65 protein-coding genes (1 of these 65 running past the window's edge) are annotated in these 56536 nt (G+C 42.4%); 35 read left to right on the plus strand and 30 right to left on the minus strand.

What is annotated here, in order from left to right:
- The first annotated feature begins 50 nt into the window (after window positions 1-50).
- The gene (locus HHK01_RS03625; protein WP_170006469.1) at window positions 51-1577 is read left to right on the plus strand and encodes a recombinase family protein; all 1527 of its coding nucleotides are present in this window, start codon (window positions 51-53) and stop codon (window positions 1575-1577) included.
- 97 nt (window positions 1578-1674) lie between these two features.
- Here HHK01_RS03625 and HHK01_RS03630 read toward each other — a convergent pair whose 3' ends face one another.
- Window positions 1675-1920 (minus strand): hypothetical protein, encoded by a 246-nt coding sequence (locus tag HHK01_RS03630; RefSeq protein ID WP_159362263.1) that lies wholly within the window; start codon window positions 1918-1920, stop codon window positions 1675-1677.
- A 233-nt stretch (window positions 1921-2153) separates the two neighbouring features.
- Between HHK01_RS03630 and HHK01_RS03635 the strand changes: the two genes are divergently transcribed.
- A complete protein-coding gene (locus tag HHK01_RS03635) occupies window positions 2154-2336 on the plus strand; it encodes a hypothetical protein (RefSeq protein WP_048009494.1) in 183 nt (60 codons plus the stop codon).
- 131 nt (window positions 2337-2467) lie between these two features.
- Here HHK01_RS03635 and HHK01_RS03640 read toward each other — a convergent pair whose 3' ends face one another.
- The 6 genes from HHK01_RS03640 to HHK01_RS03665 form a co-directional block, all read right to left on the minus strand.
- Window positions 2468-2713 (minus strand): Rok-like winged helix domain-containing protein, encoded by a 246-nt coding sequence (locus tag HHK01_RS03640; RefSeq protein WP_079509838.1) that lies wholly within the window; start codon window positions 2711-2713, stop codon window positions 2468-2470.
- 862 nt (window positions 2714-3575) lie between these two features.
- Window positions 3576-4220, minus strand: a complete 645-nt coding sequence (locus tag HHK01_RS03645) for a hypothetical protein (RefSeq protein ID WP_170006470.1) — start codon at window positions 4218-4220, stop codon at window positions 3576-3578.
- 76 nt (window positions 4221-4296) lie between these two features.
- The gene (locus HHK01_RS03650; RefSeq protein ID WP_169098049.1) at window positions 4297-4560 is read right to left on the minus strand and encodes a hypothetical protein; all 264 of its coding nucleotides are present in this window, start codon (window positions 4558-4560) and stop codon (window positions 4297-4299) included.
- 1 nt (window position 4561) lies between these two features.
- The gene (locus tag HHK01_RS03655; protein ID WP_169098051.1) at window positions 4562-4768 is read right to left on the minus strand and encodes a hypothetical protein; all 207 of its coding nucleotides are present in this window, start codon (window positions 4766-4768) and stop codon (window positions 4562-4564) included.
- Window positions 4769-4853: 85 nt separating this feature from the next.
- Entirely contained in the window at window positions 4854-5450 is a 597-nt protein-coding gene (locus HHK01_RS03660; RefSeq protein ID WP_169098053.1) for a hypothetical protein, read from the minus strand.
- 62 nt (window positions 5451-5512) lie between these two features.
- Window positions 5513-5740, minus strand: a complete 228-nt coding sequence (locus HHK01_RS03665; protein WP_169098055.1) for a helix-turn-helix transcriptional regulator — start codon at window positions 5738-5740, stop codon at window positions 5513-5515.
- Between the two features lie 1345 nt (window positions 5741-7085).
- Between HHK01_RS03665 and HHK01_RS03670 the strand changes: the two genes are divergently transcribed.
- Together HHK01_RS03670 and HHK01_RS03675 are read left to right on the plus strand one after the other, a co-directional pair.
- On the plus strand, window positions 7086-7448 hold the full coding sequence (locus tag HHK01_RS03670) for a YtxH domain-containing protein (RefSeq protein ID WP_170006471.1): 363 nt from the start codon (window positions 7086-7088) through the stop codon (window positions 7446-7448).
- 12 nt (window positions 7449-7460) lie between these two features.
- Window positions 7461-8300, plus strand: coding sequence for a YihY/virulence factor BrkB family protein (locus HHK01_RS03675; RefSeq protein ID WP_407646925.1), 840 nt, complete (start codon window positions 7461-7463; stop codon window positions 8298-8300).
- A 698-nt stretch (window positions 8301-8998) separates the two neighbouring features.
- Here the strand turns inward: HHK01_RS03675 and HHK01_RS03680 are convergent.
- Complete coding sequence (locus HHK01_RS03680) at window positions 8999-10207, minus strand: MFS transporter (RefSeq protein ID WP_170006472.1); 1209 nt, start codon at window positions 10205-10207, stop codon at window positions 8999-9001.
- A gap of 123 nt (window positions 10208-10330) precedes the next feature.
- Between HHK01_RS03680 and HHK01_RS03685 the strand changes: the two genes are divergently transcribed.
- The 4 genes from HHK01_RS03685 to HHK01_RS03700 all read left to right on the plus strand — a co-directional run bounded on the left by HHK01_RS03685 (window position 10331) and on the right by HHK01_RS03700 (window position 14075).
- Entirely contained in the window at window positions 10331-10720 is a 390-nt protein-coding gene (locus HHK01_RS03685; RefSeq protein ID WP_170006473.1) for an OsmC family protein, read from the plus strand.
- Between the two features lie 522 nt (window positions 10721-11242).
- Window positions 11243-12091 carry a YfkD famly protein gene (locus tag HHK01_RS03690; RefSeq protein WP_228027646.1) on the plus strand — a complete coding sequence of 283 codons (849 nt, stop codon included), beginning with the start codon at window positions 11243-11245 and terminating at the stop codon, window positions 12089-12091.
- Between the two features lie 112 nt (window positions 12092-12203).
- Complete coding sequence (locus HHK01_RS03695) at window positions 12204-12380, plus strand: SE1561 family protein (RefSeq protein WP_170006474.1); 177 nt, start codon at window positions 12204-12206, stop codon at window positions 12378-12380.
- Between the two features lie 150 nt (window positions 12381-12530).
- The gene (locus tag HHK01_RS03700; RefSeq protein ID WP_170006475.1) at window positions 12531-14075 is read left to right on the plus strand and encodes a fumarate hydratase; all 1545 of its coding nucleotides are present in this window, start codon (window positions 12531-12533) and stop codon (window positions 14073-14075) included.
- Between the two features lie 115 nt (window positions 14076-14190).
- On the opposite strand, the gene HHK01_RS03705 is transcribed toward HHK01_RS03700, so the two are convergent.
- The 4 genes from HHK01_RS03705 to HHK01_RS03720 form a co-directional block, all read right to left on the minus strand.
- Window positions 14191-14472 (minus strand): spore morphogenesis/germination protein YwcE, encoded by a 282-nt coding sequence (locus HHK01_RS03705; protein WP_170006476.1) that lies wholly within the window; start codon window positions 14470-14472, stop codon window positions 14191-14193.
- Window positions 14473-14695: 223 nt separating this feature from the next.
- Window positions 14696-16510 carry an oligoendopeptidase F gene (gene pepF, locus HHK01_RS03710; RefSeq protein ID WP_170006477.1) on the minus strand — a complete coding sequence of 605 codons (1815 nt, stop codon included), beginning with the start codon at window positions 16508-16510 and terminating at the stop codon, window positions 14696-14698.
- Between the two features lie 198 nt (window positions 16511-16708).
- The gene (locus HHK01_RS03715; protein ID WP_170006478.1) at window positions 16709-17029 is read right to left on the minus strand and encodes an SHOCT domain-containing protein; all 321 of its coding nucleotides are present in this window, start codon (window positions 17027-17029) and stop codon (window positions 16709-16711) included.
- Between the two features lie 66 nt (window positions 17030-17095).
- On the minus strand, window positions 17096-17407 hold the full coding sequence (locus HHK01_RS03720; protein WP_170006479.1) for a hypothetical protein: 312 nt from the start codon (window positions 17405-17407) through the stop codon (window positions 17096-17098).
- 168 nt (window positions 17408-17575) lie between these two features.
- On the opposite strand from HHK01_RS03720, the gene pdaA reads away from it, so the two are divergent.
- From pdaA to HHK01_RS03750, 7 genes are all read left to right on the plus strand, one after another.
- A complete protein-coding gene (gene pdaA, locus HHK01_RS03725; protein WP_170006480.1) occupies window positions 17576-18364 on the plus strand; it encodes a delta-lactam-biosynthetic de-N-acetylase in 789 nt (262 codons plus the stop codon).
- Window positions 18365-18469: 105 nt separating this feature from the next.
- On the plus strand, window positions 18470-19333 hold the full coding sequence (locus tag HHK01_RS03730; RefSeq protein WP_170006481.1) for a DNA-3-methyladenine glycosylase family protein: 864 nt from the start codon (window positions 18470-18472) through the stop codon (window positions 19331-19333).
- A gap of 14 nt (window positions 19334-19347) precedes the next feature.
- Entirely contained in the window at window positions 19348-20739 is a 1392-nt protein-coding gene (gene rlmD / locus HHK01_RS03735; RefSeq protein WP_170006482.1) for a 23S rRNA (uracil(1939)-C(5))-methyltransferase RlmD, read from the plus strand.
- Window positions 20740-21179: 440 nt separating this feature from the next.
- Complete coding sequence (locus HHK01_RS15885) at window positions 21180-21638, plus strand: DUF6431 domain-containing protein (RefSeq protein ID WP_228027714.1); 459 nt, start codon at window positions 21180-21182, stop codon at window positions 21636-21638.
- Between the two features lie 134 nt (window positions 21639-21772).
- Window positions 21773-23026 (plus strand): DDE-type integrase/transposase/recombinase, encoded by a 1254-nt coding sequence (locus tag HHK01_RS03740; RefSeq protein WP_170006483.1) that lies wholly within the window; start codon window positions 21773-21775, stop codon window positions 23024-23026.
- Window positions 23019-23819: an ExeA family protein gene (locus HHK01_RS03745; protein WP_170006484.1), complete on the plus strand. Its 801-nt coding sequence runs from the start codon at window positions 23019-23021 to the stop codon at window positions 23817-23819. The genes HHK01_RS03740 and HHK01_RS03745 overlap by 8 nt, the downstream gene beginning before the upstream one ends.
- Window positions 23816-24076, plus strand: a complete 261-nt coding sequence (locus tag HHK01_RS03750) for a hypothetical protein (RefSeq protein WP_170006485.1) — start codon at window positions 23816-23818, stop codon at window positions 24074-24076. The genes HHK01_RS03745 and HHK01_RS03750 overlap by 4 nt, the downstream gene beginning before the upstream one ends.
- A gap of 185 nt (window positions 24077-24261) precedes the next feature.
- Here the strand turns inward: HHK01_RS03750 and HHK01_RS03755 are convergent, their stop codons facing one another.
- On the minus strand, window positions 24262-24597 hold the full coding sequence (locus HHK01_RS03755; protein WP_170006486.1) for a hypothetical protein: 336 nt from the start codon (window positions 24595-24597) through the stop codon (window positions 24262-24264).
- A gap of 230 nt (window positions 24598-24827) precedes the next feature.
- Between HHK01_RS03755 and HHK01_RS03760 the strand changes: the two genes are divergently transcribed.
- The 3 genes from HHK01_RS03760 (at window position 24828) to HHK01_RS03770 (ending at window position 27133) form a co-directional block, all read left to right on the plus strand.
- The gene (locus tag HHK01_RS03760) at window positions 24828-26000 is read left to right on the plus strand and encodes a hypothetical protein (protein ID WP_170006487.1); all 1173 of its coding nucleotides are present in this window, start codon (window positions 24828-24830) and stop codon (window positions 25998-26000) included.
- Between the two features lie 185 nt (window positions 26001-26185).
- The gene (locus HHK01_RS03765; protein ID WP_170006488.1) at window positions 26186-26569 is read left to right on the plus strand and encodes a VOC family protein; all 384 of its coding nucleotides are present in this window, start codon (window positions 26186-26188) and stop codon (window positions 26567-26569) included.
- A gap of 339 nt (window positions 26570-26908) precedes the next feature.
- On the plus strand, window positions 26909-27133 hold the full coding sequence (locus tag HHK01_RS03770) for a UPF0236 family transposase-like protein (RefSeq protein WP_170006489.1): 225 nt from the start codon (window positions 26909-26911) through the stop codon (window positions 27131-27133).
- A gap of 270 nt (window positions 27134-27403) precedes the next feature.
- Here the strand turns inward: HHK01_RS03770 and HHK01_RS03775 are convergent, their stop codons facing one another.
- Genes HHK01_RS03775 through HHK01_RS03785 form a run of 3 tightly spaced genes read right to left on the minus strand, consistent with a single transcriptional unit; the run spans window position 27404 to window position 29347 of the window.
- Window positions 27404-27979 (minus strand): class I SAM-dependent methyltransferase, encoded by a 576-nt coding sequence (locus HHK01_RS03775; RefSeq protein WP_170006490.1) that lies wholly within the window; start codon window positions 27977-27979, stop codon window positions 27404-27406.
- A 23-nt stretch (window positions 27980-28002) separates the two neighbouring features.
- Window positions 28003-28911 (minus strand): NAD(P)/FAD-dependent oxidoreductase, encoded by a 909-nt coding sequence (locus HHK01_RS03780; RefSeq protein WP_170006491.1) that lies wholly within the window; start codon window positions 28909-28911, stop codon window positions 28003-28005.
- A 34-nt stretch (window positions 28912-28945) separates the two neighbouring features.
- The gene (locus tag HHK01_RS03785) at window positions 28946-29347 is read right to left on the minus strand and encodes an RrF2 family transcriptional regulator (protein ID WP_170006492.1); all 402 of its coding nucleotides are present in this window, start codon (window positions 29345-29347) and stop codon (window positions 28946-28948) included.
- A gap of 291 nt (window positions 29348-29638) precedes the next feature.
- On the opposite strand from HHK01_RS03785, the gene HHK01_RS03790 reads away from it, so the two are divergent.
- Window positions 29639-30076 carry an MFS transporter gene (locus HHK01_RS03790; protein ID WP_170008643.1) on the plus strand — a complete coding sequence of 146 codons (438 nt, stop codon included), beginning with the start codon at window positions 29639-29641 and terminating at the stop codon, window positions 30074-30076.
- Window positions 30077-30211: 135 nt separating this feature from the next.
- Here the strand turns inward: HHK01_RS03790 and HHK01_RS03795 are convergent, their stop codons facing one another.
- Complete coding sequence (locus HHK01_RS03795; protein ID WP_170006493.1) at window positions 30212-31147, minus strand: acetamidase/formamidase family protein; 936 nt, start codon at window positions 31145-31147, stop codon at window positions 30212-30214.
- Between the two features lie 241 nt (window positions 31148-31388).
- Here HHK01_RS03795 and HHK01_RS03800 point away from each other — a divergent pair, with 241 nt between their 5' ends.
- From HHK01_RS03800 to HHK01_RS03815, 4 genes are all read left to right on the plus strand, one after another.
- Window positions 31389-31724, plus strand: a complete 336-nt coding sequence (locus HHK01_RS03800; RefSeq protein WP_170006494.1) for an ArsR/SmtB family transcription factor — start codon at window positions 31389-31391, stop codon at window positions 31722-31724.
- Between the two features lie 236 nt (window positions 31725-31960).
- On the plus strand, window positions 31961-32749 hold the full coding sequence (lgt, locus tag HHK01_RS03805; protein ID WP_170006495.1) for a prolipoprotein diacylglyceryl transferase: 789 nt from the start codon (window positions 31961-31963) through the stop codon (window positions 32747-32749).
- A gap of 44 nt (window positions 32750-32793) precedes the next feature.
- A complete protein-coding gene (gene merA, locus HHK01_RS03810) occupies window positions 32794-34449 on the plus strand; it encodes a mercury(II) reductase (protein ID WP_170006496.1) in 1656 nt (551 codons plus the stop codon).
- A gap of 101 nt (window positions 34450-34550) precedes the next feature.
- Window positions 34551-34862 (plus strand): four-helix bundle copper-binding protein, encoded by a 312-nt coding sequence (locus tag HHK01_RS03815; RefSeq protein WP_170006497.1) that lies wholly within the window; start codon window positions 34551-34553, stop codon window positions 34860-34862.
- Window positions 34863-34967: 105 nt separating this feature from the next.
- Here HHK01_RS03815 and HHK01_RS03820 read toward each other — a convergent pair whose 3' ends face one another.
- The 4 genes from HHK01_RS03820 to HHK01_RS03835 all read right to left on the minus strand — a co-directional run bounded on the left by HHK01_RS03820 (window position 34968) and on the right by HHK01_RS03835 (window position 40133).
- The gene (locus tag HHK01_RS03820) at window positions 34968-37376 is read right to left on the minus strand and encodes a heavy metal translocating P-type ATPase (protein ID WP_170006498.1); all 2409 of its coding nucleotides are present in this window, start codon (window positions 37374-37376) and stop codon (window positions 34968-34970) included.
- A gap of 29 nt (window positions 37377-37405) precedes the next feature.
- A complete protein-coding gene (locus HHK01_RS03825) occupies window positions 37406-37813 on the minus strand; it encodes a MerR family transcriptional regulator (RefSeq protein ID WP_170006499.1) in 408 nt (135 codons plus the stop codon).
- 334 nt (window positions 37814-38147) lie between these two features.
- Window positions 38148-39080, minus strand: coding sequence for an ATP-grasp domain-containing protein (locus tag HHK01_RS03830; RefSeq protein WP_170006500.1), 933 nt, complete (start codon window positions 39078-39080; stop codon window positions 38148-38150).
- Window positions 39081-40133, minus strand: coding sequence for an LLM class flavin-dependent oxidoreductase (locus tag HHK01_RS03835; protein ID WP_170006501.1), 1053 nt, complete (start codon window positions 40131-40133; stop codon window positions 39081-39083).
- 215 nt (window positions 40134-40348) lie between these two features.
- Between HHK01_RS03835 and HHK01_RS03840 the strand changes: the two genes are divergently transcribed.
- From HHK01_RS03840 to HHK01_RS03855, 5 genes are all read left to right on the plus strand, one after another.
- Window positions 40349-41557: a S8 family serine peptidase gene (locus HHK01_RS03840; RefSeq protein ID WP_228027649.1), complete on the plus strand. Its 1209-nt coding sequence runs from the start codon at window positions 40349-40351 to the stop codon at window positions 41555-41557.
- A 245-nt stretch (window positions 41558-41802) separates the two neighbouring features.
- Window positions 41803-42897 (plus strand): S8 family peptidase, encoded by a 1095-nt coding sequence (locus HHK01_RS15500; RefSeq protein WP_265575553.1) that lies wholly within the window; start codon window positions 41803-41805, stop codon window positions 42895-42897.
- Window positions 42840-44267: an S-layer homology domain-containing protein gene (locus HHK01_RS15505; RefSeq protein ID WP_265575554.1), complete on the plus strand. Its 1428-nt coding sequence runs from the start codon at window positions 42840-42842 to the stop codon at window positions 44265-44267. The genes HHK01_RS15500 and HHK01_RS15505 overlap by 58 nt, the downstream gene beginning before the upstream one ends.
- A gap of 252 nt (window positions 44268-44519) precedes the next feature.
- A complete protein-coding gene (locus HHK01_RS03850; RefSeq protein ID WP_170006502.1) occupies window positions 44520-46379 on the plus strand; it encodes a GAF domain-containing sensor histidine kinase in 1860 nt (619 codons plus the stop codon).
- On the plus strand, window positions 46354-46989 hold the full coding sequence (locus HHK01_RS03855) for a response regulator (RefSeq protein WP_170006503.1): 636 nt from the start codon (window positions 46354-46356) through the stop codon (window positions 46987-46989). Before HHK01_RS03850 ends, HHK01_RS03855 begins: the two co-directional genes overlap by 26 nt.
- Window positions 46990-47035: 46 nt before the next feature.
- Here HHK01_RS03855 and HHK01_RS03860 read toward each other — a convergent pair whose 3' ends face one another.
- The 5 genes from HHK01_RS03860 to HHK01_RS03880 all read right to left on the minus strand — a co-directional run bounded on the left by HHK01_RS03860 (window position 47036) and on the right by HHK01_RS03880 (window position 49929).
- Window positions 47036-47215, minus strand: a complete 180-nt coding sequence (locus HHK01_RS03860; RefSeq protein ID WP_170006504.1) for an SE1832 family protein — start codon at window positions 47213-47215, stop codon at window positions 47036-47038.
- 115 nt (window positions 47216-47330) lie between these two features.
- Window positions 47331-47759, minus strand: a complete 429-nt coding sequence (locus HHK01_RS03865) for a hypothetical protein (protein ID WP_170006505.1) — start codon at window positions 47757-47759, stop codon at window positions 47331-47333.
- A 769-nt stretch (window positions 47760-48528) separates the two neighbouring features.
- On the minus strand, window positions 48529-48729 hold the full coding sequence (locus HHK01_RS03870; RefSeq protein ID WP_170006506.1) for a YfhD family protein: 201 nt from the start codon (window positions 48727-48729) through the stop codon (window positions 48529-48531).
- Window positions 48730-48827: 98 nt separating this feature from the next.
- The gene (locus HHK01_RS03875) at window positions 48828-48959 is read right to left on the minus strand and encodes a YfhE family protein (protein ID WP_170006507.1); all 132 of its coding nucleotides are present in this window, start codon (window positions 48957-48959) and stop codon (window positions 48828-48830) included.
- A 67-nt stretch (window positions 48960-49026) separates the two neighbouring features.
- Window positions 49027-49929 carry a TIGR01777 family oxidoreductase gene (locus tag HHK01_RS03880; protein ID WP_170006508.1) on the minus strand — a complete coding sequence of 301 codons (903 nt, stop codon included), beginning with the start codon at window positions 49927-49929 and terminating at the stop codon, window positions 49027-49029.
- 94 nt (window positions 49930-50023) lie between these two features.
- Between HHK01_RS03880 and recX the strand changes: the two genes are divergently transcribed.
- Both recX and HHK01_RS03890 read left to right on the plus strand, forming a co-directional pair.
- On the plus strand, window positions 50024-50854 hold the full coding sequence (recX, locus tag HHK01_RS03885) for a recombination regulator RecX (RefSeq protein ID WP_170006509.1): 831 nt from the start codon (window positions 50024-50026) through the stop codon (window positions 50852-50854).
- Window positions 50838-51167, plus strand: a complete 330-nt coding sequence (locus tag HHK01_RS03890; RefSeq protein WP_170006510.1) for a YfhH family protein — start codon at window positions 50838-50840, stop codon at window positions 51165-51167. Before recX ends, HHK01_RS03890 begins: the two co-directional genes overlap by 17 nt.
- Before the next feature lie 128 nt (window positions 51168-51295).
- Here HHK01_RS03890 and HHK01_RS03895 read toward each other — a convergent pair whose 3' ends face one another.
- The 3 genes from HHK01_RS03895 to HHK01_RS03905 form a co-directional block, all read right to left on the minus strand.
- Window positions 51296-51457 carry a YpzG family protein gene (locus HHK01_RS03895; protein ID WP_170006511.1) on the minus strand — a complete coding sequence of 54 codons (162 nt, stop codon included), beginning with the start codon at window positions 51455-51457 and terminating at the stop codon, window positions 51296-51298.
- Between the two features lie 31 nt (window positions 51458-51488).
- The gene (locus HHK01_RS03900) at window positions 51489-51662 is read right to left on the minus strand and encodes a small, acid-soluble spore protein K (protein ID WP_170006512.1); all 174 of its coding nucleotides are present in this window, start codon (window positions 51660-51662) and stop codon (window positions 51489-51491) included.
- A 112-nt stretch (window positions 51663-51774) separates the two neighbouring features.
- Complete coding sequence (locus HHK01_RS03905; protein ID WP_170006513.1) at window positions 51775-52758, minus strand: metal-dependent hydrolase; 984 nt, start codon at window positions 52756-52758, stop codon at window positions 51775-51777.
- A gap of 175 nt (window positions 52759-52933) precedes the next feature.
- Between HHK01_RS03905 and mutY the strand changes: the two genes are divergently transcribed.
- Window positions 52934-54022: an A/G-specific adenine glycosylase gene (gene mutY / locus HHK01_RS03910; RefSeq protein ID WP_170006514.1), complete on the plus strand. Its 1089-nt coding sequence runs from the start codon at window positions 52934-52936 to the stop codon at window positions 54020-54022.
- On the opposite strand, the gene HHK01_RS03915 is transcribed toward mutY, so the two are convergent.
- Window positions 54019-54243 (minus strand): hypothetical protein, encoded by a 225-nt coding sequence (locus tag HHK01_RS03915; RefSeq protein ID WP_170006515.1) that lies wholly within the window; start codon window positions 54241-54243, stop codon window positions 54019-54021. The two genes, mutY and HHK01_RS03915, sit on opposite strands and share 4 nt — an antisense overlap.
- 74 nt (window positions 54244-54317) lie before the next feature.
- Here HHK01_RS03915 and fabL point away from each other — a divergent pair, with 74 nt between their 5' ends.
- The 4 genes from fabL to ntdP all read left to right on the plus strand — a co-directional run.
- Complete coding sequence (gene fabL, locus HHK01_RS03920; protein ID WP_170006516.1) at window positions 54318-55070, plus strand: enoyl-[acyl-carrier-protein] reductase FabL; 753 nt, start codon at window positions 54318-54320, stop codon at window positions 55068-55070.
- A gap of 74 nt (window positions 55071-55144) precedes the next feature.
- Window positions 55145-55351, plus strand: coding sequence for a gamma-type small acid-soluble spore protein (locus HHK01_RS03925; protein WP_170006517.1), 207 nt, complete (start codon window positions 55145-55147; stop codon window positions 55349-55351).
- A gap of 509 nt (window positions 55352-55860) precedes the next feature.
- Window positions 55861-56121, plus strand: coding sequence for a YgaB family protein (locus tag HHK01_RS03930; protein WP_170006518.1), 261 nt, complete (start codon window positions 55861-55863; stop codon window positions 56119-56121).
- A gap of 165 nt (window positions 56122-56286) precedes the next feature.
- Window positions 56287-56536: the beginning of a nucleoside tri-diphosphate phosphatase gene (gene ntdP, locus HHK01_RS03935; protein WP_170006519.1), read on the plus strand. Its footprint extends 281 nt past the window's final position; only the first 250 of its 531 coding nucleotides appear in the window; its start codon is at window positions 56287-56289; its stop codon lies beyond the right edge, outside the window.

The raw sequence follows: 56536 nt of genomic DNA on the forward strand, positions 1-56536 counted from the left end.
TAATTGCTATAACGCAATTAAAGAAAAAATTAGAAGGGAACGACGGAACAATGATTGCACTATACGCACGGGTATCAACCGAAGAACAAGCTAAAAGCGGGTATTCACTTCAAGACCAAATTCGCCAATGCCGTGAAATGGCGGGCAAAAATGCTGAATGTATTGAATACGTGGATGACGGCTATTCGGGGGGATTCCTTGAACGTCCGGCACTTTCAAAATTGCGGAATGACCTTCGGGAAGGACTAATTGACAAAGTTATTGTCTATGATCCCGACCGTCTATCACGGAAACTTGCGAATCAATTGATTGTTACGGAAGAAATCGAAAAACGGGCAAAATTAATCTTTGTCAATTCCGAATACAAGAATACACCCGAAGGAATTTTGTTCTACCAAATGCGGGGGGCATTCTCGGAATTTGAAAAGGCGAAAATCAAAGAACGTATGACTAATGGAAGACGTGCAAAGGCTCGCAAGAACAAAGTAGTCAAAGACGTCAAGGTTTATGGATACAAGTTCAACAAGGAATCGCAAGAACTCGAAATCTATGAACCCGAAGCAAAGATTGTTCGATTGATTTTCGAACTATTTACCGACCCACGGGGGCGGGTACAGGGTATAAACGGAATCGCCCACTATTTGACCGACAAAGGTATTCCGACCAAAAAACGAAAAGGCGTTTGGCATAGGCAAGTAGTCCGCCAGATTCTTATGAATGAAACCTACACGGGTGTATTCTATCACAACAAATGGAATACAGAAGGAATGCTCGTCAACAAATACAAGGATTCAGACGACGAAAAGGTTTCAATGACCTTACGACCTAAAGAAGAATGGATTCCCGTCGAAGTTCCTGTGATTATCGAAAAGGAAACATTCAAGTTTGCCCAAAAGTTGTTGAAGGAATCAAGACGTCGTTGGGCTGGTACTTCAAAGAACAAATATCTTCTTTCGGGATTGGTTCGCTGTGGCGATTGTGGCAATACCATGACGGGGCGACGGGCGAAGAATTGGGGAACTTACGTCTTTGAATATTCCGACGCCAAGAACACCGCAGGGGCAAAGCATAAGGGTTGTGGCAATCGGGTCAAATGTGAAGACCTTGACGCTTATGTATGGAATCATTTTGTCAATGTCATAACAACCGAAGGGGAATCGGCATATTCCGAAGTCGCCGCAACAACCGAAACCCAAGATTCAATTCCATTCGAAGAATCGGAATTACAACGCATTGAAGCCGAACTCATTCGTATTAAATTGGGTCGGAAACGTCTTCTTGACTTCATGACAAACAATGCCGATATTGTGGACGAAGAAGATATTCGCAACCAATTGAAAGAGTTAAAAGAAAAAGAAGATCACTTGTTGAAGTTGAAGGAAGAAACCGCTGCATTGCTTGAAGAACGGAAAAACAACGAAGTCAATGACGAAATTCGGGCAAAGGCGGTTGAACGATATTTTGAAAACGAAAATCCCGAATCTATGTCGATTGAAGAAAGGCAAGAACTACTTCGAATGTTATATCGGGAAATTCGGGTATATTCAAACGGAAAAATTGACTTCATTTCATTGTAGGACGTTCCAATTAGAGGAGCGTCTTTTCTTTCGAACAAAAAACCGCCTTTCGACGGTTCAAAAAATCAAGTATAGCCCCTGTTAGTTGAAGATAATCCTACATATCTGAAATAGGTCTAATAGAGATATTCACATCATCAATGTCATTTTCGTTAGATACCATTCCGAATATCCTACAATTACCGCATTTTTTACATTCAAACATATATCTGATTTCCTCGTTATACTCATTTCCGTTTTCTTCGCTTTGAAATTCTATTTTTAGAGTGCTTTTATGCCATTGATTATCGGAACATACATCACATTTAAATTCCTTACCCCAAATTTTTACTTCGTATAGCATTGAAAAGACACCTCTCAATTTTTAACAATCGCTTATAAGTTCAGATAATTCAGATGGTTTCATTCATTCTTATTGAACTCAAGCACCCGTTAGTTTAAGTGTATTTATTCACAAACTTAAGACCTTATTAGACACCTGCCTGTTTCCTTTCTATACGTCCGTCCTTTATTTGTTGGTATAAATTTAAATGCGGTTACAGATAATATCCCTATAACAAATTAGGGGGTTATGAAATGGAAGGAGCAACCACAAGTAATAATGGAATGAGCACTTCTAATAAACTAAACCTTTCAGGTCTTGGTGTTGGAGCAATTGTACTAACCACTCTTTATACTGCTGTTTTAGCTTCGCAGTTAATGGCTACCAAACATAAAGTCGATTACCTTTATTACAAAGAAATAACACAAAATAAATAGCTTATTATAGGCGGTGTTTTTTTCACCGTCTTTTATTATACATAAAACAGCAATTTGAGCTAAACTGCCATGTTAGTTGAAGAAGAATGTCTAATCTGGTGAAAAAACTCTACTTAGACTCTATCCTACGGTTATTCAACTAACTTCGAATAACCTCGTTTCCCCTTGACGACCCTTTTGTCGTCCTTTCTTAATCCCCACATAACGTGATTAATCTCACCAAAGCGGATGCCGAATTTCTCATATATGTAATCAGAAATTTCTTCGTGTGATACTTCCACACCTTTGCCTTTCTGCCGCATGAACTCAATTATTGCGGGTTGGATTTCTTCCTTTCCAACCGTTTTTCTTCCATTTAGATATTCGTTCTTTGGCATAATGGACTCCCCTTTCATATTTTTGTAATATTATAACATATCCTATCTACGATTGGTCGCTCGTTTGAAGGACGTTCCGTGAAGTGTAGTGACCCGATATTTCAAAATTGTTGTGTATATTCTGAAAGCGTCTTCCTCCGCCAAAAAGACCCCCCGTCCCCCCGTGGGTGGGGTCGAATATATTCCGTCCATTTCTTTCTGTGCTTGTGTGTAAAGCGATTGAATCCATTCCGAATAGTTATTGTCTTTGGATTAAATGTCGTTGACCATTAGGCTTATGTATGGTCTTGCAAAGATATAGCAATCGTTGTATAAACATACGGAAGACAACACGTCATTACAATTACTATCTTATGGACAAACCTATTGCTATTCGTCATATAATACAGATTACACGACCAATCGCATTTTGACGTCTTCAACAAATCCCTATAAACAAAGGGTTTGTCGATTTCGATTCGTCGTATATCAAAAATGTATTTTTGTCATTCGTCGTATAATGCGAATATGTCCACTTGTATCATTACAAAAACGGCTGAATCCATTACGACTGAAAGTATTTTGCCGATTTCTTCCCGTGTAAATTTCGGACATTTCGGAACGCATAAAGCAATGTTTACGAAGGAATCAATCCCTTTCGTTCGGTTCACTTTGTATTGAACGAAATGTCACTTTTGGTATTCGTGTGACATGGCGAAAAGCCGTTCAATCCCTTGTGCACCAACACTTTAACACACTAAAGAAATGAAGCGAGATTTCTATAATCGGACATATAACGACAGGTTTGCGGCTATTTTACAAAATCAATCTACACCAACTTCATATGTATTAGGAACGACGTTCTTGTCGTACCAAGTTCAATTTAAAAATAACCTTTCGATTTCAACCAATTCATTCGTATTTGTTCCAATCGCTTTAATTCCGCCTTGACCGCTTTGACGTATGCTGCACGGGCTTCTGATTCTGTTTCAAACGTCCCAATATGCTTTCCACAAACTCCAACCTGGTATTTACCGCTTGACGTCTTCGTAAATCCTTTTGCATGGTTCAATTTATATTTCAAACAATTCTCACGGTCGGTAACCACTTCAAGGTTTTCGTCCCGATTATCAAGAGTTTGTTCGTTTTTATGATTGACTTGAATTGACATTCCCGTTTCTTCGAAAAATCCGTTGTATTTGGCAAGTTCCTGACGCATGATGAATCTATGCAATTGTTCCTTTCTTCGAATTCCTTTCCCAACGGCGATATTTGCGTAAATTCCATTGTTCCCTAAGAAAGCGGCGACTTTTCCTTTCTGCAATACTTCCGACAATCTATGCTTCGAAATTAGTGTTTCCCGCCCGTCCTTCAAGAATATTGTGACACTTCGGTCGTCGTTGAACTTGAAGTCATTGAATCGGCGACAACCGTGCAAACCGTTCTTTCTCTTAATATAATTCAACAATTTGACCTCGTTTTCATTTATTGGTTCAAATCTAATATTTCCATCAGCTTCAACAAACATATTGATGACCTCCTATCCCAAGTTCGTTTTGGTGTGTTCATTTTGACCAATCAAAAAGACGCCCCGAAGGACGTCCTTACTTCTTTAATTCGATTGTTGTTAATTCTCCACTTTTTTCACGTTCCTTCTGCTGGCGGATCTGCTCGTCGTACATTCCAATTGCAATTAAACAAATTGGTGGAAGATTGTGTCCTTCATTAAGCAATTTACGCCAATACTCAATTTGCTCGACGTTATGCTTTTCATTTTTCTTAGCTTCCTCGACTATCTTCTTTGACTTCGGACTTTCCGCATAACCTTTCGCAATTTCTTCTAATGCTTTACGTTGTGAATATGCCATATTAATTCAACCCCCTTTTATATCTTTCAAGACGTTCCTTTGCCCGTTCCAATCCCTTAGGTCGTGCGATACGGACTTCGGTTGTAGATACGCCAACTTCTTTCGCAATATCTTCAAGCGACTTGCGTTCGCGTTTCATGCGAAGAATCATATCAAGCGTTTTAACTTCATATTCCGTCTGTTTCACTAACATTTCGAGTGCCGTCATTCCGATACACCACCAAAATGTTTTTCAATTATGACCAATGACCAAACTGCAATCAAGAAATGAATCATTGCAAGAACATTCATAATTACTTCACCCAAGCGGGAACACGACCGCTGGAATACGTTTTTTCTTGTGTTTCAGTCTTTAATCCAAGACAAAATTCTTCGGGAGTATAATCCTTTGGTGAATAGACTTTTCGTTCATTAATAGTTCGACCATACTTATCGGTAGGAATCCCTAAGTCAAACATTGTTTTGTTGTATTCTTGATTTACATTCCCGATTTCGTTCTTAATTTGACCAAGTTCCGCTAATTGCTTCAATAATTCATTTCTTGCAGCAATCACGGATTCAACCTTATTGTCATATCGGGATTGGATTTCCTTCAACCTTTTTTCACGGTGTTCTTTTGCGAACGGAACAAACTTTTCAACCGCTAATTTTTTGCGTACTGCATAGGCACGTTGAAGAAGTTCGGTTGTTTCGGCAAGTTCAGATTTCTTATCGTTCAACAATACCTTTGCTTGTTCAACGTCGGATTCAGAAACAATCCCTAAAAGTAATTGTTCGGTTGAATCTTCGATTGCTTGCGTTAATTCAATTACTTGATTCGTCAATTCGTCTTGCTTGTTTTCCAATTCTTGAATTTTAGACTTGACCGCTTCCAATTGTTGCTTTGACATAAATCAACTCCCCCCTTTTTACCGCAACACAATGTTGCGTTTGAATTTTCAATTTGATTTTTTCATTCACTTTCAAACCTACGCATGATTTTCAAATTGCGAATTGCTTCGATTTCTTCTGGCTTAACGTTGAATCGGTAAATGATTCGTTGTTTAAGTCGTTCGGAAATTGGCAATTTGTCAGATTCAATTAGCGAAATCATTTGTTGAGATACGCCAACTTCACGGGCAAAATCGCCTTGATTCAGTCCTAGATTCGTCCGCAATGCTTTGACAACAAATCCTTCCATACTTTCAACCTCCTTTTAAATTAGTAAAAAACAAGTTCTTGACCAAAAAGTAATGTCCCGCCAATAAGACGGGCAATCGCACTACTGCACGCTGCTTCGATAGGTCAAATCGAACTTGGGTCGGCAACCAATATTCAGTTGTAAAAAAGCGGATTCCCCCGTTAAAGAACCCGCTTCTAATTATCAATTGTTCTAAAACGTCCCTTGTAAGTTACAATTGGACTAAATTCGTAAAAAACAAGATACAATGTATAAAAAAATGCGACGGTCACGGTAAAAAGCTCGCAACCAATCGCATTTTCTCGGAGGAATAACCGATTGTATGTCAATGCCGCATACGTAAACGGCAAGGATTAATTTTATGTATTTTCGTTTAATCGTCTTTGACGTCTATTTCGTATTAACGTTTACTTCGTAATTTGCGACAATATTATCGAATCTATATTGCGAATATCTTTGTCGTTATCTAATTAACTTTGTCACTTATGTTCCAAAGTTAAGCAAGCTTTGCTTGCACCGTTCTTGAGGAACTTGATTTTTAGTTCCGAAAGAATGGTTACTATCAAGCGAAGTATTGTATCGAAGTTTCGTTGAAACTTACGAAATACTAACGTTATCTAAGCGACTTCTACTTCGTAATTCAACCGCAAAATCCCTTGACAAGCGCCACAAACACGATTTAACACAAATTTAATATCTCTGTAACAATTTTGTAACATTTATTGGCATAACTTCGTAAAACTTGTCCTTGACTATGCACACATTTGACATTAGAATCGAAATCTCACTACACAGTAGCTATATGATGCGACATACTGCTATGTTGATTTCCGCTCCAGGCGGACGCTTTCCGCGGGGCGGGCGGTGAGCCTCCTCATCGCTGCGCTCTTGCGGGGTCTCACCTGTCCCGCTAATCCCGCAGGAGTCGCCGCCTTCCGCTCCAATAACGAACAGATAGTGATTTACAAAATTCCCTTATTAAGTGTTGAGTTCATTACAAACAAGGAAATGTTTGTTCACTTTTGAAATACACTCAGTATCTACTTTGTGGGATGTACTCTCAAAACCAGCGGAGGAAATACACGTAGACTCCTGCGGAAAAGCGGAGACGCTGAGACCCCGCAGAGAGCGTTCTGTGCGAACGAGGAGGCTCAGCGCGGAGCCCGCGGAAAGCGAAGTGTATTTCCGGAAGCGGTATTTAGCCCACTGTGAATTTTCGTTACGTCGTATCATGGGTCAACTGTTTAATAAAACGAAAAGATCCATTTTTAAAAATAAGGGTTTCATTTGCCGTACTTTGTGGAAGATAATGAAAATAGTATGTGAACGAAAGGAGAGGATCTCATTGGCAAAGAAATTTTGGATTTCTGTAGCGATTGGGGCAGCAGTGGGTGGAGCTGTCTCACTAGTTGATCGAAACACTCGTGCAGAGGTGCGTGCGTCATCAAAGGAAGTATGGCAAACGATTCAACAACCGAGTGAATGGGGAAGCGCCTGGAAGAGAAAGATGACTGAAGTGAAGTCTTTTGCAGATGGAGTCTCTTCAGACGTGCAGTTTCTCTCTGAAAAGGTACAAGATATCCGGGAGATTACGCCACAGGTTATGGGAATTGTAGAGGATACGAAAACGACCTTCCAACAAAAGAGACGTGGAAAAACCGTGTCCGAGCCAAAGATCGTTAACGAGACGGATACGTTTGAACTTTAAGTAAGGAGCGAAATGCACATGCCCTCTCAAAAAGTAGGCGCTCGTTCTATTTTCTTTAGAATGCTCGAGCGGATCCAGCGGGACGACGTATTTGGACTTGCGGCGCAGCTATCGTATTTTTTCTTGTTGTCCCTGTTTCCGTTGCTCATCTTTTTAGTCACTCTCCTTACATTTTTACCAATTTCAGCGAATGATTTATTGAACGTAATCCGTGACTTTGCACCTGGGGATTCGCTTGCTCTTATTGAAGAAAATTTAAGGGACATTTTAAGTAAAAATAATGGGGGGCTACTTTCCTTTGGCGTGCTGGCGACTCTCTGGTCAGGTTCAAATGGGATTAGCGCCATTGTGAAAAATCTAAATCGAGCCTATGGTGTAGAAGAAAACCGCCCCTTTTGGAAGGTGCGTGGGACGAGTGTCATCCTGACGATTGCGATGATTTTTGTTGTTGTGATCGCCTTGTTATTGCCTGTGTTTGGCAAGCAAATCGGGCTGTTTGCTGCGATGCAGTTTGGCATATCAGATGAATTTTTAATCATTTGGAATGCCGTGCGATGGGTTGTTAGCGCACTGATTATTTTCCTTGTGTTCGTGGGATTGTATTTTCTTGCACCCAATTTCCGTTTGCACATTCGAGATACGTTAGGTGGGGCGTTTCTCGCAACGGTTGGATTTGTGCTCGTTTCCTTTTTGTTTTCGTACTATGTCGGAAACTTCGGAAATTATTCAACAACGTACGGCAGTATAGGCGGGATCATCGTCTTAATGATCTGGTTTTACTTATCCGGCATTATTCTCTTGATTGGTGGAGAATGGAACGCGCTTAGACGCGAACTAAAGCACCGTAAATAGTAAAAGATACCGGTCACCTCGGTACATGCGATCCTCACCACAGGGAAATGTAAGGATACCTGAGAGAGAGGAGGCGACACCACGTGACCAAGCATACAAAAAAAGACGGTAGCAACACAAAGCAAAACAAAAAGAGCCATCCAAAACACAAGACGTCAAGCTCCGCAAACGGTCAAAATGGGTACCACTAAACGAAAAGCGGAAGCAGCTCGACCAGGGACACCCGCTCATCTCGGTGCCTTCGTAGAAATCGTTCTTTGATTTCTACGGAGGTGACGAAATGCCGCATGGTGGTGCCCTAGCCGCTGGAGCTGAACAAAAAAACCAGGCTATCGAATATCGATAGCCTGGTTTTTGCGGTGTGGAGTCGGAAATTAACGGCGGGTTACCGACATATGTCGTAATAACGCTCTTATCTCTTGGATAACGCTCTTATCCCAGGAATAACGCTCTTATCTCAGGAATAACGCTCTTATCTCAGGAATAACGCTCTTATCCCAGGAATAACGCTCTTATCTCAGGAATAACGCTCTTATCTCAGGAATAACGCTCTTATCCGAGGAATAACGCTCTTATCCGAGGAATAACGCTCTTATCCCAGGAATAACGCTCTTATCCCAGGAATAACGCTCTTATCTCAGGAATAACGCTCTTATCTCGTGAATAACGCTCTTATCCGAGGAATAACGCGCTTTTCCCTATCCTTTCGCTTGCGATCCGGCACTCGCTGATGAGGTGCGAACTTGAGTTTGCCCGAATTGTAGGCAAAGAAATATAAGTCCAAGCATTCCGCCAAGAAGCAAAGTAAATGGGAGCTCTGGGAACAACTCGATCAAAATTCCACCGATAAAGGGCCCCGTCATACTACCAAAGCTGAAAAAGGCGCCACATAAAATATTCCCAGCTGGCAGCAATGAAGGCGGGACAAGGTCTGTCATATAACTGATGCCAAGAGAAAATGACGAACCGATAAACATACCAGCTACAAAGAAACACGCGCCGAACAACCACGGAATTTCTTCAACAAACGAGGACAAAATGAAAAATAATGTACCTCCAGACAGCGCAATGCGTAAAATAGGCAGCCTACCCAATCGATCACTAAGGACACCGAGCGGGATTTGTGTGATGATCCCACCGATCACAAAAGCGGGAAGTAAAACGTAAGACACGTATTCGACCGAAAACCCTTGTCGTAAGGCATATACAGGGAAATTTCCATTTATAGACGCTTCAAGAAATCCATAACCAAACGGTGGCAAAAAGGCAATCCATGCAATTCTTGTTACACTACCAAATCTGTGAAACGTTCCACGAATTCCGAGAGTGGCTACTTCCTCTTGCTCAACTTGAGGACGCTCGTTTGCTAAAAACCAAATGCCCAGCCACGCAAACAGACTAAGAGCAGCTGATATCCAAAATGGTGCGTTCGCATTCCACTCTACAAGGGGCACCATAAACGGTCCTAGTGCAAATCCGAGTCCAAAAAACAATCCGTATAAAGAGATGTTCCGTCCCCTTTTTTCTACCGGTGAGAAGCTGGTAATCCACGTTTGTGTACCGAAATGTAGCATGTTGTCACCGATTCCGATTAACAATCGAAGAGCGAACCAGAACCAAAACGACTCCCACACAGGAAACAAAGCGAGTGAACTAATGACAACCGCTCCTCCTGTAACGATCAGCGGTTTATAACCAAAGGCTCTTAGTGGTTTTTCCATAAAAGGAGACGCTAGTAAAATTCCTATATACAAAGCTGTCGCGTGCAACCCGTTCACAGACGATGAAACCCCTTGTTGTTCAAAGATGACTGCTAGTAACGGGAGCAGCATCCCTTGGGAAAAACCAGAAATAGCTACGATGACGACCAGAATCCACAGGCGAGCTGTATGTGAAGTGATTTGCATGTAAAATCCCTACTTTCTAAACACCTTCTAAGAGTAAAGCCGAACACATAAGTTGGCAAGGGTTTCCGAAGAGATTACAATGAGAACAAACGAAAACAGAAGCATAGACAAGGGGTGGGTATCGTGAAATTTACACTAACAGATCAAGGTGGCTTCCAGACGGATCTTTCTTTCGGGAATTTACGTGTCTCAGGTAATGAGGAGTTGGGTTTTCGGCCTTACCAACTGATGGTTTCTTCTATTGCCGTTTGTAGCGGAGGCGTATTGAAAAAGGTGTTAGAAAAGCAGCGTTTAGTTGTGAAGGATTTGACGGTAGATGCCGACGTAACGCGAAGTGAAGATGCAGTGAACCGTATTGAAAAAATTCATCTACACTACACATTAACAGGTGATCTCCCGGAAGTAAAAGTACAGAAGGCTGTTGAATTAGCCAGAAAAAATTGCTCGATGACTCAATCGGTAATAGGGAGTATTGACATTATAGAAACGTTTACCATCAAACATCCAGTGTAATGTAAGGTGAGGCGCTACTTTTTACGCAGTAAAAGTATCAGCAATTCTATCGTGTGTCTCAAGGACTGTCTTTGCCTCGGGGCCAGCCATCCCATAGTAAAAAGCGTGACGCGATTCCCAAATCGGAATTGCGTCACGCTTATTTTCATCAACATACTCACTAGTAACAGACAGTTATTGATGAATGAATCGATGGCTTCACCAACCTTAAAAACGTCTTCTATGGATGCACCTTACCCAGGACACGTTCACAAATCCAAGACTCTGTAGAGAATGGAAAAGACGTTTTCTCCGATAAACACCCCTCCTTGATGTTGCTTCTTGGTGCGCCACCCTCCTTCTTGAAAAGTTAAACTTATTATAACGTAACGATTGAACTTTGTAAATATTCTGTTTCTTACAATCCCGCATTTTTTACGACAAATAGTTTGCAAAGTAACATTCGCATAACGATTGACGATTCCGAGAATACTACGGTCAAACTCTAGGAATGTTTCATAAGAACGAAAGGAGTCCTTATACATGAAAACGATGATTCGAGCGGTTGTCTCGCTGTTTGTCCTCTTTTCTATACTCGTCCCAGTAACACCAGTTGCTTTGGCGGAAAAAGGCAAGGAAAAAGAGGAACAACCAGATAAGCAAGAGCAAGTGGAGAAGGAACCGATTGCCGTGCCAAACTCTGTTGTGAATTTGGCTAAAGAGAATACGTACCCAAACCCGACGCAAGACTTGCCATATTTACAACCGAGCGAGTTGACAAAGGAACTGATCAACTCTTCTAATGAACAGATTACGAATCCACGCTTTATTCGCATGCTCAATGAATCAAATGTAAACAAAACACCATTTGCCATCGGATTGCGAGCGACGATTTATTTGGGGGATTGGGCTTTGTCTTACGAGTCCAAAGAAACATCTCCTAACTGGGAATTCCAACAAATTAATACGAATCAAGTGGATAACCGTGGTGGAAAAACGGCCAAACAGACGATATACACACAAGAGGTCCAGAAACGTATAACAGGTAGTTTTACGTCAAAAGTGAAATATGGCCAAGATGTACGACAAATGATGTTATTGTCGGCGACCGAGGATACACAATTACCACTATCTTTTGACACAATCATAGGAGCGGGAACAAAAGGACGACAAACCTATTCGATTCCGCCTAAACGACTTGGGTATCTCTATGCATACGCGCCAGTTGTGAATGAAAAGGGGACCGTCACCTACGGAGAAGTGTACGTCGTATTAAAAGGTCACCGCCGCTCGATCGTGGTCAAGAACGTTACCCGTCAAGGAGTTAGTGCATACATCCCTGTCCAAGATCACGTGACCTTTGGCTTTGTCACATCTGAACGACCAAGGTAAACGCCCTCACGCTCCACGATCACGGTTGAAACGAGCTCAAACGTACGCTAGGATGGGGAAGGAACTCGAAAAGAGCGAGCTACACGCAAGTGAGTGGAGAAGGAGAGACAGTATGGGAAATGCTATTACAAACAAAGACGATCAGTTGAGCTACTTAAAACAACGACTGGAGCTATTTTTAGATGTTCTGGAAGGGCTTGATCCTGAGGAAGCGAGCCTAGAGGATATAGACCGACTTATTGCGATGATTGAAGACCTTGAAAGAAAAATGACCCAATTTAATAAGTAATTGATGTGCTGCATTCTCGAATCTAATGAGAATGCAGTTTCTTTGTATTCCTTGCCACACGCAGAAACCGTTTTCGTTTTCCTTTTCACGTCCAGTGAGTCGGCGTATAATGGAAGGAGATTTGGACATAGAGAGAGGGGAAGAACACACATGCATTACGACACACTTAGAGACAGTATGGTACAACTCATTGTAGAGACGTCCACAAACTTACCGAAGGACGTGCGTCGCGCCGTACAGCGAGCTAAAGAGAGAGAGAATGCAGGCACACGTGCAGCTATGAGCTTGGCTACAATTACAGAGAACATTCAAATGGCGGATGAGAACGTTTCGCCCATTTGTCAAGATACGGGACTGCCGACTTTCAAGATCAAAACACCGATTGGGGCAAACCAATTGGAAATTACACGAGCAATTGAGGAAGCGATTCAAATTGCTACGAAAGAAGGGAAATTACGTCCAAATGCGGTTGACTCACTAACTGGGGAAAACTCTGGCGACAATTTAGGTGCTGGCGTTCCAGTGATTAAATTTGAGCAATGGGAACGTGACGATATCGACGTGCGTCTCATTTTAAAAGGCGGCGGATGTGAAAATAAAAATATCCAGTATAGCTTACCTTGTGAGCTAGACGGACTCGGACGAGCTGGGCGTGATATCGACGGTATTCGCAAATGCATCATGCACTCTGTTTATCAAGCGCAAGGACAAGGGTGTAGCGCAGGCTTCATTGGAGTTGGAATTGGTGGTGACCGCACGAGTGGCTACGAATTGGCGAAAGCGCAACTATTCCGTAGCGTTGAAGACACAAACCCGAATGAAACGCTTCGTCAGTTAGAGGAGTACGTGGAAGAAAATGCGAACGAGCTCGGGATCGGTACTATGGGCTTCGGTGGAGAAACGACGCTTCTCGGTTGTAAAGTAGGGGTTGCCCACCGTATTCCTGCGAGCTTCTTCGTTTCTGTAGCTTACAATTGCTGGGCGTTCCGTCGCTTAGGCGTGTCTTTGAACGCAGAGACGGGTGCGATTACAAACTGGCATTATCAAGAAGGAGAAAAAATTGATTTTGCCGATAAAGCAAAAGAAGAGGTTGCCGCTACTTCGACTGAGCAAGAAGTCATCGAACTTACTGCGCCAGTGACAGAAGAACAAATTCGTTCACTAAAAGTAGGAGATGTTGTTCGCATTTCAGGACGTCTGTACACTGGGCGTGACGCCATTCATAAACATTTAAGCGAGCATGACTGTCCTGTCGATTTAAACGGACAAATTATTTACCATTGCGGACCCGTTATGCTAAAAGACGAAAACGGTAACTGGGAAGTGAAAGCAGCAGGTCCAACAACGAGTATCCGTGAAGAACCGTACCAAGGAGATATTATGAAGAAGTTCGGTATCAGGGCAGTTATGGGCAAAGGGGGTATGGGACCGAAGACTTTGCAAGCTTTGCAGGAACATGGTGGTGTTTATTTGAATGCGATCGGTGGCGCTGCTCAATACTACGCTGAGTGTATTAAAGGTGTGGACGGTGTGAACTTTACGGAGTTCGGTATTCCTGAAGCGATGTGGCACTTGAATGTAGAAGGCTTTACAGCTGTCGTGACGATGGATGCACACGGTAACAGTTTGCATAAAGAAGTGGACTCTTCTTCATTGGAGAAACTGTCTAAATTTAAAGAACGTGTGTTCTCGTAACGTGTAAACTTGGCCAGTATGTGCTAACAAGATAGATATTTTGATCTAAAGTGCATCCAAACGACCCCTACTCGATTTATATAAGGAGTCAAACCTAGTTTGACTCCTTAACAACTCAAATGATGTCGCCCAACTTTCTACGTAGTTGTTCTCTCTTGAAAGCAGGGTACAAGTAAAGAACCCATGCAGCAATGTGTGCAAACACGACATTTCCTAAGAAAAGTATCCATAAGGCTGCAAGGACTAACGTTGATTCAGGTATGACAAGGTAAATGGCGATGAAAGTCCACAGTGCAATTAAAAAAGGTGCCTGCAAGTAAACAAGTTTTCGATGTTCTGTCCATATAAATAGTGGGGTAGCCGTGGCGATAAACAAGTACATAACAAACACATCCATGAACAGTCTCTCCTTTATTGTGATTTATCAATAAGCAATTGTGACAAGGCATTGTACAATGTGTGAACTCTTTGTGACATATAGTATATCATACTCTTTTTAATTTGTAAGCGTTACCATGATTGAAAACAAAAAATATTTAGGCAATTATCTACAAAAAAAGCAGCACCCCATGAAATGAGGTGCTGCTCCTTATATAAAATGGATCGATTACACAAATTGCTTATTGATAACTCGCTTCAAGTTCATCAACTAAAGTACCGACGTATGCTACGGCTTTTTTGATTGGATCAGCTGTCGACATATCAACACCCGCATATTTCAAAAGTTCTAGCGGTGTTTTCGTTCCACCAGCTTTTAGTACTTCTAACCAGCGATCAATCGCGGGCTGGCCTTCTTCTTTGAATAGTTGGGAAACAGCAGTCGACGCTGTAAGACCCGCTGAATACGTGTATGGGTACAGTCCCATGTAATAGTGAGGCTGACGCATCCAAGTGAGTTTTGCGCCTTCATCAATTTCAACCGTGTCGCCCCAGAAGTTAGAGAGAGCTTCACCTTTTTGTTCTGACAATGTTTTTGCAGTTAACGGGGCACCTGCTTCGGCAAGCGCATACACTCTTCTTTGATATTCACCTTCAAGTAAGTGGGTCACAAAGTTATGATAGTACGTTCCGAGCAACTGCAAGATCACCCATCTTCTCATCCGGGTATCCGTCGTATTGGACAAAATATGATCGGCAAGAAGCATTTCATTCATAGTGGATGGTGCTTCTACAAAATAAGTAGACGGACGTGTATTGAAGCTTCTTTGGTTTTCGTTCGCTAAATAGAAGTGTCCGGCGTGTCCGAGTTCATGTGCGAGAATAAAGCCACCGCGCATCGTATCCGTCCAAGTCACTAAAATATATGGATGAGCACCGTACGGACTAGAGCAGAATGCCCCCGTCGATTTTCCAACGTTATCAGCTAGATCGACCCAGCGCTCTTTTAATGCTTTTTCCATGATGGCGCTATATTCTGGACCCATTACTTTTAAAGCTTCCAGAATAGTTCCACAAGCTTCCTCATATGTCGTCTTTGGATTAAAGTCAGGATCTAAAGGCGCTTTTAAATCGCAAAAACGCAACGTATCCAATCCGAGAACGCGCTTTTTCAATTGAGCAAACCGCCGCATATGTGGAGCGAGTTCAGTCTGAATCACATCCAATTGATTATTGTACATTTCTTCTGTGACCTTTTGCGATTGCAGCAACATTTGGGTGACAGAATCGTACTGACGAACCTTTGCCATGGCCACTTGCTTTTTTACTTCGGTCGTATATGTAGCGGAGTACGTGTTTTGATATTGCTTTAACGTCTTTACAAAAGAATCGTAAGCGTTTCTTCTCGTCTCCGTATCAGATGAAAGCTCATATTGATCTTCAAATAAGGCAAAAGAGTTCGGTAGCTCGTCCCCGTCAGGCGTTGTAAATGAATCAAATTGCATGTCAGACGATTTGCTCCGTTGGTAGATCATATAAGGAGATTGGTGAATTTCACTTAACGATGCGAGTACCTCTTCAGTATCCGGTGAAAGCGTATGTGGCTTTCTGTCAGCTAGGTCCGTTAAATTTTTTCGGAATGGCTCGAGTCCTTCGTTTTCTTCTAAGTATTTTTCGATCGTTCCTTCTGGTAACGCAAGAACCTCTGATTCAATGAAAGAAAGCGCGGCTCCCAATCTTGCCCAAGCAGAAGCAAGTTTCCCGGAATTCGCCTGGTTCTCAGGGTTTGTTCCATCTTCTGAAGATTTGAGACTTGCATACGTTGCCACTAAAATCCCTTTTTCGCTAATTGTAGCTTGTGCCTCAAGGCAGTCTAATAAAACCTGAGAGCCTTCCCCAAGTTTCCCTTTGTATTGAGTAACAGTAGGGATTAATTTTTCAACCTCACCGAGTGCAGCCTCCCATTGTTCAACTGATTCAAATAGGTCCTCGATTTTCCATGTTTGTTCAACAGGGACTTCAGAGCGTGTAAGTCGTTTCGTTTCTGTTTTTTGCATAAAAGTAGAATCTCCTCTCTGGGGTGAAATGAATTTACTTCGTCACCCTAATAAAACCATTATAAAGGACGAGCGCGCATTTGTGTAAAATAAGTCCGAATATTATACAAGATTTCCACCGTTTTTAAGCAAACAGAATAAAACTTAGTCCAATAGCGCAAGCATAGTAAACAAAAATGGAGACGATAGCATCATCGTCTATCGTCCCCAAAATGAGTTTTGAGACGGTGGATCGTAAAATTTCACTTTCGACGTGCCATCCCTTTTTTTAGATTGTTGTTTTTGAACGGTTTCTTCAAGTTGTTGAACGGCTCTGTCGTACTCCTGTTTCGATATTTCGCCTTTACCATAAGAAAGGCTTAAAATGGCAATGGCAATGGGAAGTGTGTCTACATCGACATGAACATTAACGTCGACATCGGAGTTTCCGCTGTTGTCGACTTGCGAATTGGCTCTTGTTGAACTTGAAGGGTCATCTTTAGGACTACGTGCGTTTCTTTTCGTTTCAAAATTCATCATGTAACCTCGTTTCTTTAAATGTGTAGGAGGGACGAGAAAGCTTGTCCCGTCCCCAAAATGATGGAGCTACTCTTCATCAAAATCGAAATCAAAATCTTCTTCATCTTGATTAGCATCTTCTTCGACACGTGTACGGGTTCTTGCAGTTGAATCAGACTCCACGTCGATTTCGATGTCAACAAAAGAGTTTCCACTTCTGTAAATCGTTGCATCGGCGTAGTTTCTGTTTGTCAAGTCGTTTTCTGAATCTACATCTGTATCGTTTTTAGCATTCGCTTTTGCCTGTGCCTTAGCTTTAGCCTTTGCTTTTGCTCTCTCCTGTGCACGGTTCTGGTTGTCAAGCTCATTCTCGTCTCTTTCTGGAAACCAAACAGCCATTTAATAAAACCTCCTTTCGTTCTTATATGATTAGTCTATGTGGCAATTAGTAAAATGGTTGGACAAGTTCACCGGGGAAAGTGCTGATTTTTCAAATGGAGAGTACTCGATTACGGTTTTCGGATAAATGATATTCCTACAGGTTACGCTAACACTGGAGGGATTTCTATGTGGAATAAAAGCCTCGTACTTGTCGTTGTTTTTATGTTAAGCGTGTTACCATACCTAGCTTCCGCAGATGTGAACACGCCACATGGTTGGGGATTCAAACGGGCGCATGATGGCAAGAGTGCTGATGCAGGTGCTGAGTACGAATCCATTCTCGAAAATCACGACGCTGTGTACAAAGGGACTGGTGACAAAAAAACACTCTATTTGACGTTTGATAATGGATATGAAAACGGGTTTACAGAACAAATATTAGATGTACTCAAACAAGAGCAAGTACCGTCCGCCTTCTTTATTACAGGACACTACATTCGAACAGCGGGTGATTTGGTAAAAAGAATGGTGGATGAAGGGCATGTTGTTGGAAATCATTCGTGGAGCCACCCTGACTTTACGCAAACGTCAAAAGAGGAACTTCTAAAAGAGCTAGAAAAGGTGAGACAAGAAACAGAAGCATTAACCGGTCAAAAAAATATGCAATATGTCAGACCACCCCGAGGCGTGTTTAGTGAACGAACACTCGCTTTAATAAAGGAGGCAGGATACACTCACGTATTCTGGAGTGTATCTGTTGTAGACTGGAATACAGATGCACAAAAAGGTTGGCAGCATTCATACGATCACATTATGGAACAACTTCATCCAGGTGCGGTGCTGTTGTTACATACGGTGAGTGAAGATAATGCAAAAGCACTTCAAAAGGTGATCCAGGATGCCAAATCAGAAGGATACACGTTCCAAAGCTTAGATCAGTTGATGGTGGAAGTAACAGGAGACGCACCATTTTAAACGTAAAGCAGAGAAAATCAATGTCTCTGCTTTTTTTGTATTCGGCACGAACTTAAATCTCTGCTATACTAACGGTACGTATGTTCGCAGAGGAGAGGGGAATTTGTGTTTGAAACTCATGTGACGCCACAGCCTCCATATGATTGGAAGCAAGTTTTGTACCGTTTGCAGTTGGATCCTTTGTATGAAATAGATATAGAAGCCCAATCACTTAAATTGCCTGTGTTGTTTGAAGGGGGCTATGAGATTGTGACGATACGTGGGCTCGGAGCGATTGAGGCGCCGCAGTTACATCTATCTTCTTCCAGTGAGTTAACAGACGCTCTCATGGAAGAATGTGCAAGAGTGCTCGGATTTCGGAAGCCGTTGCAGTCCATTTTTGATTATTTTCAAGAAACAGAGCTGGCTGGTTTATTTCAAGCGCATCGTGGAACGCCGATCGTATTGGACATGGGCGTTTTCCCGAGTCTTGCCAAGTGTATCATTCACCAGCAACTCAATCTGAAGTTTGCCTTTACGCTCACAACGAGGTTCGTTCAAACGTTTGGCACGCAAAAAGAAGGTGTATGGTGCTACCCAACGCCTGCACAGCTAGCTGAAGTAACTGTAGAGGATTTGCGTGCTCTGCAATTTAGTACTCGCAAAGCTGAATACGTCTTATCGATTGCAAAGGCGTTTGCTGAAGAACGATTTACAGAGCAAATGTTTTTAGATAGCTCAGATGAACATGTGTATGACTTACTGATTAAAGAGCGGGGCATAGGTCCATGGACGATCCAAAATGTGCTCATGTTTGCACTGGGACGAGAGAACTTATTTCCATTTGCAGATATCGGCTTGCAAAATGCACTCAAACAATGGTATGGATTAGAGACCAAACCAGCGTTGGCTTGGATGGAAGAAAAAGTAGTGCAGTGGGAACCGTATCGGAGCTATGCTGCCTTGTATTTATGGAGAAGTATTGAGTAGAAAGAGGTAAAATAATGAAACAGATGGAAAAGTTCGCCATGGTGAAAGTGGGACAACGCTTTCCCTTGACAATTAAACGACTCGGGATTAACGGAGAAGGGGTCGGATTTTTTAAGAAGACCGTTGTATTTGTACCGGGGGCTCTTCCTGGAGAAGAGATTGTCGCAGAGGTGGAAAAAGTTCACCCGAAACGAATTGAAGCGCGCATTCAAAAGTTTCGTCAAAAGAGCAAAGATAGGGTAGACGCACCCTGTGTCTACTATGACGAATGTGGTGGCTGTCAACTACAGCATTTGGCATACGATGCTCAATTGCGAGAGAAGCGGGCATTGCTCCTGCAAACACTAGCCCGTTATACAGAGCACGACGAAACGTTTTGGGATAAGCTCACTCGTCCGATGAAAGGAATGGATGATCCGTGGTCGTACCGAAACAAAAGCCAGTTCCAAGTGAAGCAGGTTGGCAGAAACGTATTGGCAGGATTATACGCCGAGCAGTCGCATCATCTAATAGATGTCGAGCGTTGTATTGTCCAGGATCCGCGGTTGGATGAAATTACGCGTGGAGTCGTAGAGATTGTACGTGATTTGCAAATCTCAATTTACGACGAGAAAAAGGGTGGAGAAAAAGGCTTACGGACAATCGTTGTGCGCGTCGGAATGAAAAGCGGAGACGCACAGCTGACCCTTGTGACAAAGAGTGGCGATTTGCCAAAACAAGATTTGCTCTTGAAACGAGTGAGTGCCCGTTTCCCCCAAGTGAAAAGCATCGTACACAACATCCAGGCTAGTAAGGGTTCGGAAGTATTTGGTGAACAGACCCAATTGTTATACGGAACTCGTACGATTCGTGAAGAAATTAAAGAAATTCAGTACGAGCTCTCTGCACGTGCCTTCTTTCAATTAAACCCGTCGCAAACGAAGGTACTCTACGAAGAAGTCGAGCGAATGGCTCAGCTGACAGGCAAAGAAAAGGTGGTAGACGCCTACAGCGGTGTAGGCACGATCGGACTATGGCTTGCTCCACACGCTGGCGAAATTCGTGGTATGGAAGTCATACCAGATGCCGTCAAAGACGCGAACAAACGTGTGAGAGCAGAAGGATATTCTCACGTTTCTTACGAAGTTGGTACAGCAGAAAAGGTTTTTCCGAAGTGGGCCAAAAAAGGCTTCAAGCCAGATGTAGTTGTCGTCGATCCCCCGCGAATCGGACTCGATGAAGAGATGATCAACACGTTATTGAAATCAGCACCAAAACGCATCGTATACGTCTCGTGCAACCCGGCAACACTCGCGAAGAATGTAAGTGATTTGTCCCAAAAATACAAAGTAAAAGAGATACAGCCTGTGGATATGTTTCCTCAGACTGCTCATGTGGAGTGCTGTGTGTTGTTAGTTAGAAAGTAAACGGTGTCAGTCCCCCATCACGTTAAAGTGGTGGGGGACTGACACATTGCATGAAGAGTCGCTGGGCACCCCTACCGCAGAGACCAAGAAGCCGAGGTGAAGCGTCGACGGTTACGAACCGTCATGAATGGAAAAAGGGTGGAGATTTTTCAGCGCAGCGTTTTGAAAAATACTACCCGTCCTTGCGCGTAAGAATAGCCCGTTCTAGAAGCAAGTTAATTGGTTTTAGTCACTTACTTTACTGTAAACAGTCACTTTCCTTCCTCTGAAAAACCTTCGATATTTTCATATTCCCCCAGTATAGAAACTGTACTTCTCCGGAGTAATGTGCTACCTTTTTTGCATATTATGAGGGGGAGTTTTTTATTTTGATTATTCCTTATGATTTCGAGATAGAGCTGAGTGAGTATGCTGTATTAGGAAAAGAGAATGATTTTCCAATGTTTGATCAATGTCCAAACTGTCAGTGTCCTTCACCAGGAAACATACATAGACATGGCTATTATTGGCGTTTTGGCGTGACGGAGGAGGAGACCGTTAGGGTTCCCATCTGCCGAATGAAATGCTTACAGTGTAAAGTGAGCTTATCCATCCTTCCGGACTTTTTCATTCCCTACTTTCAACATACAATTCATACGATCTTACAGAGGGTTTATCAGCTATTACATGATAAGAAAGGAAAGAGTAGTCGACAATTACTAAGATTTCACCTAACGAGGTTCTGTAAGAGTCTAAAGTGGGTTCATACATTTCTAGTAACTTTAGGTGTGGTAAGCGGGTTTTCAGCAGATATAAAAAAAGAGGCCATAAAATATTTGAACCTGCTCCGAGATTTTGGCGAATCCACCTTCTTACGAAGGTCTTGGGGGCATAATTCATCATACTTTATGGCACATTAATTCTACCATATTTTTAGCGATATAAAAAAATTGTTCATCCCACACACTTTTTTCATAGTCGGAAAACCCCGAAAAAAGTAGAATAATAACCATGGATGACCGGTCGTCCTTCTCACTAAAAGGAGGAAGATTCCATGAATGAAAAAGAACGGGAACAAGTAGCCTTATTTCGGTATGGACTAATTGCCCCACTATTAAATGAACAGGTGGATGCCAAAGAATACTTTGGAGAGTTAGTAGGAAAGGTTCACTCCATTCCTTATTATGGAGAGCGAACCGTCGCAGAAAAAACGATGAAGGAATGGCTGCTTCATTACCGCAGACATGGGTTTGAAGCATTAAAGCCGAAGAAACGGACAGACCGAGGAAATTCGAGAAGGTTATCGGCTGATGACCAAGATCAACTTCTCGAACTACGAAAAAAAATTCTCCATATGCCCGTGAGTGTCTTCTATGAGCACCTCATTGAGCTAGGAGAAATAAAGAAAAATACAATATCATACTCTACTATAAACCGATTACTTAAAAAACACAATCTAGTAGGGAAAAGAATTGTCGCAACCCCTGAAAGAAAAAGGTTTGCCCATGAACGAGTCAATCATTTATGGCAGGGGGATCTGTCTCACGGGCCTTACATTCCGATTGATGGCAAAAAGAAAAAGACGTTTCTAATCGCTTATATTGATGATTGTTCTCGTCTCGTTCCGTTTGGTCAGTTTTTCTCATCAGAGAAATTCGACGGTGTAAGAGTCGTGACCAAAGAGGCCCTTCTTCGAAGGGGAAAGCCAACGATGATTTATGCCGATAATGGCAAGATTTATCGTTCAGAAACTCTTCAATATGCATGTGCTCAATTAGGGATAACGCTAGCTCACACACAGCCTTACGACCCTCGTGCGAAAGGCAAGATTGAAAGGCTCTTTAAAACGATTCAAACGAGGTTCTATCCTTTACTCCAAGCAAAACCAGTAGACTCTTTAGAAGAGCTAAATGAACGGTTTTGGCGTTGGCTAGAAGAAGACTATCATCGTCGTATTCATGCATCTTTAGATGGAAAGACTCCGCATGAAGTCTACCAATCTCAATTGGAGAACGTGACGCTTCTTGAGAATACAGCGATTCTAGACACGATCTTTTTGAAGAGAGAACACCGAAAGGTGAAAGCCGATAGTACAATCACTTTAAACAAACAACTCTATGAGGTACCCCCACGTTTTATCGGACAATCCATTGATGTCCGCTTTGATGAGACAGGCATTTTTGTATTTGAAGAGGATCAAAGGGTGGCTGAAGCAGTACCTGTATCAATGACAGACAATGCCAAAGCAAAACGAGTGCGTTCTCCCTTTACCTTAACGGACGAAAAGGAGGGGAACGACTATGTATAAGTCTTTCTATTCCTTGGCTCAAACACCATTTTCTAAAAACTTGCGTTCGGCTGATGCCTTCCAATCAACTGACCACCAAGGTGCTCTTGGAGCACTCGATTACTTGAAGAAATCAAGAGGAATGGGTCTTCTTATCGGTGATCCCGGTGTGGGCAAAACCTTTACGTTGCGAACGTTTAAAGAATCATTGAATCCCTCGCTGTACCATGTCGTCTATTTCCCTCTTTCGACAGGAGGCGTTATGGACTTCTATCGAGGCTTAGTTTACGGTTTAGGAGAAGAGCCGAAATTCCGTAAAGTGGATGTATTTCGCCAAATTCAGCAAGGAATTGAACGAATGGCCCATGAACGGAAGATGACCCCTGTTTTCATACTCGATGAAATGCATTTGTCTAAAGATGCGTTTCTACAAGACTTAGCGATTCTATTTAACTTTCAGATGGACTCAACGAATCCATTTATCTTGATTTTAGCTGGGTTGCCACACCTAAAGACACGCTTGTCTATTAATCATCACAGACCCCTATCCCAGCGATTGATAATGAAATATGAGATACAGCCTCTAGTGAAGGAAGAAGTAGCCGAGTATATCGACCACCATATGAAGCTAGCTGGAGCTAAGATGCCTATTTTTACGGAGGCAGCTATTGAGGCGATTGCTTTACGGTCACAAGGACGACCTCGTGTTATTAACACGTTAACCATTAATAGCTTACTATTTGGAACGCAGCAGAAAAAAGAACAGATCGATGAAGAAGTGGTACGCTTAGCGATCGAGGATAGTGGGTTATGATGACAAAAGGAATTATGATCTATAATCAGGAAGAACAAGAATGGAGATTATGGATTGGGCATCAAGACTACTGGATTCAACAAGATTATTTCTTTGAACTATTCATTCAAGGGCAGTGTTTTCAAGCCTATCTTCAGAAGGATTTAGACTGGTTTATCACGATAGAGGATGATGTCAAACTAGTGCTGCACATACAGGAAGTCTATAAAGTAAGCGTTCAGCTAGAGGATTTTATAAAAGTCGAAGACCCGTTTTAGGGTCTCTCTTTTTCATTTTAAGAACTGGATTAATTTGAACAGAGTTTTGCATATTCCGGAATAACGTGGAAAACTGAGCACATTATTTCATATTTTCTCCCGCAATAATTTGAAAATGAGGTGCTGAAATAATGTGCTCGTTTACACTTTACCTATGGAAAAGTTATCGCTGTTATTTTAATTTTTTACAATTTCCATTGTATTGAATGCAATGTTAACTCGTCTGTATATTCCCTATCATTCCCCATCAGTTTCACCTCAAATGAAAGTGTATCAAGCAACTCTTTTAGTTGGTCTAAATCAAAGCTTGCGCTCGCCTCAATTTCTTCATTTTTCGTAATCATGTAACTACTCTTTAATGTTCCGTTAGTGGAGGCTTTCCTTATTCCACCAATGAATATTTTATTCTTGTAATTAAAATCGACTTCTCCATTTGCAAATGGAGTGACTGACTTAAAAGTTAACAAATCTATGTTCCAATTCTCGTCTTTCTCTTTGTGTAGTTGTATCTCTATGACCATGTTTTCTTCTCCTTTGTACATGACTAAGGAGTCACTATACTCGGGATTCTCCTGTTTACTAATAAGATTGATGTTCAAAAGTAGAGATGCTACCAACAGGATAGACATGAAGGGAAATATATAAATATACTTTTTCAACTAATCATCTCCTTTTTGTTAAGTTTGAATTGTCTAACTCTATTGATTATTAATTAACACCTATGATACCATTTTTCAAGAGGAGGGGTAAAATGGTAAATTTAAAAAAGATTGTATTAATAGTATTCGTTTTGTTTTTATCATTATTCACTTATGAAACTGTCGATGCAAAACAAAATGAATCAAATAAGAAGGGTGACTTCAGCCTTCGTTTCAGTATAGGGGCAGAGGAAATGAAAGACCTCTTTATGTATGGAGTAAGTACTGTTAAGGCAAAGGAAAAAGAGGACAAGGGAGTCAAATTTAAAATTCCGAAAGACAAGATTTCCGAGAAGGCTAAAGCTAATGGAATCTTCAAATTCGAAACACCCATTTCTTTTAACATGTACTCTGAAGAGGAATTGAAAAATAATCCAAACTTGAAACTCGTGAGCAATGAAGTTGCTGTCAATCTGATAACCAGTGACGGTAAAGTGTTAACAGCTGAGGACTTTGAAAAAGCTAAAAAAGAGGGTACTGAGATTAAGGTCTATGACCCTAGTGAGATTGGTCTAGGAGAAAATTTTACTTTAGAAGATTTAAAAGAGTTTGAAGAAAGTTTGGATGAATCTCAGAATAGTGAGGTACAAGCAGCAAGTTTAGACCTTAAAGATACATCTACAAGAACTTTCACGTACTCTACGTCAACTATCTCAATTTACGAAGAGTTTCTTAGTGGTGAAAAAAGGAACTATTTTGCTGCTGTAATGGAATGGCCTAAGAGCACAACGGCTGGTACAGCGAGAGACTTTGGAAGTGAAGGAAGTGCACCAGGATACCTTGAAGACGAAAATGACTCTATCGTTTTAGGCTGGCAATACGGTCCGTCTAGCTCTAGTGATAGAACAGGACGGGTAACATATTACAGAGGATCCAGCAGTATAAGATCTGTAAGTCTAGGGGGTGCAGACGAACACCCGGATTCAACAACTAGAGACGCTAGTTATGGTTTTGCACAAGTGCGTGAATTTGGAGGATTAGATTACTATATGTATAGAATACGTGTAAGTGCATACTCAGGTTATTATGACCCGTCACTTCTTGCTGAAAACGGAGAAGTATTATTTTCCTATAGTCATGGTTATGGTAGTTCTTCTCTTAATGGGTTTAGCTTGTCAACCGCTAGATCACTTTCTTTCAGCTGGGGATCATCGGAAAGTTACGCGGATATTACGCATTATGAAGTAGTATGCAGAGACTACGGTAGTGCTACTTGTGATCGGTGACGGTTAAATGAATGGAAAGTGTGAAGAAACATAAGGTTTCTTCACACTTTTGGTGTTCCCGTCATGCACACATTCTCTAGGGTTCAAGTCCCAGTAAGTAAACGGTGTCAGTCCCCCATCACGTTAAAGTGGTGGGGGACTGACACCACATTGCACATGGCAAATATCAAAGGAGGCAAAAAAGTATGAAAATCATTGTTACCAGTATATTCGTACAAGATCAACACAAGGCACTGGAGTTTTATTCAGAAACATTGGGCTTTGTAAAAAAGCATGATGTTCCCGCAGGAGAATTTAGGTGGATAACGCTTGTTTCTCCTGATGAACAAGATGGTACCGAGCTTTTGCTCGAACCGAATAACCATCCAGCCGCCAAAGAGTATCAAAAGAAGCTATTTGCTGAAGGCATCCCAGCAACAATGTTTGGCGTTGCAGATATTCGTAAAGAGTACGAACGATTATTGGAAAACGGCGTGAAGTTTACTATGGAGCCAACAAAAATGGGCGAAGTCACAATAGCTGTCTTCGACGATACATGCGGCAACCTTATTCAGATAATGCAGGGCTAACTTTATGGCGAAATAGTTGTTCGATGAAGTGTTTTTATCAACAATTGAACAACAATTTTATGTTATAAGGTCAATTTCTTAAGGCAATCGCGATAAAAAAATCAATTTTTCCCCGACCCACTATGATAGGGGGAGTTGGGTATGAGTAAAATATATGTGGGAGCACCCCCGACCCAAAAATTAACCCCTATGTCAGGAAATGGAACAGTTCTTCCGTTCCGTTTCCTGACCTAGGGGACACCAAGCGGTAGCGCGGTCAGGGGTTCAAACAAGAAAAAAGAGTTCTTCTCCTGTATGCTTGTAAGCGACAAAACCAAAAGCACAGGGGAGAGAACTCTTATGGACAAGCATACTATGAATGGACTGAAATGGGAAGAGATTGAACGCCATATATGGGACGCAGGCATGGTGTTCATGCGCAATCTAGTGACGGAAGTTTTACAAGACGTAGACAAGCAACTAGCAGAGAGCCGGGACAAAAAGAGATTCGCTTTGAAGGATAAGCGAGTATGCCAACAAGAAACGTTATTCGGATTTGTGGAGGTCAAGCGGAATTACTATTGAGATCGCGAAACGGAAAACGGTGTCAGTCCCCCATCACGTTAAAGTGGTGGGGGACTGACACCACATTGCACACAAAATTAACAATTAGATTCGTTTGATTACACAGTATCGTTGTACTACGCAGTAAAGAAGTTCTTTTTGAACTAAAGCAAGTTACTTGAATTAGATGAAAGAACCATATACTTATTTCTAGAGCTAGGTGTTATATGAAGAATCAATTAAACACTTTAGAGATACTTATTATCTTTAATTTAGCGAAAAATTAATCGGTTAACCTACTTTCTTCGCAACGAGCATGTATAGAGATTCCGCCGGGAAAAATTTCCCTTCTACCTTGAATCCTGCTTCATTCATTTCACGCTCCATTCCTTCCAAGGTAATTCTCGGTGCATTCCCTGAACTTATCTTTGGTTCAAGTTCTAGACAGATTAGATAACCTTCTTTTTTCAGTACATTTTTCATTTGCTGTAATAGCGGTGCGATTGGCTGAATTTCATGCAGGACCAGAGAAGCAATAATGATATCGATAGAACCATCTGCTAAAGGAAGTGCCTCCATACTCCCCAGCACTGGGACAATATTTGTCACCTGTTCCTCCAAAGCTTTCTCATTTATTATTTCCAGCATAGCAGCGTCGATATCTAGTGCGTATACGTTGCCCATAATCCTTTTCGCAGCAGGGATGGAAAGATAACCGGTTCCAGCGCCAAAATCCAACATGCTATCCGTCTCTTTTAAAGGAATCATGTTCAGCAGTTGTTCTGGAGAGAATTCCTTTCTTCGTTCGGGACTTTCCAAGTACGATACTTTTCCTTTACTGTGCTTACCATGCGAGTGATGCATCATATAAATCCTCCTATTTTAAACTGCTATTTCTCCTGGCTAAATTTTTCTTCTATAAGTGCTGCATTCACAGCAATGGCAGCCATACTACCTTCCCCTGCCGCAATAATTAACTGGGAAGGACCGGCAATTCGCGTATCACCGCAAGCATACAGCCCTTCTGTGTTCGTGCGTTGCCAGTTGTCAGTTGTAATCCCTCCCTGCTCATTTAATGTATAGTCGAGTGAATCAAAAGAAGCAGCCTGTTTCCACTCCGCAGTGATAAACCCTCCTTCACGGAGCACTGAAGTTCCATCTTCAAGCTGGATTTTTCCCAGCATCCCCTCTTTGCCAATGAGTGAGGAAATCTTCTTTTCGTTAATACTAATGCCATTGTTTTTGAGCAATTCTTGTTCTTCGAGCGAAAGGACTTTTCTGCCGTTAGTAAAAATAATTAAATCACTCGTCCAGTTGGATACCACTTTTGCCATATGAAACGCCTTTTGATCTTCAGCGATCACTGCAAGCGGCCGATCTCTTAATTCCCAGCCATCACAGAAAGGACAGCTGAACAGGCTCTTGCCATAGAACTCTTTCACCCGTGGAATATCTGGAAGGACTTCCTTAAAGCCGGTGGCGAGTATGATTTTTTTCGCGCTGTATACTTCCCCGTTTTCTGTCTCTACTTGAAACAAGTTGTTTTCTTTATTTATACGATGCACCCGTTGCCGTTCAATCCTCACGTCCGGGTACCTACCCAATTCTTCTTGGGCAATCCTTTTGAATTCCTGCGGATGTATACCATCCCTTGTGATAAACCCGTGGGACTCAGAAGTCACCGCATTTCTCGGTGTGTTGTCATCAAACAGGATCGTTTTACGTCTTGATCTTCCAAGTACTAATGCAGCATTCAATCCAGCCGGTCCTCCGCCAATAACAGCGCAGTCTAATATCATCTTGTTCACTCCCTCAATAAATTTAATTTTTTACTTATTTCTGTTTTGATTCTGCCTCTTTTGCAATATCGCTCAGAAGCTTTGATGCCAGTTCACCTTTCATATTTTCCTCTGCCTGTCTCATGACGTTCTCAATCAAGCAGCCTTGATGATGAATGGAGCAGTCGAATAAGCTAGTCTCTCCTTCAATCGCATGAATAACGTCCAAAAAGGATGTTTCATGTTTTGTTCTGGAGATTTTATAGCCTCCCTTCGCGCCAGGCGTCGATTCAATCAAACCTGCTTTCGTAAGTTTGGTTAAAACCTTAGAAAGGTACGTCGGGGAAAGATGCTGCATTTCGGCTAATTCCTGCACTCCCACTGAGCTCCCCCCAGGCTGCAGCATTAAATGGACCATCGTATGCAGAGCGTAGTTTGTCGCGTTTGAATACCTCATACATAACCTCCTTACACTTAAAGGATATTAAAGACTCTTAATATCTGTAATGTTGTTAAGTTTATCACTTGACGTAAAGGAAGTCAACTTGGGGGTTTTTAAACTTCGACTAAACGCCGTTACCTTAGGTACAATATTTTACAAAAAGAGAAAATTTATTTGTTCGTTGCGCAGTAATGGTCTACTACGCATTAATGACTTACGGCTTCGTTTCCAACATTACTACCCAATATTTTAGTTATTTTTTAAGTAAACGGTGTCAGTCCCCCATCACGTTAAAGTGGTGGGGGACTGACACCACATTGCACAAGACCGTTTACGGGGAAGTGGTTTGACCGATACGGTGCGAATGTGATTATTTATCCGGCTCTCTTATGCTTCGCAGTCGGTATGTTCCTATTAAGTGGAACTGAATCAGCCGTTATTTTTCTCGTGGCTGCTGGACTTATCGGCCTTGGCTGGGGGACAGTTTTTCCGAGCTTTCAAACGATTGCTATTCAAGAAGCAGCTCCAGCACGAAAAGGATTGGCGACCGCTACCTTTCTATCAACCTTTGATTTAGGAATTGGGATCGGATCGTTTTTAGCAGGTGTTATCGGAGCAGAAATAGGGTTTAGTTCATTGTACCTTTACGCTTCTTTCCTGATTCTCCTTGGTATAGGAGTTTACTATCTCCTTCATGGAAAAGCTACGACAGTAGTGATGAAGGGTATGAAGACGGATGCTTAGTAGTGAACTTTAGTGCAAGCAGCTCCATGTGAACAAGGTCATGCGGACAGGGTGGCAAAAAAGGATCAACCAATCGGTTGATCCTTTTTTTGCGGTATTTGTCCCAACAACGATAAAACTTTATAGTGGAATACCTCATCGAATAGAGCCGTGACGTAAAACAGCGTGCACCCCTTTAGCCCCGTTGACAATTTGTGTCACTCTTAAATCGACAGTGGCACTTGCCAATGCGGTCGCTTCGGCTTTTGTGATTCCGTAAAATTGTTGCATCAGTTGCACCATTTGATCGAGCGCTCCAGCAGCGGCCTCGTTTAAATCTTCATGAAACCCGAACGTAATCCATTCCTCGGGGGTTTTGGCTCTCGGCATGTGTAGGTGCATATCTTCCCTTACAATTAGGGTGATGTCGACAAAATCCATCGGGCATTCGATGGCTGTACCGGACACCTCGCCATCTCCTTGTAACGCATGACCGTCACCAATTGAAAACAGAGCGCCATCCACAGAGATCGGTAAAAATAGACTACTTCCTCTGACTAGTTCTTTACAGTCGATATTTCCGCCACAATAACGAGGTGGGGGTGTCGAATGTACACCCGGTTCAGATGGAGCCACACCTAGTAATCCCATAAATGGCCGAAGCCCTACATGAAATTCATGATCGCCGATTTTACAGCTACCTGTCATTGTCGTTGGGTTCAGTTCCCAATCTAACTCAATTTTCTCAATGTCAATTAGGCCGAGCTTCTCATTTTGCCAGTTTTTAATGCCACCTGCCCAGTTCCGACCATACCATCCTGGGACGATGTCATTCAATCTCACTTCTAGCACCATTCCAGGCTTAGCATTACGAATAGCGATAGGCCCTATGATCGGGTGACCAGGCTTCTCTTCTTGCTCTTTGGAATGAAAGATCATTCTTTCTTCATTTTTGGATTTAGAATATCCCCACTGTATGTCAGGTGTAGTTAATTGAATAGAGTCACCTGAATTAACTGTCAAAATAGGTTGATAATTCTTGCTGAATGAACCGTGTAGATTCTCACTGTTTAAATTAAGTGTATGTATCATCTTCGTAGCCTCCTTTTGGTAACAGTCCCCCATCACACGGGTAGTCGGTGGGGGACTGTCATCAGTTTAAACGATATTGCTTACAAACAGGAAGGGGCTATAAATGACTTCTGCAATGATGTTTCGTTAAAAGAGTCGTTATGACGGGATTCCTTATTTAAAGAAGGAATAGTCTTGATTGCATTTTATAAACCAACGTATTAAAATATTTAAATATGAGGTTAGTTGAAAGGAGTTCACAATGGAAGTAAACAAAGAAATGCGTCAAGAGGTTAGTTCTGAAATTTACGCCAAGTTCTTCCACGGATTAGCGAACCCAACACGATTTAAAATTGCTCTATCTCTTTTAGATAAAGAGAAAAATGTAAGTGAGCTTGTTGGGGAGCTGCAATTAAAGCAGTCCCAGGTGTCAAATCAGTTGGCATGCTTGAAATGGTGTGGTTACGTGGATACCCGCCAAGAAGGGAAGTACGTTTATTACTACATTAAGGATGAAAGAGTAAAACAAATGATTCTGCTTGCTACAGAATTGGTGAGAGATAATGCCAAACAAATTAGTGAGTGTACGAGAATTTAGGTTCCTTTGATTGTGGGTGAAAATAGGTGAAGATATTAGGATGGTTAATCGGTGTCGCTTTATTTATCGGTGGTGTTGTAAAAATGGAGTGGCAGGATGGAGAAGGTTGCAGGAATTATTATCCTTTTAGCGACTGTATATTTAGTGATTTATCAAATGTATATAGCCTAGAACTAAATACATATTAAGTAAAGAACTAGGCGGATTTCAAATAAAGAGAAAAGGCGGTGTGCGTATTGTTTAAAGATTTTATTACTATATTTGGGTATACAATTCAAACGCATGGAGTAGTTTCTGTTATAGCAATTTTGCTTGGATACGGTGTGGCAAAGGTTAGAGTGAAAGGAACTGTCTATGAGAAACACATGGACAACTTTATCTTCTACGCAATAATAGGGGCAATTATTGGTGCGCGTTTTTGGCATGTTTTTATCTTTCAATGGCCGTATTTTTCCCAGAATCCAGGTGAAATTTTGATGATATGGAAAGGTGGCATTTCCATATTAGGGGCAATCGTCGGTGGAATCATAGTGCTATTTTTTTACACTCGGAAACACAAATTAAGCTTTTTTGAAATGGCAGATTATCTTGCTCCTGCGCTCATTTTAGGACAGGGTATCGGTAGAGCGGCTGAATTATTGGCAGGGGATGTGTTTGGCTCCCCAACAGGTGGTAACTTTGGCATGGTCTATCCAGAAGGCACTGTCGCCTATTCCTACTATGGATCCCAGCCTTTATGGCCTGCTGATATATGGGAGAGTCAGGGGAATTTTGTGATTTACGCGATTCTCGTTATATTAGGGGCGAAGATGTTACCGAAAGGCTGGTTGTTTTTATCCTATATCGCCATGTATTTTGCACAACGCTTTATCCTTGAATTTTTTAGGGGGGATTCACCGAATTACTTATTTAATTTAACGGCAGGACAATGGACATCTATTTGGGTCATAATAGCGGCAATCATTTCGGGTATTATTTTGTTCGTTCGACAAAATAAACACAGGGTTAAGGATGCTAAATCATAATAACAGATAGAATACCTTTATCTAAAAAAGGAATGGTGATTGTAATGAGTGGAAATGAAGTAAAAGTAAAACTGGGAGTTCAAGGAATGACATGTACCGGATGTGAGGATCACGTAACGGAAGCATTAAAAAACGCTGGTGCAAAGAATCCTATAGCTGATTTTCGTCGTAGTCAAGCGACGTTTGAAATTACCAAAGAACAGCTTGAGAATGCAAAGCAGGCAGTAAACGAGACGGGTTATCAAGCAGGAGAAGCTTCGATTGAATCCGAAGAAGAAGTAGTGGTTACTTTAAGTAACCAAGGCGGTGATTATGATCTGCTTATTATTGGGTCAGGGGGGGCAGCCTTTTCAGCAGCCATCAAAGCCGTAGAAAAAGGGGCCAAAGTGGCAATGGTCGAGCGAGGAACCATTGGTGGCACATGCGTCAACATTGGATGTGTCCCTTCCAAAACGATGCTTCGTGCTGGAGAAATCAATCATCTGGCTGGGAATAACCCATTTGCTGGCTTAAATACAAAAGCTGAACCGGTTGACATGGCTACGTTAACCGAGAAAAAGGATGAGCTCGTTGAAGGCATGAGACAACAAAAATATGTGGACCTTATTGCTGAGTACGGAATTGATTTGGTTCGTGGTGAAGCGTCTTTTATTGATGGAAAAACGATTAAAGTGAACGGACAAACATATACAGCAAACAAATTTCTCATTTCAACAGGAGCCTCTCCGTCCATACCAGATATTCCTGGACTGAAAGATGTGGACTTCTTAACAAGCACAACGGCTTTGGAATTAAAAGAAGTTCCGAAAAAGTTAGCCGTTATCGGTTCAGGTTATATTGCGATGGAGTTAGGGCAACTGTTTCATAACTTGGGTGCAGACGTGACGTTGATGCAACGAAGCGAACGACTTTTGAAAGAATACGATCCAGAAATATCAGAAGCTGTCGATGAAGCCTTAACCGGGCAAGGTCTTCAATTCATCACAGGAAGCACATACAAAAAGATAGAACAAGATGGTAATATGAAAAAAATCCATATTGAAGTAAATGGTGAAGAGCGAATTATTGAAGCCGATCAGTTATTGGTTGCCACCGGAAGAAGGCCGAATACTGAATCACTCAATTTAGAAGCCGCAGGTGTTGAGGTTGGTCAAAAAGGAGAAGTGATTGTTAATGATTACCTGCAGACGAGCAATCCCGACATTTATGCCGCTGGGGATGTCACATTAGGACCACAATTTGTCTACGTGGCAGCATACGAAGGTGGAGTTGTTGTTGAAAACGCAATAGGATCCGCTAATAAGAAAGCAGATCTACGTTTTGTTCCTGGTGTTACATTTACGAATCCTTCAATTGCTACAGTTGGTTTAACCGAACTACAAGCCAAAGATCAAGGATATGATGTGAAGACGTCGGTACTCCCACTCGACAGTGTACCAAGAGCACTCGTGAACCGGGAAACAAATGGTGTCTTCAAGCTCGTTGTTGATAACCAAACACAGAAAATTCTCGGTGCCCATGTCGTTGCTGAAAATGCTGGTGACGTGATCTATGGTGCTACATTAGCCGTACAGTTTGGTGTAACCGCAGACGATTTAAAAAATACGATGGCTCCATATTTAACAATGTCTGAAGGCTTGAAACTAGCCGCCTTAACATTGGATAAAGACGTCAGTAAATTATCTTGCTGCGCAGGATAGAGAAAAGAACTATGTGAGTTTTTTTCAATACATACATACATCCATTTATTCCGGCAATAATGAACTTGTAAGAAATCATTTAAAAGGAGTTGTTTTAAACAGTGGAACAAGTAAAAGGAAAAGCAATGGAATTATGTTTTGAGGCAGCAATATTATGTGAAAAAACATACGCAGAGGCATTGGACACACAAAACACTAAGCTAATTCGATATGTAAGGGATTGTGCTGACCTTTGTTATACTTGCGGTCAATTTTGTGCGCGCGACAGTGAATTTATGGGGGCTCTTAGCAAGGCGTGTGCGGATACGTGTGAAAAATGTGCAGATCTTTGTGATAGTGTTGGAACTGATATTGCAAAAGAATGTGCAGAAGCATGCCGCCGTTGTGCAAAGGCTTGCCGAAGTGCTGCATAGTTCAATTTGACTCAAACAATAAGAAGCGTGCATGAATTTAAGACAAATTCATGCACGTTTTTATTGGGTGAAAACTACATGTGAACGATGTGAAAGTTTATCCCTTTAGGCTACATCTCTTTCCACATTATTCGACGTATTCAAAGCTTCATACACAACTTTTTTTGAAATTAGTTCTTCCGTGATTTTCTTTAGTCGATATGTGTTACCGAAAACAAAGATAAAACTAAACAGCATAGCGAAAGCAGTCATCAACGGGTTGAATAGGCCTACTATTGCAACAGGAAACAATACCAAATAGAAAATAAACGCCCAGAACAAGTTCTGTCTTACCAAGCGTGTAATATTCCTACCAAGGTGTACAGCTGCAATAAGACCATTAAGATTCCCTTTAATTAAGGTCAAATCTGCAGCCTCTACAGCAACATCCGTTCCACCGCCTATGGCGACTCCCACATCTGCCTGATTTAAAGCCGGTGCATCATTAATGCCGTCTCCAACCATAATTACCGTGTCCCCACGCGCTTGCATCTTACGTACTTCCACTTGCTTTTCTGCAGGTAGGACACTGGAGTAAACGTCATCTATACCGACTTGTTGAGCTATAGCTTTCGCTGCTTTTGGGTGATCGCCTGTTATCATAACCGTTCGTAAACCCATCATCTTCAAGCGGTTGACTATATCGGTAGCATGATCCTTTATCGTATCAGCAACTGCAACCACTCCTGCAATTTCACCATCAACCGCAATAACCATCGCAGTTTTTCCTTCTAAATGATATTGATCCACCTGATCTACAGCTTTAGAAAGGTGAATGTTTTGTTCTTTCATTAGCGTCAGATTTCCAATTACCACCTGCTGCCCGTCTACGTCTGCCTGGACCCCCATACCTGGAAGGACGTTAAATTGACTGATGGACAAAGGTTCAACACCCTTGCTCTCTACGTATTTTGCAAGAGCTTTTCCGATAGGGTGCTCCGACCTTTTTTCTACGCTTATCATCCATTGGAGAAGTTGATGTTCTCCTTCTCGGTGATAGGTGGTAATATCTGTAACTTCTGGTTTACCGTGGGTGATCGTACCAGTCTTATCGAAGACAACGGTGCTCACCCTTTGCATCACTTCCATACCACCCATGTCTTTGATCACCACACCGTTTCTTAAACCGAGTGCTGCTCCTGTCATAAAAGCGGTGGGCGTAACCAAACCAATTACACATGGACTAGCGACAACCATCAGTGCAATGGAGGCAAACAACGCTTGATTAAAGGCATCAGCTCCACCAATTAGTAGCCAACCTACAAAAGTGAACAGAGCTAGACCAATAACGACTGGAACAAACTTGGCGATGATCTTATCAGCAAACAGTAACAGTGGGTCCCTTGACCAGCGAGCTTCCTGCCCTAAACGAACCATTTGGGAAAGAAAAGTATCCTGACCGACTCTACTAACTTCTACAACGATGTAGCCGTTCTCGTTGATTGTTCCGCCTATTACTTCATCGCCCACATTTTTTCCCACCGGTACACTTTCACCTGTTACCATGGACTCATTCACAACGGAGTGTCCTTCGGCGATTACACCATCCATTGGGATTCGTTCACCAGCACGGACAATGACATGATCACCTAGTTTCAGCGTGTCCGTCTTGACTTCTTTTTCTTTCTTTCCTACCTGAAGGACGGCTGTTTTAGCCTGAAGCTGGAGTAGCCTTTTTATCTCCCGTGAAGCACTTCGCTTCGTTCGGAGATTGAGGTACTGTCCAAAGAGGTGGAACGCCATGATCATTGCAGCCAAACTAAATAGGTTGAATATTTCAAAAAAGTAACTACTTAACCCATATAGATAGGCAGACATACTTCCTAATGCTACTAACAGGTGCATGTTGGCACTTCTCGCAAATAATGCCCGCAAAGCTCGGCTAAGCGTATAATATCCTGCTCCAAACATAACAGGGGTGGACAGGAAGAAGAGAATCCACCATTGACCTGGAATCATTTTGTCGAAAAGTAGAGAGCCCATACTGATCAAAAACCCTGGAATCATCAGTGTGAGTGCAACAATTGCTCTTAGCCAATACGTTTTTAGTTCTCGGTCTCCAGGATCTTGCTCATCCCTGACACCGAATCCGGCTGTTTCAATACGGCGAGCAATCTTCTTCTTGTTTGTTACCGTAGGAATAAATTCCACGCTGACTTGATCCGAAGCAAGATTCACCGCCGTAGCGACTTGCCCTTCATCACGACCGACCGCTTTTTTGATCGTGTTAATGCACGCCGCACATGCCATCCCACTCACATGGAATGTTTCCCTGGCTGTTTCAATCTGTAGGTTTTTTCCGCGAATCACCTTGATTACGGTATCCCAATGTGGTTGGTTGTGATCATAAGTGACGCGAATTTCTCCATGATCAATCCGCACTTTCGAAACTTGTGCCTCTATTGCAATTTCCTGCTCTGTTTTTGTAATATTCTCCGGTATCTCTCCTTTTAATTTTAGAACATGTTGGGCCACGGACATTTCCTCCTTTCTTCATCCTTATTTTAATCACTCTCTGATAAGCTTTGAATAATTGGACACTCACAAATAGGACCTTTACCAGAGCATCTTTCCAGTAAATCCTGTAGCATGGATTGAACACTTTTTAAACCGATTATTTTTGATTCAATTTCTGCTAACTTATGATTGGCAAATTGCTGTATTTCTTGAGAAGTAAAGTCGTTATCATTTTCTGTTATGCTAATTAAGTTTTTAATCTCCGAAAGTGTAAAGTCCAACTCTTGCGCTCGTCTAATAAACTTAATACGATGAACAATTTCAGCTGGGAAAACCCGATAACCTGATGCTGTACGAGGTACTTCCGGAATAAGATTTCGTCGCTCATAATATCGAATGGTTTCAACATTGACATGACACTCTTTCGCTACTTCGCTTGTTGATAATCCCTTCATTATGTTCGTTCACCCCCCTATATATCATACCCTGTATAATCATCATAAAGTGTGTACCATGGTACGGAGTAAAGTCATTTGTCAGAAAGGTTTCAGAAAGTCTTCTTAATTGGGCATAATTTGTTTGTCAAGTTCTTGATGAGTTAGATGTTCCCTCTTTCATTCTTTGCTGATGTTTGGAATTTTTCTCTTGAAAGGGAGCGGTGGGGTTACACAATTTTACGGGGATTAGCGGGTAGATTTTAAATGATTTGTCTCACGGGTTCAAGTTTGACCCACAATAAAATAGCCTGTGGAAACTCAAAGTTATCCTCCACAGGCTCGGAATTCGGGATTATACTTTCTTCAATTCACTCCCAAGAAACTTAGCTAACTCCAGCATACCAAATTTACTAGCGATAGCTTCAGCATCGGAGTTGTAGTTCGTATTCGTATTGATATCGTACGTGTACACGACACCATTTTCGTCTCTAATGAATTCAATACCGGCAACTTGAATCCCGTTAGCCAATAAAAACTGTTCATAGTTTGCTATGAACGCTTCATTAAATCCCTCAATAATTTGGAACTTTGGCGTTTCCTCTTGTTCACCTACAGGACAAAACAAGTCATCGATTGTACAAGCATCTGCTGGGCAGAGCTCAAACCCTTCTGATGTGTCTACTTTCACCGCATAAACGAACTTCCCACCAACAAATTCACAACGTGTAATGGATGAATCGGCCGATTGAATATATTCTTGTACAAGCGTAATCCCATCCACAGGTAATTCAAACGTTGGACCGTAGACATACTCTTTAAGGGCATCAATTGAATGGAACAACTGAACGCCTAATCCTTTGCCAGCACGGTTATGCTTTGTAATAAAGGAAGGTTTGTTCAATTTAATCGCCGCTTCAATAATTTGTTCTTTTCCAACAGCTGCGATCGTTTTCGGTGTTTGGATACCGGCTTTTTCTAATGCTGTATATTGGTTGACTTTGCTTACTTCAAGTCTTAATGCACGACTTCCGTTGATGACTTTTCGATCATGCATCTCAAGCCAAGCAAGAACGGATTCTGTCATTTCAGGTGCATACCGGTGATCGCGTGTATGTGAAGAAGCGCTCATCCGGCTATAAAAAACGCCTTCTGGTGGTTCTTCTGATAAATCAATAATGCCTTCATGTAAAAACCACTGTTCATATGGCAATTCCAATTCTTCCAGTCTTTTTACCAAATGGTCCGTCCATTCTTGATTTTCATGCAGAATATAAATTTTGCTCATTTATATGAACTCCTTTTGTGTTCTTTTAGCCTCAACTAAAGGCATGACATCTTTTGCGAACCGTTCCATTTCTTCTAACTGCGGAGAAAATTGAAGTAATAGCAAATCAATACCGACTGCTTCATAGGCTAAAATTTTGTCAGCAATTTGTTCTGGTGTACCGATAAGATTTGGGCGTAATCCGCGGTTGGATACAGAATAATCATATAGTTTTACCTGTTGTTCGAGTTGAGACTTCCCAACGAAATCTTTATAACCTGCGTATCCACTCGATTCTTTTACATTAGTTATTCTTTCAATCTCTTTTTCAACTTCGGCTTCTGTGTTCCGACATACGATATAAGCAGCCATACCGAACGATTGGAACGGAGCTTTCCCTGTAGCTTGTCGACGTTCTTTCATATCGGCTACCTTTTCGCTCACTTCTTCAACGGTACCACCGTGCATGACATAGGCGTCGCAGTTGTTTACGATCGCTTGCTTACCACGAGGGCTTTCTCCACCCGCATAAAGGATTGGGTTAGGTCGTTGAACAGGCTTTGGAGACAGGTGGGTATTTTTTAGGGAATAAAACTTTCCATTATAATCAAATACATCCTCTGTCCATAGTCCTTTTAATATTTCAACAAACTCTTCTGTCCGGTCATAGCGCTCATCATGCTCTGTGAAGATTCCACCGTATTGACGCGCTTCCTCTTCCCACCATGCCGAAACGACATTCAAGGTGAAGCGACCATTACTAATTTGGTCAATATTCGCCGCCATTTTAGCTGTTACTGCTGGATTGTGAAAACCAGGTCTGATGGCTGTCATAATTTCAATTTTATTTGTTACAGCAGCCAATGCAGCCGCAGTTGACCAAGCTTCAAGCGAGGGGCTTTCTGGACCTTTTATATCATTTAAGTAAAGTTCGGCGATTAATGTCGTATCATATCCCCAATCTTCCGCTGCTTGTATGACCTTTTTGGCATAGTCAAACGTTGGAGGCATCTTTTCATCCTCTACGTTTCTAAGCCATCCACCAAATATAGGTAACCAAAAACCGTATTTCATCGCGCGTCATCTCCCAATGTTCTTGTTAATATCGCTACTGAACGTCCCTTGTATAAAGAGTGCGAAATTTGTGGTGATTATCAATAAGTAATCCTATCAAGCAACTTGGTTTTAGTCAATTGATATTCACTGAGGTAGCGGTGAACGTATGATTTTTACATATTAAAACGGGAAAAGTTTACGAGTACTACTTTAGTCGTACATGACAAACTGATTTGCTACAAAAGGTCGGAATTACTCAAGGTGTCACTTTTGAAAGCCTTCCAATTGCGGGTGTTTTAGCAAATGCAGATCAGATGAAAGCTTTGCTTACAAGTCCGGAAGTTTATTCTATCTACGACAATGAAGACGTGGAATATGAGAACGAATCTGCAACTGATTTAACAGGAGTTGATCAAGTACGAAAGGATGACGCTTTCCGACAGCTTAATGGGGGACTGCCTGTGACCGGAAAAGGAATCGGTGTCGTTGTGAACGATAGTGGAATTGACGGAACACACCCAGATCTCGAGTTCGGTGATCACCTCGTGCAAAATGTAATGTCTTCTACGAATCTAAATTCTGTTACTTCTCTGCTTCCGATTTCTTACGTGGAAGGTGTTCCAAATACAGATAGTACGGGTGGGCATGGCACTCATGTCGCTGGTATAGTAGGTGCAACTGGCGAAATGTCTGGTGGGTTGTATGAAGGAGTAGCACCAGGAGCCAACCTGATTGGCTACGGTTCGGGTGTGGCTTTAGCTCTTCTAGATACGCTCGGTGGGTTCGACTATGCGTTAACCCATCAAGCGGAATATAACATACGCGTCGTTACGAATTCTTGGGGGACTACGGGTGATGCTGGAACAGACTTTGAACCATTTGACCCAATAAATGTGGCGACAAAGGCGTTATATGATCGTGGAATTGTGACGGTATTTTCTGCAGGGAACTCTGGTCCTGAGCAGGCAACCATTTCTGGAAACTATAAAAAAGCTCCTTGGGTGATTACCGTTGCAGCCGGAACGAATCAGATGGAGCTTACGGACTTTTCCTCTCGTGGTGTCGATGGGAAGGGTAGAACGGTCGTTGTAGATGGGGAAGCGTTCACATGGGAAGATCGACCGACCGTTACAGCACCTGGTGAGGGAATCGTGTCTACTAGAACGATAGCGCCAGTTTCTAGCCTGGGGATTACAGAGGATGTAAACACCATTGACCCAGCCTACTTACCTTACTACACGACGATGAGTGGTACGTCAATGGCAGCTCCACATGTCGCTGGAGTGGTCGCCCTCATGTTGGAAGCGAATCCGCTGTTATCGCCTGACAAAGTAAAAGAGATCATCGAAAACACCGCAACCAACATGCCAGCTTATGAACAATGGGAAGTTGGAGCAGGGTATGTAGATGCTTACGCTGCTGTCAGTGCTGCATTCAATTAGCTGTACACTTAGCTATATGGATGCGGAAAGTCGATAAACAAAATGGTTTTTATTTATGAACGCGCTTTTTCTAAAGTGCGTCTTTTTTTTCTTAATTGGCTTTAGACCCCTGTCTACTACTTTTGTACAACTGAGAATAGTACGGCAGGGTCTGTATTTTACGTCCTTTGTGGAATAGGTTAGTCACCGTGAAATTGGGATAATGGATATAGGAATTTTCACATAACTTGAAAGGTGGTAATGAAGTGAAAAAATTTGTCACTGTTTTTATTGCGGTCGTCATGATGTTGTCGATGAGCAGCTCCCCTTCATTTTCTGTAAAGGCTGAGACAACTGTGGTAGTGGATGATTTGCTGCAAAAAGAACTCACTACAGAAAGCGGTCCGTATCAGGTCATTGTGACATTTAAAGCTGACGGAGCACCTACAGAAGAACAAGTAAAGCTATTGTCTGATCTAGGCATCCAGACCGGTACGACTATGCAATCGCTGCCAATGGCGGGAGTGCTTGCTACGAAAGCACAAATTGAAAGACTAGAAGAAAGTGATGAAGTATTATCGTTATATTTAAATAAGAAACTGGACTATGTCAACGACGTGTCCACTGCTGTTACGGGTGTAGACAAATTGCGCACAGATGATCGTCTTCGTAAACAAAACGGTGGTCTACCTGTAACGGGTAAAGGCGTAGGTGTTGTTGTCAATGATAGTGGAATAGACGGGACCCATAAGGATGTTGAGTTCGGTCGAAACTTAGTTCAAAACGTTGCGGGAACAACGAATTTAGGTAGTATAACTGGAGTAGTCCCTGTTTCCTACACAGAAGGAGTCGTCAATACCGATACGAACTCTGGGCATGGTACCCATGTTGCAGCAACAGTGGGTGGAACGGGAGCCTTGTCAGCAGGTAAACACGAAGGCGCAGCACCGGGGGCAGATCTCATCGGTTATGGATCGGGAGCCGCGTTATTTATTCTTGATGGGATCGGTGGTTTTGACTATGCCATTACAAATCAATCGGAGTATAACATTCGCGTAATCACCAATTCATGGGGATCTTCAGGGGACTTTGACCCGTATAGTCCTATCAATCTAGCGAGTAAAGCTGCTTATGACCGTGGTATGGTCGTATTGTTTGCTGCGGGGAATGCGGGACCAGGAGAAAATACGCACAACCCTTATGCCAAAGCACCGTGGGTCATTTCAGTAGCCGCTGGCGAAAAGGATGGAACATTGGCAGACTTCTCTTCTCGAGGTACAAAGGGGGTAGGGGGACCTTTACGTTGGACGGTGAGCAATGGACTTGGGAAGATCGCCCAACCGTTACAGCACCAGGGGTAGATGTGATTTCAGCCAAAACCGTATCGCCTTTAAATTTAATTTCAGCGGACGTAGACGCAGCCATGATTGAACCAGCGTATTTACCCTATTATACAGTCAAGAGTGGTACGTCCATGGCAACACCGCTCGTAGCTGGAATTGTCGCACTAGTCTTAGAAGCAAATCCGTTATTATCTCCTTCAGAGGTGAAGGATTTGTTACAAGAAACGGCCACAAACATGCCTGGCTATGAACCTTGGGAAGTCGGCGCAGGATACGTGAATGCTTACGCAGCAGTAGACAAAGCCTTTACGAATCAGCCATATGGGCAAACGGTGAATCTTTACCGCGATTTTACTAGCAATGTGGAAAGTGATACAACACAGGAAGACTTTTCAGTAGACTATAATCCTGCGACATTTGTTTCTGACAATGCCTATGAATTTACAGTAGAAGAAGGACTAACTAGTTTAGTTGCGCAAGTGAATGCAGAAGGGATTCTTGGGCAAACGGGTAATCCGGTCAATCTGGTTTTAATCGCTCCAGATGGAACTGAGTATAGCTCCGGAATTAGTGTGCTGTTTACTTTAGAATACAACCGGACTGTTTCCGTATCGAATCCATTGGCAGGCAAGTGGAAGGCTGAAATTCGTGGATTGAGAGGGGACGAAGCAAATCCGGTCGGAATAGCCACACCAGAAGTTGTCAATGGCTCTATAAAATTTTCAAGGGTCAGTGGTTTTTCTGGATTAAATGATATTGAAGGACATGAAGCAGCAGCAGCAATTAAAATGGCAGTCAATGAAAGACTCGTCGATGGATTTAAAAACGGGAATTACAAACCAGATGAGAAACTAAAAAGAAAAGACTTGGCGGAATACTTAGTTATGGGGGCGGAAATTCGTCAAGCACTACCAGCCTCGCCAACCTTTAAAGATGTTTCTGAAGGAGATGTCGCCTTTGTAGAAGCGGTCACTGCAAAAGGTGCTGCCTTCCGCGACGTTCGCAACATTTTTGATGGAGTCATGCTAGCTAAAGAGAATGATACGTTTTCTCCTAAAGCTAGCGTTTCAAGAGCTGAACTAGCCTACTCACTCGTTCAAGCGCTTGGATTGCAAGAGGAGGCACTTGATTTTACTGGGGAATTAACCGTCCAGTATGGAGAGGAGAGAATTGTGATAGAGGACGTCGGTAGCATTCCTTCCGATCTAAAAGGCTACGTACAACTAGCGTTAGATCTAAACATTTTAAATGCATACTTTGACGTAACCCAAGGACAGTATGACTTAGAGCCAACTGTACACGCCACCTTCGCACCAAGCCAGGAAGTGTCTCGAGGCGATTTTGCAGTGGCTGTAACAAGATACTACAACGCCTTTTTGAGTAACTAAAGTAAGGGGAAAATCTTTAGTGTAGTACTAAAGAACTAATCGCAATATAACCTTTGCTTAATAGAAATATGTGCTTGTTTTTGACAAACTGAATAAATATAAACCTTCTAAATAGGTTTTACCCAAATTGGTTAGTGATGAGAGTCATTTGACCAGTTTGGGTTTTTTCTTTTCAAAAAGAGACGATTACGATACGATACTAGTTAACGAAATATTAAAACATCAACGGTAGTAGCTGTCTAGGAGGGCTTTATGAAGAAGTGGAAGATGTTCCTTAAAACGGAAAAACCCGCAAAAGTGTATATGATGAGCATCTCTATAATCGGGTGGCTATATGTTGCTGTGCAAGTGTTTTATATAGAGGAATGGCGGGATCCGTTGATCTATGTACTGCTCATCATCTTCTTAGCAGTTTGTGAGGTTTATCCAATGCCCGTTTGGAAAGGGTTTACATCGATCGGCTTCCCCATTGTGTTCGTCTTATATTTTGTTTTTGGACTTCCGATTGCCATGATCAGCTACGCGCTGGTTATATTTTTTGTCAATATTATAGATCATCGTCCACTACGGATCGCTTGCTTTAATCCTGCCCAGCTTGTTTTAAGTTTCTCTGCGTCAGCTAGTCTAGCGCAGCTTCTTGTTCCATTTATCATCAAGGATGGAAGTGTCACTTTATCCCATATGACCGAGCTTGTCATCCTAGCGATCTTCTTTTACATTTTGAATAACTTAATTGTCGACTTAGTTTTGTTAATTCGACCCCATCCATATCCATTACATATTTGGAAGCAAAAGCTAGTTTCTGAATTGAATAGTGGTGCCATTTCTGTTTTATATGGCGGTCTATTTTTATTACTAGGCAGTCAAAATCGTGGACAAATAGACGTTTTTTCTTTCTTCTTCTTTTTCTCGCCTCTCGTTGGTCTTGCACTCTTAAGCTCTGTCATTGTTCGATTGAAAAAGGAAAAGAGTCGCTTGAATGCACTTTTTTCCCTAACCTCCAAGCTGAATAAAATGGTGCCTACAAAAGAATGGGTGGATTCATTAAAATCAAACTTTCACGAACTCATTGATGTAGAAGGTATTTTATTATGGACAAATGAAAAAGGGAGATGGAAAACCAGCTACGAGGAAGGAAGAGTAAACTTCGGGACTCCTTTACGTGAAGAAACGATCACCGTGTTTGAACAGATGGAAAAGCCTCTTACTATTGCAAATAACAAAAAAGAAATGGTACCAGCCCAAGAGTGTTTTCATTCAGCACTTCGCAGCTTTGTCTTCGCGCCACTTGTCATAGAAAACGAGACGGTGGGTATATTTGTAGTGGCGAGAAGTAGAACGAAAAGCTTTACCCACGGCGAAGTTCAATCAATTGCAACACTGTCCAACCAGTTAGCAGTCATCATTAAAACAAGGGTACTCATTTTGGAAAAAGAAAAACGCACTTTATTAGAGGAACGAAATCGAATTGCACGTGATATCCATGATGGAATCGCTCAAACTTTAGCAGCAGCCTTAATGAAGCTCGAAACGGCTCAGAGGAAATGGGAGAAGAATCCCGAAGAATCGATGTATCTCGTTACAGACAGCATGGAGAAAATTAGAAGTAGCTTGAAGCAAGTGAGGCAGTCTATTTATGCGCTAAGACCCAATCCAACGGAACGTGTCGGTCTACAAACAGCCATAAAACAAAAAATGCATGCATTCGAGCAAGAAACGGGATTACATTTTTCTTTCGAAGAACGGGGCAAAGCAGAGACGTTAAGTACAATGGTAGAAAAAGTTTTATTCGAAACCTTTCAAGAAAGTATCCAAAATATAGTGAAGCACGCAAAGGCTACAAAGGTAGAAACACTAGTAAGCTACCAAAAAGAGCATATTATATTGAAAGTGAAGGATGATGGAGTTGGCTTCTCTTTATTAGAAGCGATGATGAAAGCGCAGAAGGAACCTCATTTTGGTATTTTACAAATGAACGATGCTGCCGAAAAAATAGGGTCGTCTTTGCAAATAAATAGTAAGCCTGGAAAGGGAACCGAAATCGTGATGACTGTACCAAAAATGGGCATAGAAGGAGGGACGGAGGATGATTCAACTTATGCTAGTGGATGACCATGCCATTTTGCGGGACGGGTTACGAAACCTTTTGGAAGTAGAGGAAGATATTCAAGTGGTGGGAGAAGCCGTTTCAGGTGAGGATGCTGTGTCCAAAATGAAGGAATGCCAACCTGACGTAGTTTTAATGGACATTAACATGCCGAAAATGAACGGAGTTGAAGTAACAGGCCTATTGAAAAAACAGTACCCCAGTACGAAGGTTCTCATCTTAACGATGCACGATCACGATGAATACTTTATGTCAGCCATCCGTGAAGGGGCTGACGGCTATTTGCTAAAAGATGCCCCCTTTGACCAAGTAATAGAAGCGATTCGAACAGTGGCAAAAGGTGAATCGGTTATTCATCCTGCTATGACAAAAAAACTGCTACATTTTCATCAGCAAAAAGGACAAAGCGAGGAAAAACAACTATTAACAGAAAGAGAGAAGGAAGTCCTTCAGTGTCTAGTGCAAGGTTTATCGAATAAAGAAATAGCCGACCGCCTTTTTATAAGTGATAAAACGGTGAAAATCCATGTTAGCAAAATCTTTAAAAAGTTAAACGTAAAGAGTAGATCACAAGTGGTCATTTATGCCGTCCAGCACCAGCTAGTCACATTTTAACGGTGTCAGTCCCCCACCACGGTAAAGGGGTGGGGGACTGACACCGTTATCGACATGCCCTTAGCTTCTCATTCAGGATTTTCAGCTCATTTTCAATGGCAGCAATCTGTTTTTCTAAAGGAGATATGTCTCTGTTTACAGATTCTATCTTTTCTAAATCGTTCTGGATGCGTACATAGTCGGCTTTTAATTCTTGAATAGCGTATTCAATTTCTTTTTTGTTCATTGTCTCAACCCTCATTTCTACTTATGTAAAGTTGATTATAACATTGAATGACCCCATACCGACTATGTAGTGACCTGAACGGATGATTAGTAAATAGGTGGATAACTGGTGGCAGTTAATGCTCTCCATCTTTGCTTTGTGCTCGCTCACCTAGTACGTCCTCAATTACTTCTAAATGCACCCTTGCCCATGCTTTTTCATGAAAATGTAGGAAAATCCCAATCACGAGAACCCCTACATAAACTACAACAAAAAAAATCAAAAAATGACTTTTTCCGAGTAACCAGTCTGTCAAAGGTTTAGAGAACATAAAAAATAACCACGGCAGTGTTGTGATGGCGAGGGGAATAGCACCAGAGCCATTTTGTTCTTTGAGCATATAATACTTCATCTTTTTCAAATTAGAGCTTGTCAATGATTCATAGAAAGAAATAATGCTGTCGATCTCAATGATTTCTTTTGCAGCTGTCACCTTTTGATCAGTGTCGATTCTTTTTCTGATTCGAAGAAAAAACCTGTGGGCATCCCCACGCAATGTAAACATGTAATCCCTCCCACATCACTTTAGTTTGGCTAGGGAAATTTTGTTTATACGCCCACTAGATATAGAAGCTCTTATCCGGGGATTAGGGCTCTTATCTGGGATTAACGCTCATATCTGGGGATTAACGCTCTTATCTGGGGATTAACGCTCTTATCTGGGGATTAACGCTCATATCTGGGGATTAACGCTCATATCCCGGGATTAACGCTCATATCCCAGGATTAACGCTCATATCTGGGGATTAACGCTCATATCTCGGGATTAACGCTCATATATGGGGATTAACGCTCATATCTGGGGATTAACGCTCATATCCGGGGATTAACGCTCATATCTGGGGATTAACGCTCTTATCTCAAGATTAACGCTCATATCCCGGGATTAACGCTCATATCCCAGGATTAACGCTCATATCCCGGGATTAGCGCTCTTATTCAGGGCTAACGCTCTTATCCGGGGATTAACGCTCTTATCTCAAGATTAACGCTCATATCCCGGGATTAACGCTCATATCCCGGGATTAGCGCTCTTATTCAGGGCTAACGCTCATATCCCGGGATTAACGCTCATATCCGGGGATTAACGCTCATATCCCGGGATTAACGCTCATATCCCGGGATTAACGCTCTTATCTGGGGATTAACGCTCTTATCTGGGGATTAACGCTCATATCCGGGGATTAACGCTCATATCTCAGGATTAACGCTCATATCCCGGAACGTACACAAAAAAGTCCTTCCCGAGAGGCTCGGAAAGGACTTATTCAGCATTACTGTTTTCTCAAATGTTTTTGTTTTTTTGACTTCACACGTTGGTTAGCGGCATTGGCACGAGCTTGTGCTTCAAGGTCTGCTTGATCGGCTATCTCAGCAGAATATTCTTCAGATACACCATCTGTTTTCAGGTTGGCAGGTGTCTGTGGCAATTTATTTTTGTTAGCACGGTTACTATTTCGTCCTTGTCGTCCCATGATAACTACCCCCTGTGTGTTTAAAAAGTCAATGAAGAAGTGGTGCACTTCCTCACTACTAGGATATCCTCACACAGAAGTGTTACTACAGGAAGATGTTAGTGATTACTCCGCTTTGATGTGTAGCCACCTGCTCGGTCTGCTGCTTTGAACTCACGCGCGTATCTTACTTCTTGCGTGTTCGACAAAGTACTTTTTGTGCGATCTTGGCGCTTTTTCTTATCTGCCATCTTACTCATCCCTTCTTCCGTATATTGGTTTCCTAACTAGTTTTTCCTAACAGAAGAGTGGACATACTTACGATTGATAAATGTCTTGGAGGGCACCTTTTAGTTCGGGAAACTTAAAGGTGTACCCCGTTTGTTGCAAACGATCTGGCAAAACGCGTTGACCTTCCAATACGAGTAGGCTCATTTCCCCAAGCACAGCGCGTAAAGCAAATGCTGGTGCGGGAAGCCAATGAGGTCGATTTAGCACAGATGCTACCGTTTTGCCGAAATCTTGCATGCGTTCTGGATGAGGAGCCGTCGTGTTGAACACGCCTTCCACATCAGCCTCAAGACAATGTAGAAGAGCGCCAACGACATCGTCTACATGAACCCAGCTCACCCATTGTCTGCCAGAGCCGACTGTACCACCGAAGCCAAGCTTATATGGCAAAGAAATTTTGGGGAGCGCGCCGTGATCCTTTCCTAACACCACACCGAAGCGCATTTTACAGACGCGAATCCCTACGTTCTCTAGTGGTTGGGCGGCAGCTTCCCATGCTTTAACCGTATTGGCCAAAAAGTCGCTTCCTGTCGTAGTTGTTTCCTCCGTAAATATGTTATCTTCATCTGTTCCATAAATCCCAACTGCACTTGCTTGAATGTAGACCGATGGACGATGGGGGAGCTTGGAGGCAATTGCAGTAAGAGCTTGAGTAGCTTGTAAGCGACTGTCAATAATTTGTTCCTTTTGCGCGGTAGTCCACCTGCCAGCATTTAAAGATTCACCTGCTAAGTTCACGATTGCGTCGACATCTTGTAAAGACTTCTCTGGAAGAGTGCCTGGGCTGAGCCATTTTGCGTAATGTAATCGTTCCTGCTGGCTTGTTCGGTCGCTTCTCGTTAAAATGGTTACTCGATACCCTTTATCTAGTAGCTTTTGCGTAAGTATGTCTCCAATGAAGCCTGTTCCCCCAGCAATACAAACATGCATTTTACTTCCTCCTCACCTGTTCCTTATATTCTACGCCTTATTTATAAGAATCCCTCCTTTAAATGTGCTACAGTAAAGAAAAGAGGTGAGAGACGTGCCGAAAATTGCAAAAATCTCTGTACAAAGGAAAAATAAAGAGCGGTATAATATTTACTTCGAGCAAAAAGGTGAAGGGGAGTACGCCTTTAGCGTTGACGCCCATACGCTCACCCAATTTCGACTCACAAAGGGCTTGGAACTAAGTGATTTTGATATACAAGACATTCAATACCAAGATGGTGTGCGTCGAGCGATTCATCATGCCATTTCTTTTTTGAGTATTCGTATGCGTACAGAAAAAGAAGTCCGCACTTATTTAAAACAGAAGGACTATTCAGAAGAAGTCATTCAAGAAGCGATCACATACTGTTTACAGCAAAAGTATATAAACGAACGGGATTTTGCCTTTGCGTTTGTTCGAACAGATGTAGCCACGAAAGACTGGGGACCTGGGGCTGTTCGGAGACGGCTATACGAAAAGGGAATTTCTCTACAACTCACCGAGGAAGCTTTGGGAGAGTACCCAGTAGAAACGGCTATAGAAAAAGCGATGGCTATCGTGGAAAAAGCACTTGCTTCTATGAAAAAAGAATCGAACATCCAAAGAAAGCAAAAATGCATGGAAAGACTTCAGCAAAAAGGATACGATCATGCCTGCATCCAAACGGCTCTGGAAACCGTTGATTGGACGCAATCAGAAGAAGAGGAAGCGGATGTCGTCCAAGCATGGGTCGAAAAACTAATGTGGAAATACCGACAGCATGAAGGATTTCAAAGAGAGAGCAAAGTGAAGCAAGCTTTGTATAGAAAAGGGTTTTCATTGGAGCGTATTGATCAAGCACTACAAGAATGGAAGGAAGAGAACGAACATGGAGAAACGGTTTAGTCAAATGACCTCACAGGAAATTCGTCAAGAGGTAGCAACACTTAAAGAAAAAGCGAGGAAAGCCGAGCAGTTGGGGATGGTGAGTGAGTATGCCGTGCTAGAAAGGAAGGCGACTTTAGCTGAAGCCTATTTGTACGATCCTAAGAAAATAACGCCTGGGAAAGTGTATGCCTTTAAAGGAGAACCTGGTGAGTATTTTAAAGTGGATTATATCAAAGGTGTGTTCGCTTGGGGGTACCGAACGTCATCTGAGCAAAGGCAAGAAGAAGCGGTACCGATCTCATTGCTGGCTATTGGTGGTCAAAAGGGCTAGGTAATACATTTCTCGGTAGTAAAGAGGGCATTCTCGATAAGTAAAGAGGGCATTCCCGGTAACTAGCGCTGCGCACGGTATAAAGACTAAAAAACGCTTGGATGAATATTCATCCAAGCGTTTCCCTGTTAATGGCGGTGCTTACTAGCCTGAATTCGTCTTATGATGTCAATCTGAGACCATTCCGTTTCACCATTAATCGTTGATTTTGAGTATTTCGTTCTAGAGCGTGGTTTGGCGAGTGAACTTTTGTATTCATTGTCATGAAAATTGTTTTTCATGTTTCCCATGATGTAGTTCCCCCTTGTTGTCTAGCCAGTGTTAGTGTTGTGGCGTGTCATCAACGCGGTGTGTTGACGCCCGCATCCGTTCTTGTGGGTGTGTGTTAATGGAACCGTCAGCACGCTTTGAGTTATACTCGGCTTTTGCACGACCCTCGCCTTCAAACTTTTGGCCGCTACCCGCACTTGGGAAGCCTTTCGCTTTGTTTCGCATTCTTACATCCCCCTCTTAAACGAAATAACATCGTGACGCGAAAAGGCATGAAGAATTCTCGACGCCTTCTCGCGTAATGGTAGTATGCCACGAGTAGTCTGTAACTTGTCTGTCAATCCTTTCTTTCGGAGAGCTTTTTCTGTAACGTTTCTTCTCGGAATACCCATCCGGTGTACGAGCATAGCACGTCTAAGTCCCAATCTAACTGTACGACGGCTACGAAGGGGTAGTGTCCTTTTGACCGGTACCGATTGTCAATGAAGCGAATTTCAACAAACTGTTCGTTTTTGTCTATCTCCCAACGATATGAAGGAGAAAAAGATAAAAAGGCAGAAACGTTTTCATCCTCTTTCGCTGCGTGGAGCCATTCTTTATCAGGAAAGGGTAACCTGTTAAATTGGTCAACCATATGAAGCTTGCCGTTCTCATACGTTCCTACATAAAAGTGGTCGTCGCTACTTACAGCTACCCGAAATTTACCGAGAGACATGCGAGGTGAAATAAACCACTTTGTTGCGTGTGGGTACGTGCGATGGATAGCCCGCACGATTTGTCGGTGCTGCAATCCGCGCACAATATAGTACAAAATCAATCCTGCGTATATCGTAACAAACGTAGGCCCTGGATCAGCAAGATTGAATAACCACAACAAAATTCCAACAATATGTGCGCCGAAAATAAACGCATCAAACGTGTTTATCCAGCCTAACGCGACCCACTTCTCCGAAAATGGACGTAACGCCTGGGTACCGTACGCATTAAAAATATCTACAAAAACATGCAAGAATACGGCAAGCATCGTCCATCCCCATAGATGGGGAACACTTGTATTTGGAAAGAACAATAGAAGTACAAGGGTGATGAGGGTGGGCCACAATAATTGCGCAGGAATAGAGTGGGTCACCCCACGATGATTTTTTAAGTAGACGGCGTTGTTTTTAAGCTTTAACACAGTATCAATATCCGGTGCTTGTGAACCGACGATGACACCAATGGCAACGGCTGAAAATAGGGAAGGATTTTGCCCAATAGCTGGGTCTAATGTGGATAATCCCGCTAAGCCAATGCCCATGACTACATGAGTGCCTGTATCCAAAAAAACCATCCTTTCTACTCTCTAACATCTTAGAGAGGGATTTACGTGATACGACCCCGTTAAGCTTTTCCTACCATAGCATAAATGACTAGAGGATAGAAACTAAAGGGATATCACAAAGGCAGCTATTTTTTTGCTATGATAGAAAGGTGTAACAATCGAAATTGTTGAACTGATGGAGGACCCCACCTTGGATATAACTGCTTTTCAACAACACCTGCTCTCTTGGTACGAATCAGAGCGGCGCGATCTTCCGTGGCGCCGAACAAAAGAGCCCTATAAAATCTGGGTTTCAGAAGTAATGCTACAGCAAACGCGAGTAGATACAGTGATCCCATACTATGAACGGTTTATAGAGGCATTTCCAACATCCGAATCTTTTGCCTATGCAAACGAGGAATTAGTGTTAAAGATGTGGGAAGGTCTTGGCTATTACAGTCGCGTCAAAAATCTACAAAAAGGAGTGCGCGAAGTTGTCGAGTCTTACGGTGGACAAGTCCCAAGCACTCGCAAAGACATTTCTAAGTTAAAAGGGGTGGGTCCTTATACGGCAGGAGCAGTGTTAAGCATCGCCTACGGACTTCCCGAACATGCGGTTGACGGAAATGTAATGCGTGTTCTGGCTCGCATTTTGCTAATCGATGAAGACATCCAACTTCCAAGAACACGCAAAACATTTGAACAAGCTGTTGACAGACTAATTTCAAAGGAAGACCCGTCATCCTTTAATCAAGGGTTAATGGAGTTAGGTGCGCTAATTTGTAAACCGCAACGCCCACAATGTTTACTTTGCCCGGTGCAAGAGCATTGTATAGCGTACGCTCAGGGTAAGGAAACGCAACTGCCTGTAAAAAGTAAAAAAACGAAGACGAGACGGGAAACTTGGCAAGTTCTTGTCGTACAGGATGAGAGGGGACGTATCCTCATTCAAAAGCGCCCTAACGAAGGACTGTTGGCGTCACTATGGTCTTTTCCGCTGCAAGAACAAACATCTCCTCAACCCATTCAACCGGTTGTTGAACACATGGTAACTAAAAACGTGACTAACGGAGAATTTCTTGTACAACTTAAAGCGACACAGCCAATGCAGCCAGTCAAACACGTCTTTTCCCATGTGACCTGGCTGCTTAATCCGATTCTTATACAGGTAGAAACATTGCCTACCGACTGGAAAGAACCATTCGCACTTCTATCTATAGAAGAAGCGAAACAACGCGCCTTTGGAGTCCCGTTTCAAAAAATCATTCAGCAATTAGAAGACTAATCGTACGAAGTTTCAGTTCCATGAGTCCATGTCGCTTCGTTACGTTGCATGCCACCGCGAATTTCAATTTCGGCAATCACTTCGCGGTGGATATGTTGGCCCTCCACATTTAAATAAGGTACCATTTGTTGCATGGAATGATGAAAATAAGAAAGCTCACTGTCTTTCCAGTCTGACTTTTGAATCATCGACAGCTCAGTAAAGTCGCGTCCAACATACATAAAGATTCCCCCTTTTTAACTAGTATTTGCACGCTCGAAAAAAACTATGTAAAACGAAATGGAGTGACCTTTGTATGCATGAAACACCTGTAGCACTCGTAACTGGTTCATCACGTGGTGTAGGACGAAGTATCGCCCTCAAATTAGCAGAAGAAGGATACGATCTCGTCATTAACTATGCAAGAAGCAAAACACAAGCTTTAGAAGTCGCAAAAGAGGTCGAGGAACGGGGCCAAAAAGCCGTTGTCATCAGAGCCAATGTCGGGGACAAATCGAAAATAAATTCATTGTTTGAGCAAATTGAAGAAATCTTTGGCCGACTAGATGTTTTTGTCTCGAATGCAGCATCAGGAGTGTTGCGACCTGTGATGGAGTTAGAGGAAAGCCATTGGGAGTGGACGATGAACATTAATTCCAAGGCACTTCTCTTCTGCGCGCAAAGAGCTGCACAATTAATGGATAAAGTCGGAGGAGGAGCGATTGTGAGTATCTCGTCTCTTGGCTCTATCCGCTATTTGGAAAATTACACAACTGTAGGTGTATCGAAGGCGGCGGTTGAAGCATTGACGCGCTACTTAGCTGTTGAATTGGCACCAAAAAATATCGTAGTGAATGCAGTGTCTGGCGGTGCCATCGACACAGACGCATTAAAGCACTTCCCAAATCGCGAAGATCTCCTTCAAGATGCCGCAACGAAAACACCTGCAGGTCGCATGGTTGAAATAGATGATATGGTGAACACCGTCATGTTTTTAGTCTCAAAAGAAGCAAGTATGATTCGCGGTCAAACGATCATCGTCGACGGGGGACGCTCGCTTCTCGTCTAACAAAATTTTTTTTGAATTTGTCAGCATAGAAAAAACGCCTCTCGGACATAGTAACATTCGTGGAGGTGATTACTGTGGCAAACAACAACAACAACCCATCAAAAACTAACGCGCAAGAAGTTAGAAAACAAAACGCGCAATCTGCTCAAGGGCAAGGAGCTCAACAACAATTCGGTGCTGAGTTCGCTTCTGAGACTAACGCGCAACAAGTGAAAAAACAAAACGCTCAAGCAGCAGCTGGCAAAGCACAAGCTTCTGCACAACAAAACAAACAACAGTAACACCAACGAGAGCGACTGTCCTTTTTAAAAGGGCAGTCGTTTTTTGTTTTAGGGAGAATGCGCAGACTCAGGGGAGAATGCGCAGACTCAGGGGAGAATGCGCAGACTCAGGGGGGAATGCGCAGACTCAGGGGGGAATGCGCAGACTCAGGGGGGAATGCGCAGACTCAGGGGGGAATGCGCAGACTCAGGGAGGAATGCGCAGACTCAGGGGAGAATGCGCAGACTCAGGGGAGAATGCGCAGACTCAGGGGAGAATGCGCAGACTCAGGGAGGAATGCGCAGACTCAGGGGAGAATGCGCAGACTCAGGGGAGGAATGCGCAGACTCAGGGGAGAATGCGCAGACTCAGGGGAGAATGCGCAGACTCAGGGGGGAATGCGCAGACTCAGGGGGGGATGCGCATCCGTCATCAAAACTTTCCCCGAAAACAAGACAATCCTCGTCAAAGGGTTCGACAGAGAAAAAACCGAATGTTACAAACACAAGAGAATTGAGGAGGGTTTCGGTTGAAATCATTTGATTGTGTTGTGAAAAAGCAATTACATACGATGGGGGAATGGCTTCATTTGCAAGACGAGTTAGCTAGGTGTGAAGAAATTGCGTTAGAGTTAGAGCAACTCGAAAAAGCAGACCGCCTCCACTGTGTGAAAGTGGAGATACGCCAGATGCGAGAAGAGCTTGAAGCCATTCAGCTCCTATTCACAAAGCAAACAGAAGAGCTCATTCAACAGTATGAAAAAGAAGAAAAATCATCTTCGCCTGTTTAAGGACTAGCTCAATCCCTTTGCCTTCTCGTCGAGGTCCGTTATAATAAAGGAAAAAGCGAGGTTCTATAGCACGTGGGTCAAAAAAAGAAAGGCTTTTCGAGAGGCAAAGCTAAAGAAACGGATGGTTGATGATGAAGAGCTGGACAGCAAAAGGTGGGGGAGGACGTGGCCATTCCACAAGAAGGTGAACGCGTTCAAATTCATAGTTATAAGCATGATGGAAATTTGCACAGAGTATGGGATGAAACGTTATGCTTAAAAGGAACAAACCGAATTTTCATTGGAGGAAACGATCGCACGACCGTAACTGAATCAGATGGACGGACATGGATTACTAGAGAACCGGCTATTTGCTATTTTCACGCCCAGCATTGGTTTAATGTGATTGGCATGTTAAGAGAAGACGGTATATATT

Source organism: Bacillus fonticola, from assembly GCF_012955605.1.
Classification (GTDB): Bacteria; Bacillota; Bacilli; order Bacillales; family JC228; genus Bacillus_CG; species Bacillus_CG fonticola.

Bases quoted from the DNA above. Each gene is read 5' to 3' on its own strand.
- HHK01_RS03745 (WP_170006484.1), top strand. From the start codon at position 23,019: ATGTATAAGTCTTTCTATTCCTTGGCTCAAACACCATTTTCTAAAAAC.
- HHK01_RS03780 (WP_170006491.1), bottom strand. From the start codon at position 28,911: ATGATATTAGACTGCGCTGTTATTGGCGGAGGACCGGCTGGATTGAAT.
- HHK01_RS03695 (WP_170006474.1), top strand. From the start codon at position 12,204: ATGGGAAATGCTATTACAAACAAAGACGATCAGTTGAGCTACTTAAAA.
- HHK01_RS03715 (WP_170006478.1), bottom strand. From the start codon at position 17,029: ATGATGAATTTTGAAACGAAAAGAAACGCACGTAGTCCTAAAGATGAC.
- HHK01_RS03675 (WP_407646925.1), top strand. From the start codon at position 7,461: ATGCACATGCCCTCTCAAAAAGTAGGCGCTCGTTCTATTTTCTTTAGA.
- HHK01_RS03860 (WP_170006504.1), bottom strand. From the start codon at position 47,215: ATGAACAAAAAAGAAATTGAATACGCTATTCAAGAATTAAAAGCCGAC.
- HHK01_RS03765 (WP_170006488.1), top strand. From the start codon at position 26,186: ATGAAAATCATTGTTACCAGTATATTCGTACAAGATCAACACAAGGCA.
- HHK01_RS03705 (WP_170006476.1), bottom strand. From the start codon at position 14,472: ATGGATGTGTTTGTTATGTACTTGTTTATCGCCACGGCTACCCCACTA.
- HHK01_RS03660 (WP_169098053.1), bottom strand. From the start codon at position 5,450: ATGTCAAAGCAACAATTGGAAGCGGTCAAGTCTAAAATTCAAGAATTG.
- HHK01_RS03635 (WP_048009494.1), top strand. From the start codon at position 2,154: ATGGAAGGAGCAACCACAAGTAATAATGGAATGAGCACTTCTAATAAA.
- merA (WP_170006496.1), top strand. From the start codon at position 32,794: ATGAGTGGAAATGAAGTAAAAGTAAAACTGGGAGTTCAAGGAATGACA.
- HHK01_RS03900 (WP_170006512.1), bottom strand. From the start codon at position 51,662: ATGCGAAACAAAGCGAAAGGCTTCCCAAGTGCGGGTAGCGGCCAAAAG.
- HHK01_RS03795 (WP_170006493.1), bottom strand. From the start codon at position 31,147: ATGATACATACACTTAATTTAAACAGTGAGAATCTACACGGTTCATTC.
- HHK01_RS03755 (WP_170006486.1), bottom strand. From the start codon at position 24,597: ATGGTCATAGAGATACAACTACACAAAGAGAAAGACGAGAATTGGAAC.
- HHK01_RS03630 (WP_159362263.1), bottom strand. From the start codon at position 1,920: ATGCTATACGAAGTAAAAATTTGGGGTAAGGAATTTAAATGTGATGTA.
- HHK01_RS03855 (WP_170006503.1), top strand. From the start codon at position 46,354: ATGATTCAACTTATGCTAGTGGATGACCATGCCATTTTGCGGGACGGG.
- HHK01_RS03775 (WP_170006490.1), bottom strand. From the start codon at position 27,979: ATGATGCATCACTCGCATGGTAAGCACAGTAAAGGAAAAGTATCGTAC.
- pepF (WP_170006477.1), bottom strand. From the start codon at position 16,510: ATGCAAAAAACAGAAACGAAACGACTTACACGCTCTGAAGTCCCTGTT.
- HHK01_RS15885 (WP_228027714.1), top strand. From the start codon at position 21,180: ATGTTTGATCAATGTCCAAACTGTCAGTGTCCTTCACCAGGAAACATA.
- HHK01_RS03895 (WP_170006511.1), bottom strand. From the start codon at position 51,457: ATGGGAAACATGAAAAACAATTTTCATGACAATGAATACAAAAGTTCA.
- HHK01_RS03750 (WP_170006485.1), top strand. From the start codon at position 23,816: ATGATGACAAAAGGAATTATGATCTATAATCAGGAAGAACAAGAATGG.
- HHK01_RS03890 (WP_170006510.1), top strand. From the start codon at position 50,838: ATGGAGAAACGGTTTAGTCAAATGACCTCACAGGAAATTCGTCAAGAG.
- HHK01_RS03825 (WP_170006499.1), bottom strand. From the start codon at position 37,813: ATGAAGGGATTATCAACAAGCGAAGTAGCGAAAGAGTGTCATGTCAAT.
- HHK01_RS03650 (WP_169098049.1), bottom strand. From the start codon at position 4,560: ATGGCATATTCACAACGTAAAGCATTAGAAGAAATTGCGAAAGGTTAT.
- HHK01_RS03700 (WP_170006475.1), top strand. From the start codon at position 12,531: ATGCATTACGACACACTTAGAGACAGTATGGTACAACTCATTGTAGAG.
- HHK01_RS03740 (WP_170006483.1), top strand. From the start codon at position 21,773: ATGAATGAAAAAGAACGGGAACAAGTAGCCTTATTTCGGTATGGACTA.
- HHK01_RS03835 (WP_170006501.1), bottom strand. From the start codon at position 40,133: ATGAAATACGGTTTTTGGTTACCTATATTTGGTGGATGGCTTAGAAAC.
- HHK01_RS03785 (WP_170006492.1), bottom strand. From the start codon at position 29,347: ATGAGGTATTCAAACGCGACAAACTACGCTCTGCATACGATGGTCCAT.
- HHK01_RS03870 (WP_170006506.1), bottom strand. From the start codon at position 48,729: ATGGGACGACAAGGACGAAATAGTAACCGTGCTAACAAAAATAAATTG.
- rlmD (WP_170006482.1), top strand. From the start codon at position 19,348: ATGAAACAGATGGAAAAGTTCGCCATGGTGAAAGTGGGACAACGCTTT.
- mutY (WP_170006514.1), top strand. From the start codon at position 52,934: ATGGAGGACCCCACCTTGGATATAACTGCTTTTCAACAACACCTGCTC.
- HHK01_RS03640 (WP_079509838.1), bottom strand. From the start codon at position 2,713: ATGCCAAAGAACGAATATCTAAATGGAAGAAAAACGGTTGGAAAGGAA.
- HHK01_RS03865 (WP_170006505.1), bottom strand. From the start codon at position 47,759: ATGTTTACATTGCGTGGGGATGCCCACAGGTTTTTTCTTCGAATCAGA.
- HHK01_RS03880 (WP_170006508.1), bottom strand. From the start codon at position 49,929: ATGCATGTTTGTATTGCTGGGGGAACAGGCTTCATTGGAGACATACTT.
- fabL (WP_170006516.1), top strand. From the start codon at position 54,318: ATGCATGAAACACCTGTAGCACTCGTAACTGGTTCATCACGTGGTGTA.
- HHK01_RS03800 (WP_170006494.1), top strand. From the start codon at position 31,389: ATGGAAGTAAACAAAGAAATGCGTCAAGAGGTTAGTTCTGAAATTTAC.
- pdaA (WP_170006480.1), top strand. From the start codon at position 17,576: ATGTGGAATAAAAGCCTCGTACTTGTCGTTGTTTTTATGTTAAGCGTG.
- HHK01_RS03645 (WP_170006470.1), bottom strand. From the start codon at position 4,220: ATGTTTGTTGAAGCTGATGGAAATATTAGATTTGAACCAATAAATGAA.
- HHK01_RS03915 (WP_170006515.1), bottom strand. From the start codon at position 54,243: ATGTATGTTGGACGCGACTTTACTGAGCTGTCGATGATTCAAAAGTCA.
- HHK01_RS03665 (WP_169098055.1), bottom strand. From the start codon at position 5,740: ATGGAAGGATTTGTTGTCAAAGCATTGCGGACGAATCTAGGACTGAAT.
- HHK01_RS03720 (WP_170006479.1), bottom strand. From the start codon at position 17,407: ATGGCTGTTTGGTTTCCAGAAAGAGACGAGAATGAGCTTGACAACCAG.
- HHK01_RS03850 (WP_170006502.1), top strand. From the start codon at position 44,520: ATGAAGAAGTGGAAGATGTTCCTTAAAACGGAAAAACCCGCAAAAGTG.
- HHK01_RS03830 (WP_170006500.1), bottom strand. From the start codon at position 39,080: ATGAGCAAAATTTATATTCTGCATGAAAATCAAGAATGGACGGACCAT.
- HHK01_RS03770 (WP_170006489.1), top strand. From the start codon at position 26,909: ATGGACAAGCATACTATGAATGGACTGAAATGGGAAGAGATTGAACGC.
- HHK01_RS03760 (WP_170006487.1), top strand. From the start codon at position 24,828: ATGGTAAATTTAAAAAAGATTGTATTAATAGTATTCGTTTTGTTTTTA.
- HHK01_RS03690 (WP_228027646.1), top strand. From the start codon at position 11,243: ATGAAAACGATGATTCGAGCGGTTGTCTCGCTGTTTGTCCTCTTTTCT.
- HHK01_RS03625 (WP_170006469.1), top strand. From the start codon at position 51: ATGATTGCACTATACGCACGGGTATCAACCGAAGAACAAGCTAAAAGC.
- HHK01_RS03680 (WP_170006472.1), bottom strand. From the start codon at position 10,207: ATGCAAATCACTTCACATACAGCTCGCCTGTGGATTCTGGTCGTCATC.
- HHK01_RS03875 (WP_170006507.1), bottom strand. From the start codon at position 48,959: ATGGCAGATAAGAAAAAGCGCCAAGATCGCACAAAAAGTACTTTGTCG.
- HHK01_RS03655 (WP_169098051.1), bottom strand. From the start codon at position 4,768: ATGACGGCACTCGAAATGTTAGTGAAACAGACGGAATATGAAGTTAAA.